The organism is Undibacterium sp. FW305-107, assembly GCF_058788535.1.
This window is the reverse complement of sequence record NZ_JBYTAV010000003.1, coordinates 287,853-345,523: the sequence shown is the minus strand read 5'-3', so window position 1 is coordinate 345,523 and position 57,671 is coordinate 287,853. Positions and strand designations below refer to the sequence as shown.

At 50.7% G+C, this 57,671-nt stretch carries 51 protein-coding genes (2 of these 51 cut by a window edge); 17 read left to right on the top strand and 34 right to left on the bottom strand.

Annotated elements, in window-relative coordinates:
- Both thiD and hemL read left to right on the top strand, forming a co-directional pair.
- On the top strand, window positions 1-444 hold the 3' portion of the coding sequence (gene thiD / locus AC3WQT_RS08595; RefSeq protein ID WP_492703463.1) for a bifunctional hydroxymethylpyrimidine kinase/phosphomethylpyrimidine kinase. 384 nt of this gene lie to the left of the window's left edge; the window shows 444 of its 828 coding nt (coding positions 385-828); its start codon lies off the left edge, out of view; the stop codon is at window positions 442-444.
- A 99-nt stretch (window positions 445-543) separates the two neighbouring features.
- Entirely contained in the window at window positions 544-1,824 is a 1,281-nt protein-coding gene (gene hemL, locus AC3WQT_RS08590; protein WP_492703462.1) for a glutamate-1-semialdehyde 2,1-aminomutase, read from the top strand.
- Between the two features lie 69 nt (window positions 1,825-1,893).
- On the opposite strand, the gene AC3WQT_RS08585 is transcribed toward hemL, so the two are convergent.
- A complete protein-coding gene (locus tag AC3WQT_RS08585; RefSeq protein WP_492703461.1) occupies window positions 1,894-3,171 on the bottom strand; it encodes an amidohydrolase family protein in 1,278 nt (425 codons plus the stop codon).
- A gap of 103 nt (window positions 3,172-3,274) precedes the next feature.
- Here AC3WQT_RS08585 and AC3WQT_RS08580 point away from each other — a divergent pair, with 103 nt between their 5' ends.
- Window positions 3,275-4,285 carry a LacI family DNA-binding transcriptional regulator gene (locus tag AC3WQT_RS08580; RefSeq protein ID WP_492703460.1) on the top strand — a complete coding sequence of 337 codons (1,011 nt, stop codon included), beginning with the start codon at window positions 3,275-3,277 and terminating at the stop codon, window positions 4,283-4,285.
- A 10-nt stretch (window positions 4,286-4,295) separates the two neighbouring features.
- Here AC3WQT_RS08580 and AC3WQT_RS08575 read toward each other — a convergent pair whose 3' ends face one another.
- Window positions 4,296-4,826, bottom strand: coding sequence for a YggT family protein (locus AC3WQT_RS08575; protein WP_492703459.1), 531 nt, complete (start codon window positions 4,824-4,826; stop codon window positions 4,296-4,298).
- A 279-nt stretch (window positions 4,827-5,105) separates the two neighbouring features.
- Between AC3WQT_RS08575 and AC3WQT_RS08570 the strand changes: the two genes are divergently transcribed.
- Window positions 5,106-5,879 carry a hypothetical protein gene (locus AC3WQT_RS08570; protein ID WP_492703458.1) on the top strand — a complete coding sequence of 258 codons (774 nt, stop codon included), beginning with the start codon at window positions 5,106-5,108 and terminating at the stop codon, window positions 5,877-5,879.
- Between the two features lie 679 nt (window positions 5,880-6,558).
- Here the strand turns inward: AC3WQT_RS08570 and AC3WQT_RS08565 are convergent.
- From AC3WQT_RS08565 to AC3WQT_RS08505, 13 genes are all read right to left on the bottom strand, one after another.
- A complete protein-coding gene (locus tag AC3WQT_RS08565; protein WP_492703457.1) occupies window positions 6,559-7,791 on the bottom strand; it encodes a ribonucleotide-diphosphate reductase subunit beta in 1,233 nt (410 codons plus the stop codon).
- A gap of 135 nt (window positions 7,792-7,926) precedes the next feature.
- Window positions 7,927-10,782 carry a ribonucleoside-diphosphate reductase subunit alpha gene (locus AC3WQT_RS08560; RefSeq protein WP_492703647.1) on the bottom strand — a complete coding sequence of 952 codons (2,856 nt, stop codon included), beginning with the start codon at window positions 10,780-10,782 and terminating at the stop codon, window positions 7,927-7,929.
- A gap of 673 nt (window positions 10,783-11,455) precedes the next feature.
- Window positions 11,456-12,910, bottom strand: a complete 1,455-nt coding sequence (locus tag AC3WQT_RS08555; protein WP_492703456.1) for a sigma-54-dependent transcriptional regulator — start codon at window positions 12,908-12,910, stop codon at window positions 11,456-11,458.
- Window positions 12,907-14,697 (bottom strand): two-component system sensor histidine kinase NtrB, encoded by a 1,791-nt coding sequence (locus tag AC3WQT_RS08550; RefSeq protein ID WP_492703455.1) that lies wholly within the window; start codon window positions 14,695-14,697, stop codon window positions 12,907-12,909. The genes AC3WQT_RS08555 and AC3WQT_RS08550 overlap by 4 nt, the downstream gene beginning before the upstream one ends.
- Complete coding sequence (locus tag AC3WQT_RS08545; RefSeq protein ID WP_492703454.1) at window positions 14,694-14,954, bottom strand: PP0621 family protein; 261 nt, start codon at window positions 14,952-14,954, stop codon at window positions 14,694-14,696. The genes AC3WQT_RS08550 and AC3WQT_RS08545 overlap by 4 nt, the downstream gene beginning before the upstream one ends.
- Complete coding sequence (locus AC3WQT_RS08540; RefSeq protein ID WP_492703453.1) at window positions 14,951-15,760, bottom strand: cytochrome C assembly family protein; 810 nt, start codon at window positions 15,758-15,760, stop codon at window positions 14,951-14,953. Before AC3WQT_RS08540 ends, AC3WQT_RS08545 begins: the two co-directional genes overlap by 4 nt.
- Before the next feature lie 69 nt (window positions 15,761-15,829).
- The gene (locus tag AC3WQT_RS08535) at window positions 15,830-17,188 is read right to left on the bottom strand and encodes a sigma-54-dependent transcriptional regulator (protein WP_492703452.1); all 1,359 of its coding nucleotides are present in this window, start codon (window positions 17,186-17,188) and stop codon (window positions 15,830-15,832) included.
- A gap of 22 nt (window positions 17,189-17,210) precedes the next feature.
- A complete protein-coding gene (locus AC3WQT_RS08530) occupies window positions 17,211-19,031 on the bottom strand; it encodes a sensor histidine kinase (RefSeq protein ID WP_492703451.1) in 1,821 nt (606 codons plus the stop codon).
- Window positions 19,032-19,037: 6 nt separating this feature from the next.
- The gene (locus AC3WQT_RS08525; RefSeq protein WP_492703450.1) at window positions 19,038-19,496 is read right to left on the bottom strand and encodes a cache domain-containing protein; all 459 of its coding nucleotides are present in this window, start codon (window positions 19,494-19,496) and stop codon (window positions 19,038-19,040) included.
- Window positions 19,497-19,553: 57 nt separating this feature from the next.
- Complete coding sequence (locus tag AC3WQT_RS08520) at window positions 19,554-20,351, bottom strand: ABC transporter ATP-binding protein (protein WP_492703449.1); 798 nt, start codon at window positions 20,349-20,351, stop codon at window positions 19,554-19,556.
- Between the two features lies 1 nt (window position 20,352).
- On the bottom strand, window positions 20,353-21,171 hold the full coding sequence (locus AC3WQT_RS08515; protein WP_492703448.1) for an ABC transporter permease: 819 nt from the start codon (window positions 21,169-21,171) through the stop codon (window positions 20,353-20,355).
- A 93-nt stretch (window positions 21,172-21,264) separates the two neighbouring features.
- Window positions 21,265-22,236, bottom strand: a complete 972-nt coding sequence (locus AC3WQT_RS08510; RefSeq protein ID WP_492703447.1) for an ABC transporter substrate-binding protein — start codon at window positions 22,234-22,236, stop codon at window positions 21,265-21,267.
- A gap of 189 nt (window positions 22,237-22,425) precedes the next feature.
- Window positions 22,426-23,574, bottom strand: a complete 1,149-nt coding sequence (locus AC3WQT_RS08505) for an ABC transporter substrate-binding protein (RefSeq protein WP_492703446.1) — start codon at window positions 23,572-23,574, stop codon at window positions 22,426-22,428.
- Window positions 23,575-23,987: 413 nt separating this feature from the next.
- Between AC3WQT_RS08505 and ffh the strand changes: the two genes are divergently transcribed.
- Both ffh and AC3WQT_RS08495 read left to right on the top strand, forming a co-directional pair.
- The gene (gene ffh, locus AC3WQT_RS08500; protein ID WP_492703445.1) at window positions 23,988-25,355 is read left to right on the top strand and encodes a signal recognition particle protein; all 1,368 of its coding nucleotides are present in this window, start codon (window positions 23,988-23,990) and stop codon (window positions 25,353-25,355) included.
- 555 nt (window positions 25,356-25,910) lie between these two features.
- A complete protein-coding gene (locus AC3WQT_RS08495; RefSeq protein WP_492703444.1) occupies window positions 25,911-26,327 on the top strand; it encodes an SWIB/MDM2 domain-containing protein in 417 nt (138 codons plus the stop codon).
- Between the two features lie 119 nt (window positions 26,328-26,446).
- Here AC3WQT_RS08495 and AC3WQT_RS08490 read toward each other — a convergent pair whose 3' ends face one another.
- From AC3WQT_RS08490 to AC3WQT_RS08475, 4 genes are all read right to left on the bottom strand, one after another.
- The gene (locus tag AC3WQT_RS08490) at window positions 26,447-27,106 is read right to left on the bottom strand and encodes a hypothetical protein (protein WP_492703443.1); all 660 of its coding nucleotides are present in this window, start codon (window positions 27,104-27,106) and stop codon (window positions 26,447-26,449) included.
- 13 nt (window positions 27,107-27,119) lie between these two features.
- Entirely contained in the window at window positions 27,120-27,815 is a 696-nt protein-coding gene (locus tag AC3WQT_RS08485) for a hypothetical protein (RefSeq protein WP_492703442.1), read from the bottom strand.
- Window positions 27,816-27,967: 152 nt separating this feature from the next.
- Window positions 27,968-28,585 carry a lytic transglycosylase domain-containing protein gene (locus AC3WQT_RS08480; RefSeq protein ID WP_492703646.1) on the bottom strand — a complete coding sequence of 206 codons (618 nt, stop codon included), beginning with the start codon at window positions 28,583-28,585 and terminating at the stop codon, window positions 27,968-27,970.
- Window positions 28,586-28,689: 104 nt separating this feature from the next.
- Window positions 28,690-30,426, bottom strand: a complete 1,737-nt coding sequence (locus AC3WQT_RS08475) for a proline--tRNA ligase (protein ID WP_492703441.1) — start codon at window positions 30,424-30,426, stop codon at window positions 28,690-28,692.
- A 224-nt stretch (window positions 30,427-30,650) separates the two neighbouring features.
- Between AC3WQT_RS08475 and AC3WQT_RS08470 the strand changes: the two genes are divergently transcribed.
- The gene (locus AC3WQT_RS08470; RefSeq protein WP_492703440.1) at window positions 30,651-31,241 is read left to right on the top strand and encodes an RNA pyrophosphohydrolase; all 591 of its coding nucleotides are present in this window, start codon (window positions 30,651-30,653) and stop codon (window positions 31,239-31,241) included.
- Window positions 31,242-31,244: 3 nt separating this feature from the next.
- Complete coding sequence (locus AC3WQT_RS08465; RefSeq protein WP_492703439.1) at window positions 31,245-31,751, top strand: CNP1-like family protein; 507 nt, start codon at window positions 31,245-31,247, stop codon at window positions 31,749-31,751.
- 77 nt (window positions 31,752-31,828) lie between these two features.
- Here the strand turns inward: AC3WQT_RS08465 and proB are convergent, their stop codons facing one another.
- From proB to rplU, 4 genes are all read right to left on the bottom strand, one after another.
- On the bottom strand, window positions 31,829-32,947 hold the full coding sequence (gene proB / locus AC3WQT_RS08460) for a glutamate 5-kinase (RefSeq protein WP_492703438.1): 1,119 nt from the start codon (window positions 32,945-32,947) through the stop codon (window positions 31,829-31,831).
- A gap of 288 nt (window positions 32,948-33,235) precedes the next feature.
- Window positions 33,236-34,348 carry a GTPase ObgE gene (gene obgE, locus AC3WQT_RS08455; protein ID WP_110255241.1) on the bottom strand — a complete coding sequence of 371 codons (1,113 nt, stop codon included), beginning with the start codon at window positions 34,346-34,348 and terminating at the stop codon, window positions 33,236-33,238.
- Window positions 34,349-34,599: 251 nt separating this feature from the next.
- On the bottom strand, window positions 34,600-34,866 hold the full coding sequence (gene rpmA, locus AC3WQT_RS08450; protein WP_492703437.1) for a 50S ribosomal protein L27: 267 nt from the start codon (window positions 34,864-34,866) through the stop codon (window positions 34,600-34,602).
- Between the two features lie 46 nt (window positions 34,867-34,912).
- Window positions 34,913-35,224: a 50S ribosomal protein L21 gene (gene rplU, locus AC3WQT_RS08445; protein WP_110255243.1), complete on the bottom strand. Its 312-nt coding sequence runs from the start codon at window positions 35,222-35,224 to the stop codon at window positions 34,913-34,915.
- Between the two features lie 262 nt (window positions 35,225-35,486).
- On the opposite strand from rplU, the gene ispB reads away from it, so the two are divergent.
- From ispB to AC3WQT_RS08410, 7 genes are all read left to right on the top strand, one after another.
- The gene (ispB, locus tag AC3WQT_RS08440) at window positions 35,487-36,467 is read left to right on the top strand and encodes an octaprenyl diphosphate synthase (RefSeq protein WP_492703645.1); all 981 of its coding nucleotides are present in this window, start codon (window positions 35,487-35,489) and stop codon (window positions 36,465-36,467) included.
- A 324-nt stretch (window positions 36,468-36,791) separates the two neighbouring features.
- The gene (gene pilB, locus AC3WQT_RS08435) at window positions 36,792-38,522 is read left to right on the top strand and encodes a type IV-A pilus assembly ATPase PilB (protein ID WP_492703436.1); all 1,731 of its coding nucleotides are present in this window, start codon (window positions 36,792-36,794) and stop codon (window positions 38,520-38,522) included.
- 15 nt (window positions 38,523-38,537) lie between these two features.
- Window positions 38,538-39,773 (top strand): type II secretion system F family protein, encoded by a 1,236-nt coding sequence (locus tag AC3WQT_RS08430; RefSeq protein WP_492703435.1) that lies wholly within the window; start codon window positions 38,538-38,540, stop codon window positions 39,771-39,773.
- Window positions 39,773-40,633 (top strand): prepilin peptidase, encoded by an 861-nt coding sequence (locus tag AC3WQT_RS08425; RefSeq protein ID WP_492703434.1) that lies wholly within the window; start codon window positions 39,773-39,775, stop codon window positions 40,631-40,633. Before AC3WQT_RS08430 ends, AC3WQT_RS08425 begins: the two co-directional genes overlap by 1 nt.
- Window positions 40,633-41,259, top strand: coding sequence for a dephospho-CoA kinase (gene coaE, locus AC3WQT_RS08420; RefSeq protein ID WP_492703433.1), 627 nt, complete (start codon window positions 40,633-40,635; stop codon window positions 41,257-41,259). The genes AC3WQT_RS08425 and coaE overlap by 1 nt, the downstream gene beginning before the upstream one ends.
- A 136-nt stretch (window positions 41,260-41,395) precedes the next feature.
- On the top strand, window positions 41,396-42,151 hold the full coding sequence (gene zapD, locus AC3WQT_RS08415) for a cell division protein ZapD (protein WP_492703644.1): 756 nt from the start codon (window positions 41,396-41,398) through the stop codon (window positions 42,149-42,151).
- A 2-nt stretch (window positions 42,152-42,153) separates the two neighbouring features.
- Complete coding sequence (locus tag AC3WQT_RS08410; protein ID WP_162039882.1) at window positions 42,154-42,333, top strand: DNA gyrase inhibitor YacG; 180 nt, start codon at window positions 42,154-42,156, stop codon at window positions 42,331-42,333.
- A gap of 180 nt (window positions 42,334-42,513) precedes the next feature.
- Here AC3WQT_RS08410 and AC3WQT_RS08405 read toward each other — a convergent pair whose 3' ends face one another.
- The 10 genes from AC3WQT_RS08405 to AC3WQT_RS08360 form a co-directional block, all read right to left on the bottom strand.
- Window positions 42,514-44,070, bottom strand: a complete 1,557-nt coding sequence (locus AC3WQT_RS08405) for a sigma-54-dependent transcriptional regulator (RefSeq protein ID WP_492703432.1) — start codon at window positions 44,068-44,070, stop codon at window positions 42,514-42,516.
- 43 nt (window positions 44,071-44,113) lie between these two features.
- Window positions 44,114-44,677, bottom strand: a complete 564-nt coding sequence (locus AC3WQT_RS08400; protein WP_492703431.1) for a hypothetical protein — start codon at window positions 44,675-44,677, stop codon at window positions 44,114-44,116.
- Window positions 44,674-45,966: a D-amino acid dehydrogenase gene (locus AC3WQT_RS08395; RefSeq protein ID WP_492703430.1), complete on the bottom strand. Its 1,293-nt coding sequence runs from the start codon at window positions 45,964-45,966 to the stop codon at window positions 44,674-44,676. Before AC3WQT_RS08395 ends, AC3WQT_RS08400 begins: the two co-directional genes overlap by 4 nt.
- 103 nt (window positions 45,967-46,069) lie before the next feature.
- Window positions 46,070-47,182 (bottom strand): alanine racemase, encoded by a 1,113-nt coding sequence (gene alr / locus AC3WQT_RS08390; RefSeq protein WP_492703429.1) that lies wholly within the window; start codon window positions 47,180-47,182, stop codon window positions 46,070-46,072.
- Window positions 47,183-47,717: 535 nt separating this feature from the next.
- Window positions 47,718-48,140 (bottom strand): NUDIX domain-containing protein, encoded by a 423-nt coding sequence (locus AC3WQT_RS08385; protein ID WP_492703428.1) that lies wholly within the window; start codon window positions 48,138-48,140, stop codon window positions 47,718-47,720.
- A gap of 1 nt (window position 48,141) precedes the next feature.
- Window positions 48,142-49,011, bottom strand: coding sequence for an ATP-binding protein (locus tag AC3WQT_RS08380; protein WP_110255253.1), 870 nt, complete (start codon window positions 49,009-49,011; stop codon window positions 48,142-48,144).
- A 12-nt stretch (window positions 49,012-49,023) separates the two neighbouring features.
- The gene (argJ, locus tag AC3WQT_RS08375) at window positions 49,024-50,262 is read right to left on the bottom strand and encodes a bifunctional glutamate N-acetyltransferase/amino-acid acetyltransferase ArgJ (RefSeq protein WP_492703427.1); all 1,239 of its coding nucleotides are present in this window, start codon (window positions 50,260-50,262) and stop codon (window positions 49,024-49,026) included.
- A 139-nt stretch (window positions 50,263-50,401) separates the two neighbouring features.
- Window positions 50,402-51,583: an acyl-CoA dehydrogenase family protein gene (locus tag AC3WQT_RS08370; RefSeq protein WP_492703426.1), complete on the bottom strand. Its 1,182-nt coding sequence runs from the start codon at window positions 51,581-51,583 to the stop codon at window positions 50,402-50,404.
- Between the two features lie 198 nt (window positions 51,584-51,781).
- Window positions 51,782-54,541, bottom strand: a complete 2,760-nt coding sequence (secA, locus tag AC3WQT_RS08365) for a preprotein translocase subunit SecA (protein WP_492703425.1) — start codon at window positions 54,539-54,541, stop codon at window positions 51,782-51,784.
- A 232-nt stretch (window positions 54,542-54,773) separates the two neighbouring features.
- The gene (locus AC3WQT_RS08360; protein WP_492703424.1) at window positions 54,774-55,727 is read right to left on the bottom strand and encodes a M23 family metallopeptidase; all 954 of its coding nucleotides are present in this window, start codon (window positions 55,725-55,727) and stop codon (window positions 54,774-54,776) included.
- A gap of 82 nt (window positions 55,728-55,809) precedes the next feature.
- On the opposite strand from AC3WQT_RS08360, the gene AC3WQT_RS08355 reads away from it, so the two are divergent.
- The gene (locus AC3WQT_RS08355; RefSeq protein WP_492703423.1) at window positions 55,810-56,313 is read left to right on the top strand and encodes a DciA family protein; all 504 of its coding nucleotides are present in this window, start codon (window positions 55,810-55,812) and stop codon (window positions 56,311-56,313) included.
- A gap of 24 nt (window positions 56,314-56,337) precedes the next feature.
- Here the strand turns inward: AC3WQT_RS08355 and lpxC are convergent, their stop codons facing one another.
- Window positions 56,338-57,273, bottom strand: a complete 936-nt coding sequence (gene lpxC, locus AC3WQT_RS08350; RefSeq protein WP_492703422.1) for a UDP-3-O-acyl-N-acetylglucosamine deacetylase — start codon at window positions 57,271-57,273, stop codon at window positions 56,338-56,340.
- A gap of 71 nt (window positions 57,274-57,344) precedes the next feature.
- Between lpxC and AC3WQT_RS08345 the strand changes: the two genes are divergently transcribed.
- A protein-coding gene (locus AC3WQT_RS08345; protein ID WP_492703421.1) for a GNAT family N-acetyltransferase crosses the window boundary here: on the top strand, window positions 57,345-57,671 show its 5' portion. The gene runs 165 nt beyond the window's last position; only the first 327 of its 492 coding nucleotides appear in the window; its start codon is at window positions 57,345-57,347; its stop codon lies beyond the right edge, outside the window.

The following is a 57,671-nucleotide window of genomic DNA, read 5'->3' as shown; positions in this document are numbered from 1 at the left end:
CGTGAATTGCTGATACCCCAGGCCAGCCTGCTCATGATCTCGGCAGTAGAACTGTCGCGCCTGGCAGAAACCTGGAAGGAGAGCGCTGAGGCTGAACCTGAAACCGAAGATCTGGCCGCCGATACCATGACGCTGATCGAATCCGGCTGCGAGTATATATTAGTCACGGGCACTTCGGGTGAAACTGGTGAAGTGGTTAACACTTTATATAATGAATCCGGTGTAGTCAGGCGCGATACCTGGCAACGCCTGCCAGGCTCGCATGCGGGCGCAGGCTCTACCTTGTCCGCGGCAATTGCTGCACTGCTGGCGAATGGGCTGGAAATCCCGGAAGCTGTATTGGAAGCCCAGGAGTTTACCCACGCTGCCTTAAGCCATGCGCAAAGGCTGGGCATGGGCAGGCTGATACCAGACCGTTATTTCTGGGCCAGAGAAGCCAGTTAGAACCTGTGCCCCTCTTATATATAAATATAAGTCCTTATTTATAGAGCACCTGATTTTTTACTCTATCTCATTTGCATCATCACTTACTGAAGCTCCATCATGACCGATAAAAACGACATCCTGTTTGCCCGCGCCCAAAAGACCACGCCTGGTGGCGTGAATTCTCCTGTGCGCGCCTTTCGCTCCGTTGGTGGTACGCCGCGTTTCATTACGCGCGCCGCTGGCCCTTATTTTTGGGATGCAGAAGACAAACGCTATATCGATTACATAGGTTCCTGGGGGCCGGCCATCGTTGGCCATGCCCATCCTGAAGTCATCAGTGCAGTGCAGGAAGCAGCCGCCCGCGGCCTGAGCTTTGGCGCACCGACCGAAGGTGAAATCGAGATGGCAGAAGAGATCTGTAAACTCGTGCCCAGCATAGAACAAGTACGCCTGGTGTCCAGCGGCACAGAAGCCACCATGAGCGCCTTGCGCCTGGCGCGTGGCGCCACCAAGCGTGACAAGATCATCAAGTTTGAAGGTTGTTACCACGGCCATGCAGATTCTTTACTGGTCAAGGCTGGCAGTGGCTTGCTGACATTTGGCAACCCGACTTCTGCCGGTGTACCGGAAGACTTCAGTAAACACACCCTGGTGCTTGACTATAATAATTGCGAGCAGTTGGAAGAGGTGTTCAAGTCCATCGGCGACCAGATCGCTTGCGTAATCGTTGAACCGGTGGCTGGCAACATGAACCTGATCCGTGCGACGCAAGAATTCATCAACACCATGCGCAAGCTGTGTACTGCACATGGCAGTGTCCTGATATTTGATGAAGTGATGTGCGGCTTCCGCGTTGGCCTGCATGGTGCTCAGGCGCTATATGGTGTGCAGGCTGACCTGACTTGCCTGGGCAAGGTCATCGGTGGTGGTTTGCCGGTAGCAGCCTTTGGTGGCCGCGCTGACTTGATGGGGCACATGGCACCTTTGGGTGGCGTCTATCAGGCTGGCACTTTGTCAGGCAACCCGGTCGCCGTGGCAGCGGGCATGACCACTCTGAAAATTATCCAGCAGGCAGGCTTTTATGAAAACCTGACAGCACAAACCCGCAAACTGGTAGATGGTCTGAGCGCCGCCGCCAAAGCTGCCAGCATTACATTCTGCGCAGATGCGGTTGGCGGCATGTTTGGCCTGTATTTTGCAAATGAAGTACCAAGTTCTTATGCCGCCATGATGGTCAGCGACAAGGAAAGATTCAACCGTTTCTTCCACCTGATGCTGGACCAGGGCGTCTACCTGGCACCATCGGCATTTGAAGCTGGCTTCGTTTCTGCACAACATGATGATGCCATCATTGCCGATACGATTGCTGCGGCTGAAAAAGCTTTCGCGCAACTCTGATCCTCGGGCCATCAGAAACCATATAAATAAGGGAGCTTGCAAATCAAGCTCCCTTATATATTAGTATGTTCAATTCTTCGATCTGAAATCCACCTGTCCTGGCCGTCCCGGCAAATTCAAATTCGCATGCGGTACAGGCGTCTGGCTGATGATTTTGCCGCGGCGCAGCACATGGGTGCGGGTGGCACGCAAACGTATTGCTTCCACCGGGTCGCTGGCATCGAGTATCACCAGGTCGGCATTGCAACCCACGTCCAGCCCATACCCTTCCAGGCCCAGTATGCGCGCTGGTGCAGCCGTCACTGCCTGGAAGCACTGGCGCATGGCATCTTGCCCCGTCATCTGTGCCACGTGCAGACCCATTTGTGCGACTTCCAGCATGTCACCAGAACCCAGGCTATACCAGGGGTCCATCACGCAGTCATGTCCGAAGGCGACTTCTATGCCAGCGGCCAACATCTCTGGTACGCGGGTCATGCCACGGCGTTTGGGGTATGTATCATGACGTCCTTGCAGGGTAATATTAATCAAAGGATTGGCAATGGCGGCCACGCCAGCTTCACGTATCAATGGCAATAATTTACTGACATAGTAATTGTCCATGGAATGCATGGAGGTCAGGTGAGAACCTGCCACCCTCCCCTGCATACCCAGCCTGTGCGTGTGATACGCCAGGGTTTCTATATGGCGCGACAAAGGGTCATCCGATTCATCACAATGCATGTCGACTCGCAGGCCTTTGTCTGCAGCAAACTCGCACAGCAGGCGTACCGATTCTGCGCCATCAGCCATCGTGCGTTCAAAATGCGGTATGCCGCCGACCACGTCCACACCCATGGCGATGGAACGCTTGAGATTATCCATGGCCGTGGCGCTGCGCAAGATGCCATCTTGCGGGAATGCCACCAGTTGCAAATCCAGATAAGGCGCAACGCGGCGTTTCACCTCCAGCAAGGCTTCCACCGCCAGCAAACGGTCATCACAGATGTCAACATGTGAACGCACTGCCAGCAAACCCCGCCCCACTGCCCAGTCGCAATAACGCATGGCCCGCTCGACCAGCGCTTCCTGTGTCAATATCGGTTTCAGTTCGCCCCATAAGGCTATGCCTTCGAGCAAAGTGCCGGACTGGTTAACCCGCGGCAAACCATAGCTGAGCACTGCATCCATATGGAAGTGGGCATCGACAAATGGCGGTGTCACCAGGTTGCCATTAGCATTGATTTCTTCTGCCGCACTAACAGCCAAAGCGACATCAACAGCGCTGATGCGGCCATCCTTGATGGCGATATCGATACCCTTGCGCCCGTCTGGCAAACTGGCATTGCGAATGACAAGATCGTTCATCAGAAATCCCTCTATATTATTAGTACACAATAGTTATTACAGAAAATATGCGCCACCGGCCTCATCCTGCGTCATAATCTTGGCACAGAAAGGCAGGAATCTTATGGCAACAATGAAGCAAGTCGCAGAGAAAGCCCGGGTTTCAACGACCACGGTTTCTCACGTCATCAATAATACCCGTGTCGTCAGTGAAGATGCGCGTGAGCGTGTGCTGGCCGTGATACAGGAATTGCGCTATATTCCCAGCGCGGTTGCCCGCAGCCTCAAGAACGACCGCACCCACACCCTGGGCATGATGATACCGAATAATTCCAATCCCTATTTTGCAGAAATCATACAAGGGATAGAAGACGCTTCATTCAAGCTGGGCTATAACATTATCCTGTGCAACTCCTACGATGACCCAAAGAAGCAGGCTGCCTATATCCGCGTGCTGATGGAAAAACGTATCGATGGCCTGATCCTGGTGTCGTCCGGTTCAGATGAAGAACTGACGCAATTACTGGCTGACGAAGGCATACCCAAGGTGCTGGTGGATCGCGAAGTATCGGGTGTGGTGGCAGACTTTATTGAAGCTGACCATGAACAGGGTGGTTATGAAGCAACCCGTTATCTGATAGGACTTGGTCACAAGCGTATTGCCTGCGTTGCCGGACCCGATATCCTGCTACCCAGCGGCGACCGCGTCACCGGCTACCGCCGCGCCTTGCTGGAAGCAGGTCTGGAGTTCAACAGCGCATATCTGCTGCATGCTGACTTTACCAGCCAGGGTGGTTTTAACGCTTTCCAGCAATTACTGGCGCTGCCCCAGCGGCCTACGGCGATTTTTGCTAGTAATGATTTGATGGCAATAGGTGGCATCAGGGCAGCCAATGAAGCTGGCATCAAGATACCGGAAGCCTTGTCCGTTATTGGTTACGATGATATTGCTCTGGCTTCTTTCAGCACCCCGCCATTGACGACGATAGCGCAGCCCAAACAGGCCATAGGTAATCTGACGGCGCAAATACTGGTTAACCGCATCGTTGACCCGGAAGCGCCATTAAGGCGGGAAATGTTGAAGTCGCAACTGGTGATACGGCAATCAACTGCTCACATGAGTTCTAAAGAATAAATTTACTTAGTTACTTAGATGAGATGAAGCTAAGCAAAATCGGTAACAATATCAGTATTATCATGGGCGAAAAGTCCAGGCCACCGATTGGGGGAATCAGCTTTCTCACCGGTGAAAGCAAGGGCTCATTTAATGCCCGGACAAACGGTGCCAAAGGCGCACTGGGATTCACCCAGCTAAATAATACCTCCAGCAAAAGCAAGGCCATGATCTCATAAATTATCCACTGCGCCATGATGATCCCAGCCACGATAAAAACCTGTTCAATCATGAATACGGGAAGTTCCAGCCAAACGATAAAGCCTGCCGCAGCCAGGGCAACCAGCAAAGCACCTATCAGTGTAGACCAATCATAACCGGCGAAACCGGGAATGATGCGGCGGATAGGATGCACCAGCCAGTCTGTTAATTTAAAAATTGCCTGCGCCAGTGCTGCAGGAGGCCGTATTCGCTGTGCCTGCATCCAGAAACGCAGTAACAAAAAGCCGGCAAATACACCCGTGACAGCTTTGATAACATAAATTAAATTATTCAGTAACACGACACACCCTTAAAAAAAACCCACTGCATGACGAATCAGACAGTGGGTATTGTGCCTGAATAAAACCAGGCCACCAAGCATATCAAAGATTATGCCGGGCGATTACCAGTTGGGAAAGGCCATGCTGCATTTGGACTTACAACGGTTTTTGCATCAGGTGTCGCTGGTTTTGCTGGAGCGGCCTTTTTTGCGGCTGGCTTAGCCGCGGCTTTTTTTGCGACTGGCTTCGCTGCTGCTGGCTTTGCAGCGGCAGGTTTAGCTGCTGCTTTCGCTGCTGGCTTGGCTGCTGCTTTTTTTGCGACTGGTTTAGCTGCTGCTTTAGCCGCTGGCTTTGCTGCTGCCTTAGTTGCTTTAGCTGCTGGCTTTGCTGCCGCTTTAGCCGCTGGCTTTGCTGCTGCCTTAGTTGCTTTAGCTGCTGGCTTTGCTGCTGCTTTTTTTGCTACTGGCTTAGCTGCCTTAGCTGCTGGTTTAGCTGCTGCTTTTTTTGCTGCTGGCTTAGCTGCTGCTTTAGCTGCTGGCTTTGCTGCGGCTTTTTTCGCTGCTGGCTTAGCTGCCTTAGCTGCTGGTTTAGCTGCTGCTTTTTTTGCTGCTGGCTTAGCTGCTGCTTTCTTAGCGACTGGTTTAGCTGCCTTGGCTGCTTTTGCTGCTGGTTTAGCTGCTGCTTTTGCTGCTGGCTTTGCCGCTGCTTTTTTCGCTACTGGCTTTGCTGCTTTAGCTGCTGGTTTAGCTGCTGCTTTTTTAGCGGCTGGTTTAGCTGCCTTGGCTGCTGGTTTTGCTGCAGCTTTTGCTGCTGGCTTGGCGGCTGCCTTAGTTGCTTTAGCTGCTGGTTTAGCTGCTGCTTTTTTAGCGGCTGGTTTAGCTGCCTTGGCTGCCGGTTTAGCTGCAGCTTTTGCTGCTGGCTTCGCGGCTGCTTTTGCTGCTGGTTTAGCTGCTACTTTTTTAGCTGCGGCTTTTTTTGCAGCAGGCTTCTTCGCTGCTACTGGTTCGTCCGGGGACGGTTGTGGTGCTGTTGCCATTTTGTTTCTCCTTCGATTGATGGAAAAAATCAGATAAAAATTAAATCCGCTCGATCCATTCAAGCGGATTATTCATCGGCACAAACATGATCGCTGTTTGCGCTAATGAATTCTGCACCGGCCGAACTGCTCCATCCCCTCTATTGATGGGGCGCTTCAGCCATCATGGTTCGCTTTAGAACCTGTTTATGATCTTAAGCGCGGGCGTGACCGGGGATCATGCGCTGCTCAAAATGCTCATGTACTGGAGTACATTCCGCTCTTTGCGCTGCGTTTTTGTCACCCTGACCCCGCTGACACTCGCTACAGACCATAAATAGGTTCCATGCCGGCTCCTGGCCTGGCGGCAAACCCAAAAAACGCCTGCATTAGCTACAGACGTCGGTATTCTTTTGTGAAACACAAAGACCAATAGCCACAATACCCAGTGTAGCCAGGTATTGCGGCACTAACAGTTCAAAACAATGTTGTCTATGACTGTCCATTCAGTTTGGTGAGGCCTCTCGCGTTTTACATCTTGTGCAAATCATGAGCAATCCCGGGGGACACTGACAGCTTGCGGCGTTTCCTGATTTAATGATTTCTTGTGACTGCCTTTTCTATCTGGGGTCTTGCAAACCCAAATTCAACATCACATTAAAAACTTCAATCAACCTGCTCGCACTACTTGATCAGAAATCCCTGATCCGGATTTTGGCGTTCGCTGTATTCAGCGCTTATTCCCAGTTGAGGGCTCCGCCAGTTTGATACTCAATCACACGTGTCTCAAAAAAGTTGCGCTCTTTTTTCAGGTCTATCATTTCACTCATCCAAGGGAAAGGATTTTCTTCCTGAGGGAACAGCGCTTCAAGACCGATTTGTTGTGCGCGGCGATTTGCAATGAACCGTAAATAACCTTTGAACATTGGCGCATTCAAACCGAGCACTCCACGCGGCATTGTATCCTCTGCGTAACGATATTCCAACTCCACAGCACGCAAAAACAACGATTTAATTTCATCACGAAATGCCGGCGTCCACAAATGCGGATTTTCCATCTTAATTGTATTGATTAAATCGATCCCGAAATTGCAGTGCATCGATTCATCGCGCAAGATGTATTGATATTGTTCAGCCGCGCCCATCATTTTATTTTGACGGCCAAGCGCCAAAATTTGTGTGAAGCCAACATAGAAAAACAGGCCTTCCATCAGGCAGGCAAATACGATCAGTGACTTGAGCAAAGTCTGGTCTGCCTCGGTTGTGCCGGTCTTGAATTCAGGGTTGGTCAGCACGTCAATAAAAGGAATCAGGAACTGGTCCTTGTCACGGATAGAGTCAACTTCATTGTAGGCATTGAAGATTTCTGCCTCATCCAGACCCAGCGATTCAACGATGTATTGATAAGCGTGAGTATGGATAGCTTCTTCAAACGCCTGGCGCAACAAGTACTGACGGCATTCAGGTGCCGTGATGTGGCGGTAAGTGCCGAGTACGATATTGTTGGCGGCCAGAGAATCAGCGGTCACGAAAAACCCCAGATTACGTTTCACCAGGCGGCGCTCATCTTCCGTCAGACCATTCGGGTCTTTCCAGAGTTCAATATCGCGTTGCATATTGATCTCTTGCGGCATCCAGTGATTGGCGCAACCTGCCAGATATTTATCCCAGGCCCATTTGTATTTGAAAGGGACTAACTGATTGACGTCTGTGGTGCCGTTGATGATGCGCTTGTCGGCAGCATTGACACGCCTTGTCACTTCGCCGCTGACGGCGGCTGCAGGAGTTGGCGCAGCAACTGGTTTGTTGACCAGGGCAGGATTGAGGGCGACTTCCTGTGTTTGCAAACGTGCTTGCAAATCCATGCCGCTGACTGGTGCACCTGATGGGGCACCGGACGGAGCACTCATTGGTCGCGCTGCCGGGGTTGCTGGACTGGTCGGCTGAACTTCATCATCCCAAGATAACATTATTAATTCCTTACTTTTTGTAACAGCTTATTTTTTCGGGGAAGAAGCCAGGCTTCTTCCCGCAACGTTCAGGCCATCAGGTCTTGCGGTCTGGCTTGCGCATTGTCATAAAACTTTATGACAATGATTGAACACTTATTGGCAAGCTTCGCACTCTTCAAAACCGGCATCTCCTGGACGCAACATGCAGGCCGGGCCATCGGTTTCCTGTGCTGCTGCGGTGATGCCAGCAGACGCTGCACCATAACCACCGCCGTTGCCATCGACTCCCACCGCATTCAATGCACCAGTTTTGCTGGTGGATTTTTCAGTGTGTGTCGCACCGATGGTACGCAGGTAGTAAGTAGTTTTCAAACCACGCAACCATGCCAGTTTATAAGTCTCATCCAGTTTTTTACCGGATGCACCTGCCATATAGATGTTCAGGGATTGTGCCTGATCTATCCATTTTTGACGACGCGCAGCCGCCTCAACCAGCCAGGATGGACTGATTTCAAATGCAGTCGCATACAGTGCACGCAGATCTTCCGGGATGCGGTCAATGCGGGCCAGACTGCCGTCAAAGTACTTCAGGTCAGAGATCATGACTTCATCCCACATGCCGCGGTCTTTCAGATCGCGCACCAGATGTTCATTGATCTCGGTAAATTCACCGGACAGATTCGACTTCACATACAGGTTCTGATAAGTCGGTTCGATACAGGCCGCTACACCAATAATGTTAGAAATTGTTGCAGTCGGCGCAATCGCCACGCAATTGGAATTGCGCATGCCAAATTTCTTGATGCGGTCACGCAGTGGGTACCAATCCAGCGTTTCCGAGAAGTCAGCTTCCAGATAACCGCCGCGTTCTTCGGCCAGCATCTTCAGGGAATCTTGCGGCAGGATGCCACGGTCCCACAAAGAGCCAGGATAAGAACTGTAACGGCCACGTTCTTCAGCCAGTTCAGTCGATGCCCAATAAGCGTAGTAGCAGACGGCTTCCATGGAAGTATCAGCGAACTGTACGGCATCCATCGATGCATAAGGGATGCGCATCATGTGCAGGCAATCCTGGAAACCCATGATACCCAGACCGACAGGACGGTGACGCAGATTGGAATCGCGTGCCTTCTTCACTGCATAGTAGTTGATGTCGATGACGTTATCCAGCATACGCATCGCTGTACGCACAGTTTTTTGTAATTTAATGTGATCCAGCTTGCCGTCTTTCATGTGGGCAGGCATGTTGACCGAACCCAGATTACATACCGCGATCTCGCTGTCGTTAGTGTTCAGGGTAATTTCTGTACACAAGTTGGAGCTGTGGACCACGCCGACGTGCTGTTGTGGCGAGCGGATATTGCAAGGATCTTTGAAGGTGATCCATGGATGGCCAGTTTCAAACAGCATGGACAGCATCTTGCGCCACAAGTCCAGCGCCGGGATTTTTTTGGACAAGGTCAGTTCGCCATTGGCAGCTTTTGCTTCATAAGCGACATAAGCCTGTTCGAAAGCCTTACCAAATTTATCATGCAGGTCAGGTACATCGGATGGGGAGAACAAGGTCCAGTCGCCTTTTTCCATGACACGCTTCATGAACAGGTCAGGAATCCAGTTCGAGGTATTCATGTCATGCGTACGGCGGCGGTCATCGCCGGTGTTTTTACGCAGGTCGAGGAATTCTTCGATATCCATATGCCAGGTTTCCAGGTAGGCGCACACTGCACCTTTGCGTTTACCGCCCTGGTTAACGGCCACAGCCGTGTCGTTGACGACTTTCAGGAACGGGACAACCCCCTGAGATTTGCCATTGGTACCTTTGATATGCGCGCCGAGCGAGCGGACTGGTGTCCAGTCATTACCCAGGCCACCGGCATATTTTGCCAGCAGTGCATTTTCCTTGATGGCTTCGTAGATACCATCGAGGTCATCGGCAACTGTCGTCAGGTAGCAAGAGGACAGTTGTGAACGTTGCGTGCCGGAATTGAACAGGGTCGGTGTCGAGCTCATGAAATCAAAGCTGGACAACAGATTGTAAAATTCTATCGCGCGGGTTTCACGATCGATTTCATTCAACGACAAACCCATGGCGACGCGCATGTAGAAAGCCTGAGGCATTTCTATGCGGGTACCGCGTACGTGCAGGAAGTAACGGTCATACAAAGTTTGCAGACCGATATAACCAAATTGCAGATCGCGGTCAGCAACCAGGGCATTCGCCAGTTTCTTCAAATCAAACTGACCCAGTTTGGCATCCAGCAAATCTGCTTCGATACCCTTCTTGATGAATTTCGGGAAGTATTCGAGGTATTCTGCGGCGGCATCCTGTTGCGCCACTTCTTTGCCAAACACTTCTTTACGGACTGTATGCAAGAGCAAACGTGCGGTGACCTGGCTGTAGGCCGGTTCTTTTTCCATCAGCGCGCGGGCGGCCAGGATGGCGGACTTGTACAATTCTTCTACCGGTACACCGTCGTACAGGTTTTTCAAAGTCTCAGCCAGAATCGCATCAGGATCAGCCAGCTTGTCCAAACCCAGGCAGGCAGCGGCGATCATCTTGCGCACTTCTGCCACATCCAGCGGACGGGACTGACCATCAACGATGACGTGCAATTGTGGTGCAACGGCTTCAGCATGTCCAGGCGCATCATTCACGCGACGGCGTTCTTCCATGCGTTTGGCGCGGTACAGGACATAAGAACGGGCGACATCATGTTCACCTGAGCGCATCAGCGCCAGCTCAACCTGGTCTTGCACATCTTCTATATGGAAAGTACCACCAGCAGGCTGGCGGCGCAACAAGGCTGCAACTACGCTGGCTGTCAGTTGTTCTACCAGTTCACGCACCCGGGCGGACTCTGCACCATGTCCACCATTCACTGCCAGAAACGCCTTGGTCATGGCGATGGCGATTTTGGATGGTTCGAAGCCAACCACCGAACCATTACGGCGAATGATGCGGTATTCGCTATAACTATTCAGGCTATTGGTGGCAGGTGTTGCTGCCATGTTCAAAACCGATCCCAGTTCTGGTTTGGACGTAGTAGATGTTTCAATAGAAGAGTGCATTGATCCTCCGGATGCGGTGTTATTTTTTGCCAGCAAAGTTGAAGAAAGACGACTTTGCCGGACATGGGTTAAACAGTGAAGCGACTAGGTAGTTAAGCTGGCAAGACACAATAAGGCTCACAGCCGGATGCAGCGAAAATTCGCCAAATCCGGTTTATTTTGTTTACATCAGACACAAATTCAATTGCAAAACATGAGGGAAATTGAAACAAGGCAAGAAAACAAACAAATTCTTAAAACCACTACATCTAGTGCGCTAATTTTTATTTGCCCTAATTCTAGTGCTGCATCAAACGATATGCAACCGCTTTTTATTTAATTAATTGAATTATTTTTTCTGTAAATATGTGTACGAGGTGTTGACTTTCGCAAAGCACAGAAATGCGTAAGTTCAGCCGAGAGCGGCCACTAACGTGCAAATACATGCTAGGAGCAGGGTCTTGCAAGCCCATGACGAATGCACACAAAAAGGAAATAAGAAAGTGAGGCAATAAGATCAATGAAGCGGGGACGATGATGGTCTTGCGGCTAAGACTATCCCGCGCAAGTGGGTGCATGAGAAGTCAGGCACATGCGGCCTGACTCGTCATCAAAGATAGAAACAGGTAAATAATTATTCCTGTATCTTCAGTTTCTGTATCTGATAACGCAGTTGGCGGAAGCTCACACCCAGCAACTCTGCCGCCTGGGTGCGGTTGTTGCGGGTCTGGTGCAAAGCACGACGTATCATTTCGCGCTCTACGTTTTCCAGATAATCGGGAAGTGAACAGGGCAAGCTCGGTGCTGAAAATACATCCAGCCCGGCAACAGGTAGGGCAACTGGCGCAACATGCCCGTTATTAATGACTACCTCGGTAGGCACCGGCTGCACGATGGGTAAGTCAGGCATTTTCCTGGTACCGCGCAAAGCCAGGTCGGTTACTTCGATGCAGCCATCGTTAGCAAATGCAACGGCACGTTCCAGTATGTTTTCCAGCTCGCGCACATTGCCGGGAAAATCGTAACTGATCAGGGCATCGATTGCCTCGACTGACATATTAATATCATTGCCAGTCAGTTTTTTCAGGATATTGCTCGAGAGTTCGACGATATCTTCCAGCCGTTCGCGCAAAGGTGGCAAGTGTAATTCGATGACATTGAGGCGATAATATAAATCTTGCCGGAAGCGCCCTTCTTCTACACAGATAGCCAGATTCTGGTGGGTAGCACTAATAATACGTACATCTACCGCTTCTTCCACGGTAGCCCCCACCTTGCGCACCCGTCTTTCCTGTATGGCACGCAACAACTTGACTTGCATGGGTAGAGGCAGGTCAGCCACTTCATCGAGCATCAGGGTACCGCCATTGGCGGCCTGAAAAAAACCTTCCCTGTCATCAGCAGCGCCGGTAAATGCTCCTTTTCTATAGCCAAAAAATTCGGCCTCCATCAAAGTCTCGGGAATCGCACCGCAATTGACGGCAATAAAGGGCTTGTCAGACCTGGCACTACTGGTATGTATTTCCCGGGCTGCCAGTTCCTTGCCGCTACCAGACTCACCAGTAATGATGACAGGCGCCATGCTACGTGCCAGACGACTGATCTGCGCCCTCACTTCTTGCATGCCTTGCGACTGGCCTATCATGAAAGAGTTGGCAGGGATGCTCAATTTTTCCGGCGTCGTCAGTTGTATTTTTTGAACTTCATTGGTTTGCAGCGCAGACCTGACCAGCTTACGCAACTGATCCAGGGCAACCGGCTTGGAGACATAATCGAAAGCACCAGCCTTTAAGGCAACCACGGCATTGTCGGCACTGCCGAAAGCAGTAATCACGGCGATAGGCGTATTCTTATAGAGGGCATTCACTTCCTGCACCAGTTCCATGCCAGAACCATCAGGCAGGCGCATGTCTGTCAATACCAGAGCATAGCTGCGCTTGCTCAGATGGGCACGTGCCAATGCCAGGGTTTCTGCACTGTCTACATCCAGCCCCATTTTGATGAGCGTAATCTCCAGCAATTCGCGCAGATGCGCCTCATCATCCACTACCAGGATGCGAGGACAGACCACAACTTCATTCATACTCATGCACTATATCCAGAGAAATTAATTACAAAACGCCCGCTGGGCTCGCTCTTGCCTTCTTCGGTTTCTTCAACGCGATATTCATAATCAAGCAAAGCATGGTTATTCAAACACAACTCCCTTGCCATATACAAGCCAAGACCGGTACCCATACGCGATGTAGTATAAAACGGCTCAAACAGATGGGAGCGGACTTCGTAAGGAATTGCCGGACCGTCATCTTGTATATGCAACTCTTGCCGGCCGCTACTATTAATATAGGCAAACAGTTTGATACTACCCGTTTGCCCGCTGGCATAGCGTATTGCATTCGACAAAAGATTTAAAACCACTTCACGCAAATGACTGGGATCAAAGTTCACCAGGAAGTTCTTGTCTTTAACGACGACAATAAAGTTGGTAGGCAAATTGCGTGTTTCTACAAAATCCCTGACCATTTCTTCAATCTGGTCCATGACCTGATAAGGCTCCACATCCGATTGTGCCTTGCGTGAGAGCTTCAGGATATCTTCTATGAGCTGATTCAAACGTGCCACATTATCATCAACAATCTTCAGCAGGCGTTGTGCCTGCTTGTTTTCCTGGCCGGGATGACCCAGGTCTTCATTCAATAGTGAGGCGGCATAAGAAATTGATGACAGCGGATTACGCACCTCATGGGCGATACTGGCCGTCAGGCGTCCCATGGATGCCAGCTTCAGTTGCTGCGCCTGATTTTCTATATCTGATACATCTTGCATGAAGATGATGGTATAGCTGCCATTACGTTCCTTGAGGCCACCCGCATTGACCCCCTTGATTGCGACAAAGCGCAGTTTCAGATGCGTCACAAAGTGTGGGCGTTCACGCTCCGTACGTTCCCTGGTGGCAGTATCGGCTGCCATTTCGCCCAGTTCCGGCTTAGGATCATCGAGATAACAGCGTATGGAAACGAAGGAAATTTCTTCTTCTTTGCGACGGTCAGGCAGACTGGGACGCGCCTGCATATTATTGAGCACTTCAACAATCGGCCGTAAAGCCGCAATGCTGCCCAACTCTACCCCTATCATTTCCTTGCTCAGATTCCCCCCCAGCATACGTGCTGCAGCGGGATTGATTTCAAACATGCTGCCGTTTTGGTCCAGCACCAAAATGCCATCGCCCATGTCGGCAATCACCAGTTGGTTGATGGCTTGCTGTATGGCCAGCGCATTACCGCGCTGCACTGCCAGTTGCTCCTGATTGATGAGATTGTGCGCCAGCCGGTTGACCACAGACACCACAGCAAAATAGGCTGCGCCATATAAGCCTGATTGCGAAAAGGGTGCCCCGTCTGCCAGTTGCAGATAATGATAAACACTCTCTCCCAATAAAAACAGGACGACGATGGAAGTAAAAAAGAAAGACCAGAGCAGGGGGCTCAGTATCGCTGCACCTGCCAGCGGGAACAAATACAGGATACCCAGGCCGCTCTTGTTACCACCACTCGCCAGATACATGGTTGAAATGATGATGATGTCCAGCAGTATCTGGGTGCTCAGTTGCCACATGAAACGGCGTGGGTACAGTTGCTTGAGCACCACAAAGCCTATGGCCACTGACAAATAAATCAGGCCTATGTCCCGACCGAACAAAGGTTCACTGGTCCAGATATCTTTGCCACTGCGCAAACTCAGCAAGATCAGCAAACTGGCGGCCACCACAATGCGTGAAGCATTCAGCGTTTGCAGTGAACGCCAGAAAGAATGCGATGGCTCAGATGCTGCTGAGCGGTTTTCAGGCATCAGCAGGGTGTCGTCAGGCAGGCTCATGCAAGGTCAGCATGCTCTTGACTGCAGTACACTTGCCCGCCACGTTGCACGGCTTCTGATGCTGGCAAATAAATCTGGCAATGCGCGCAACAGACCATGGTTTCGGCTGATTCAGTATTCCGTGGTCCAGCATTTTCCGGGCCTGCAGGGCTTCCCGGATACCCGCTACTACCAGACCCGGCACTGGGTGGCTGCATTTTCTTTTTCAAGGCCAGGATGATCAGGACCAGCAAGCCTAACCAGAACAGGATTCTCATGACAGGCTCCTGTGCAACAAGACTTCCAGCACGAAGCGGCTGCCGACATAGGCCAGCAACAAGGTGATAAAGCCTGACAGGGTGAAACTCAATACCGTCTTGCCACGCCAGCCACGCCAGTAGCGCCCTGTCAACAAAATGGCAAACAAGAGCCAGGACAAGAGTGAAAGCAGGGTCTTGTGATCCCATTTGAAGGCGACGCCCAGTACCTGTTCTGAAAATATCACGCCCGACAAAACAGTCAGTGTCAATAAGACAAAACCAAGCAGCACAAAACGAAACAGTATCTTTTCCATGGTCAGCAATGCTGGCAGTCTGTCTATCAAGGCATTCAGCCATTCCGCCTTCTGGGCTGTGCGCAATTGATGCAAGTGCTTGTCTTGCACCGTCATGACGACTGCATGAAAAGCCGCTATCGTCAGCGTGCTATAGGCCAGCATGGCAATCACTACATGCCAGGGGAACATGGCAGTCTTGCCAGCCAGAGCAATCAGGCTACCAGGGAAGAAACTGGGCAGGACAGCCATCATGGCAGCATTCGGCATCAGCAACAGGCGCAAACCGTCAAGAGAGGCATTGCGGTTTTCCAGCCAGCACACAAAGACCGAGACCCATAGCGCAGCTGACAACATGACAGCAAAACCTACCCTGAGCGCATGGTCAGGAAAAATAGTCAGCCATAAAGCCACGCCATGCGTCAGCCAGGCCAGTGCACTGACGACATTCGTGAGCGTCAGCCAGCGTCCTGGCAGGACTATGCTCAATATATATAAGGCAGCGGCAAGAAATGATAGATAGATTTGCATGGGACAAGTTTACACCATGTCGCCTGAAAAGTTGGATTATGCATGTTCAACAGTTTCCACAGGCCCGCTCTATCCTGTCACCGGATTGATCGGCGATAAAGTTTTTTGATATTTTTTGATCTTGTCGTATAGGGTTTTCTTGGGGATGCCCAATGATTCCGCTGCTGCAGCCACATTACTGGCATTCTTTTCGAGCGCAGCCTGTATCAGGCTGGCTTCATACACATCCAGTTTTTCAGGCAGGCTGGAGGCAGCAGCTGATTGGGTTTGTTCACTTTGCAAAGCTGGCAGATCAGCAAATTCAGCCACACCCAGCACCAGTTGATCCGCAAAATTGCGCAACTCACGCACATTACCCTGCCAGTCAGCCTGCATCCAGTGCTGCATTTGTGCGGCTGACCAGGCTGGCACCTGCTTTTGATAACGCAGGGCCGCCCTTTGTACAAAATACGAGAGCAATAAGGGAATATCTTCACGCCGCTCATTCAATCTTGGTAAATGCATGCTGATGACACTGAGGCGGTAATACAAGTCTTCGCGGAACTGTCCTTGCGCGCTGAGCTTGAGCAAATCCACTTTTGTTGCGGCAATAATGCGGCAATCCAGCGCGATTGATTGATTACCCCCCAACCTTTCCAGACTGCGTTCTTGCAAAACCCTGAGCAGTTTGATTTGCAGGTTCAGCGGCATACTTTCAATTTCATCAAGAAATACCGTGCCACCATGCGCATACTCCAGCTTGCCTATACGGCGTTTCTGGGCGCTGGTAAAGGCACCGGCTTCATGACCAAAGATTTCGCTCTCGAATACAGATTCAGGCAGGGCACCACAATTGATGGCCACAAATTCGCCTTTACAGCCACTGGCCAGATGCAATTGTCGCGCCACCACTTCCTTGCCGGAACCGGTCGCGCCATTGATCAATACATCGACCTGGGTTGGCCCTATGCTTTGTATGAATTTCCTGACTTTTTCTATTTGCGGGCTTTGGCCTATCAAATCTGGCGTCGCGGAATGATTTAGCCAGGACAATTTGAGCTTGCGGTTTTCCATGACCAGCCGCCGCTTTTCCTGGGCGCGCAGGCAGGCATCGAGCAATCTTTCAGCCGCAAAAGGTTTTTCCAAAAAATCATAAGCGCCGTGGCGCATGGCCTCCACCGCCATGCTGACATCGCCATGGCCGGTGATGATGATGACGGGCAGTTCGGCATCGATGGCCCGCACCTTTTCCAGAACCTCCAGTCCTGACTTGCCGGGCAGGCGTACGTCAGTAACAATAATGCCGGCATAGCCATCCTTGATATAGGCATCTGCCAGTTCTGCACTGGCACAGGCCTGCACCTCAAAACCACCGAGCTCCAGCGTCTGGGTCGTTGCCAGGCGCACTGCCTGTTCATCCTCTATTAATATAGCGAGCATTTGAGTCATACTGTTTCCTTACTATATGCAGTCATGCGCGATCAGCCAGCGGGATGCAGACTGTAAATTCAGCACCACCATCTGGACGGTTATTCGCTACCAGGCTGCCATTCATTGCCTGCACGATGGAAGAAGAGATCGCCAGCCCCAGGCCCAATCCCTGACCAATTTCCTTGGTGGTAAAAAACGGTTCAAACAAATGACCGGCGACATGCTCGGGTATGCCAGTACCACTGTCGGCAATTGTGATCCTTGCCATCCCCTGCTCACTACCAAGTCTGACATCGACTTCCTTGACAGGGCTATTTTCTACTGCATCCAGCGCATTGCGTATCAGGTTGATCAAGACTTGTTCTATCCTGACGGTATCACCCAGCACCTTGACAGCTTCGGCAACATACACTTGCAGGATAACACCACGCCTGTCGGTCTCGCTGCGCAACAAGCTGACAGCAGACTGGATAGCTGTCTGCACATCCACTTCGGCAATCGCATTCGGACTTTTTCTGGCGAAACCTTTTAGCTGGGCAATAATGCTGCCCATGCGTTCGCTGGCATGACTGATATGTTCAAGGTTGGCCAAAGCCTGCTCTGCCTTGCCCCGGCTCATGAAGGTGATGGCATTGTCGGCAAAGGCACGTATCGCAGTCAGTGGCTGGTTCAATTCATGGGTAATGCCGGTGGCCATCTGCCCCAGCATGGCGAGTTTGCCCGCCTGTACCATTTCATTCTGGGTAGATCGCAACAGGGTTTCGGTCTGTTTGAGTGTCAGGTAACGGCTTTCAAGTTCTGCATTCGCCTGTGTCAATTGCCTGGTGCGTTCAGCGATGTGCAGCTCCAGCTCGTCTGCCGCTTTTTTCAAAGCGCGTTGTGCCAGCCTCCCTTCTTCCAGCCTGCGGCGGCGCTGGTCAAGCACAGCGGCAAAAGCCAGCGTTATCCCCAATATCAGGGCAACTACCAAGGCTGATTGCAAACCCGTCCGCATGACTTTACCCTGATCGGGGAACAACATTAACTGCCAATTCAGGCGCCCTATCTGCCTTTGCAAATATTCGTCATACCCTTTTTTTTCTGCCAGCGGCAATTTGGCAATTGCATCTATATGCTTGCCACCATATTGCAAAGTCGCTTTCAGGTCTTGCTGCACGGCCGGCGTCAGCGTTTGCAGGCTATGATATTTCCAGGATGCGCGATTACTTAAAAACACCACTCCATGTCTGTCGCTGAGTGCAATAGGTTCTTCGCTGCTGCGCCAGGCTTGCTCAAATTCATTCAGGATGATCTTGACGGCAATCACTCCTATCGGTGCCTGCGTCCCGCGCTTGCTACCGGGTGGATAGACAGGCTGGGAAATAAAATAGCCAGGAATATTTGTGGTGTTGCCTATTGCATAAAAATGTCCGGGCTTGACCTGTTTCAAGGCTTCAGAAAAGTAGGGTCTGAAGGCAAAATTCTGCCCCAGATAACTTTGCTCAGTATTCCAGTTGCTGGCGGCGATGGTATTGCCTTGCACATCCATGAGGTAGATTGCAGCAACTTTGGCTTGCTCAGCCAACTCTTGCAAACTCAGGTTCAAAGCCTGTATCTGACTGGCATCGCCCTTTTGCTGCAAGGCTTCTGCCGTCAGCGGCAAATAAGAAATGGCGAAGGGCAGGGTTTCATAACGCTCCAGCACAGACTCAATATCAAGGGCAATGATCTGTAACTGCCGGTCACCAGCCTGACGGCTGTTGTCCCTGGCGATGCCGACAGCCACAAAATAGCTGGCGACCACCAGTGCGATGCTCGCCGCTGCAACGCAGATAAAAATCAGGCGCCGCCCACGGGCATTTTCGGTAGGCGGCGCCGTCACAAGTTTTTACTTATAAATACCGCAGTTGATAACAATGTCTTCATACTTTTCAAAGTACATGGATTTTTGTTCTATCTGTTTAGAGACAGGGTTGACGAACTTATAGTCTTGCCAACCCTTGCCCTTGGTTTTGGCAAGCTCCATACGCTCACGCACAAACAGCTTGCCATCGGCATCTTTTAAATCCATGAGGTCCTTGCCCTGCATTTTGGCATTCGCGCCGTGAGCCAGATTTTTGCCATTCATATCATTGATCGTGACATACAGGTCGCGGTCACGGAAAGGGCCTTGCAGATTATTGACATCAGCAAAAGTCTTGTCCCTGCCATTCGCCTTGATACTGGCAATCACTTTTTGCACCATGGCGACGGCCTCGGGGGCCGTGCCATGGGTGCTTTGCGCCTGACTGGACGCGCCCAGCAAGAAAACCAATCCCGCTACTACAATTCGTGCGAATTTCAGCATGATGTCTCTCCTTATGTTTTTTATGGGTACGTCCAGTTACTACTTTCTACTTGTTGATCAATCTACTGCCGCCATCTTCAGCTCATCATTATGGTGTCTTTGCTGTTCTTCCATGACCAGTTGTCCCAGTTCTCGCTTCAAGGCATTGAAACCCGGGTCAGAAGGATCACGTGAGCGTGGCAATTCAACGATCAAATCTTTTTTCACCGTGCCTGGCCGGTAAGTCATGACGACGATACGGTCAGCCAGATAAATTGCCTCTTCTATACTATGGGTAACGAAGATAATGGTTTTTTTCAGTTCTGACCAGATGCGCAGCAACTCGTCCTGCAGATTGCGGCGCGTCAGGGCATCCAATGCACCGAAGGGCTCATCCATTAACATAATAGGCGAATCCAGCGCCAATACACGGGCAATTGCAACGCGCTGCCGCATACCGCCAGACAAATCCTTGGGGAAACGTGCTTTAAAATCGCTCAGACCCAGCATAGCCAGCAGGCTGGCGACACGCTGCTGGATTTCTGCCTTGCCCATGCCCTTGATTTCCAGGCCAAAGGCGATGTTCTGTTCAACCGTCATCCAGGGAAAGAGTGCATATTCCTGAAACACCATGCCACGGTCCGGACCAGGGGCGCTGACTTTCTGCCCATTTGCAATAATATGACCAGAAGTTGGCAAAGAAAAACCGGCAACCGCATTCAGCAAAGTCGACTTGCCACAGCCTGAAGGACCGAGCAGGCAAACGAACTGGCCTTCCGGTATCTCCAGATTGATATCACGCAAGGCCACGACTTCCTTGTCCGCAGTCTTGAAGATTTTATTCACGCCTTCAATTTTGATATGAGTAGGGTTCATTTCAGTTCTCCAGTCCACGGTGCCAGCGCAGCAAATAATTATTCAATTTATTCATCGCCAGATCAATTGCCAGACCCAGCAAGCCTATGCTCATCATGCCTGCGATAATCTTGTCAGACCAAAAATACTCACGTGCTTCCAGTATGCGGAAACCCAGGCCATTGTTCACGGCGATCATTTCCGACACGATCACCACGATAAAAGCAGTACCAATACCGATACGCACACCAGACAAAATATAAGGTACCGCCGCAGGCAGCATGACGCGTAAAAACATGGTGGTCTGGCTGGCACCCAGATTGCGGGCGGCCCTGATATAGATGCCATCCACATGGCGGACACCGGCGATGGTATTCATCAGTACCGGGAAAAACGCGCCGATCGCGATCAGGAAGATGGCCGGTGGGTTACCCAGACCGAACCACAGAATCGACAAGGGGATATAGGCAATTGGTGGTATGGGGCGCAATACCTGGATCAGGGGGTTCATCCATGCATACATCCTTTGACTCGACCCCATTGCCAGGCCAATGGGCAAAGCCAGGCCAGCACCCACCACAAAACCAACCAGCACGCGGTACATGCTACCCATGGTGTCGCGTATCAACTCGCCGGAAAACACCCAGGCCAGCCAACTCATTGTTGCCGCATCCCTGGCTTCGTAAGGTGAGGCATACTCTATCCATTTTTTTACCACAGCCAACGGTGTCGGCAGGATTTGGGCATTGACCCAGCCCATGGTGGTCACAACATGCCAGATTGTGATCAGAATTACAGGCACGATCAGCCCCGCGCCAATTTCACGCCATTTGAATTTCATGATTTTTCCTTCAAGAATTGAGGAGCTGGGTGAGCAGATTTTGCTCAAAAAAGCAGGCTCACCCTTTGCTCAAGCTACAGACTTACCTGATGCTTATTTTATGTTCAAGCTCTTCTTGGCTTGTTCCAGGAGATCGGTTTTTACCCACTCTTTGGCGACTGGCGGCTTGAGCATTTTGCCTACACCGTATTTTTGCATCAGATCAGTAGTGATCTGTATGTGCTCTGCCGTCACGTCATAGGTGTAAGGCGAGTTTTCTATGGCATTGACGAAGTCTTCATGACTGACCTGGCCTTTGAACATGTTTTCACGCACATATTTCTCAGCCAGCTCCTTGTTTTCGATGAAGGTTTTAGTAGCTTCGACAAAGCAGCGCATGAATTTTTCGGCGACCGGACGGCGTTCTTTGTAGAACTTCTCGGTCATAACCATGGTACGCACTGGCTCACCTATCGGAGTATCGTAGGGCTTGATGATTTCATTCCCAAAACCTTTGTTGATGGCTTGGGAAGAATAAGGTTCGGATTGCATGATGGCATCTATATTCTTGCCCAGCAAAGCCTGGTTCAGATCAGGGAAGCCGAGGTAAATGATTTGCACGTCCTTGCCTGGCTGATCTGAATACGTCAGACCATGCTGTGACAGTTCGGCTGCCAGCAAGATATCCTGTATACCGCCACGGGTAACGCCAACTTTCTTGCCTTTCAAATCCTTGACCGTCTTCATGCCCAGGTCAGTACGTCCAACCAGGCGTGCACCACCTTTGGCAAAACCGGCCACCAGATAAATCGGTGTACCACTGGCACGGGCAGAAATCACTGCTTCTGAAGACACTGCACCCACATCAAGCTCACCGGCGATGACGGCTTGCATGGCATCCAGCCCTTTGGCGAATACGCGCTCTTCTACCTTGATACCGCATTTAGGGGCGATTTCCTTGATATAGGACACTGCGCCATAGTGGGCAAATTTCAGATTACCCAAGCGGACAACTTCTTCGGCCTGGGCTGCGCTGGCGAATAATCCTGAAGTAATAACAGTGGCAAGCAAAATCTTTTTGAACATCTTTGTCTCCTGAGTTTTGATTTGATTTTTTCCTACACGTACTGATTAGCAGATATTGTGCCAGCATCAGGATTTTAGTAAACAACTGATTTCATTCAAGTTTTTATACGGACTTGCCAGACTCGATGCGAAAACCCGGATTATGTCCACCGCACGTTCCGTGTTTTCGCACTGGCTTGTTAACATGAACTAGCGCAAAAATTTACCGTCACGACCTATCATCGTCAAATCCACAAACTCACTACCGCTATGATCTCGTTCGCCATAAGTTACTGTAATACCACCCAGATCCACCTTGTGCATGGATTCCAGTGCACGGATGAGGCCTTCGCGCGTGAGCCCCTTGCCTGCCCGTTTCAAACCTTCTACTAATAATTTGGCAGAGACAAAGCCCTCCATCGCGGCATACGAAGGTGCCACACCATTTTCTTTGGCAATGGTCTTGAACTCCTGCCCCAGGGTACTTGAGACCAGGTGAGGTGCCGGCATGATCTGCGAGACCATGATGCCAGTCGCTACCGGCCCAAGAGAATCGATAAAGGATTGCGAAGCATTATTCGACAAGGTCATGATTTGTATGCTACTGCCTTTGGCACGCAAGCCACGGATAATTTCTGACACCGTGGTGGCTGAGCCCACAATGATCAGCGCCTTGGCTGGCGATTTGACAACCTCATCAATCGCCTTGGCCACATCCGGCTTTGCCCTGTCATACTTGCTGATCAGAGAGGGTTTTAATTTGAAGCTGTCCATCGCACTGGTAAAACCCGCCAGGCCGTCACTGCCAAAAGTATCATCGACATGCACGATGGCGATATCTTTCAAGCCTATGGTGGAAAACTGTTCCACAGCTTTTTGAACTTCATCCTGATACTTGGCCCTGACATTGAAGACATAGCGGTTAACCGGGTTATGGAACACTGCCGCACCGGTACTCGGTGCCACCAGTGGCACCTTGCTGGACGCCAGGATGGGCAGGATAGCCTGGGTATGCGGTGTCCCACGGGACTGGAACAGGGCAAAGACATGGTCTTTCTTGATCAGCGCCTCAGCGTTGGTGGCGGCGATGGCGGGGTCGAACTTGTCATCAACGATATGCAGTTCTATCTTGCGACCATGCACGCCACCATTCTTGTTGATCTGGTTGAAATAAGCCGCAGCTCCGGCATTCATTTCCTTGACTGGCCCGGCAATCTGCCCTGTCAGCCCCACGGTTTGTCCTATTAATATGCTATTGTCAGTGACGCCTTCCTCTGCCAGGCTATAGCCAGACGAAGCAATCAGGGTGCACAGGGTAAGTATGCGTGGCAAGCGCCAGGCACGATGAAGTCGTCTCATGATTGTCTCCAGATTATTGAGCGTCTATTTTTGAACCGGTGACAAAATCAGACTGACATTGCAGAATGTCCAGCCATCTTTACTTTGTCACAAGCTCTGGGATAGCGCTCTTATTAGCAGACTTCATACCAAGCACGAATGAAGACCCGCACCCTGTTTTTAACTGATTTTTAAAGCAAAATATATCAGTACTATCCCTCATGCGTCTGAAAATCCGCACGGCCTTTTGAAATTATTCTGGATTTTCAGAATTTCGCCCGCATCTACTCTGCACATTAGGCGAAATGCCGGACTCTGTCACGGGTTCAGGTAAAATGCCTGCTTGTTGTTATCACTGAGTTGCTACTATCGCCTGTGACAGGCAGCAGTGAACACAGCCCTATTGATTTTTTCCTAACACCCCCTAAGCCAACATGCTCGATAATCTTACCCAGCGCCTAGCCAAAGTCGTCAAGACCATGCGCGGCGAAGCCCGCCTGACTGAATCCAATACCGCTGAGATGTTGCGTGAAGTACGCATGGCTTTGCTGGAAGCCGACGTCGCCCTGCCTGCAGTACGTGAACTGATTGCCCGTGTCAAAGAAAAAGCCATGGGTGAAGAAGTCATTTCTTCCCTGACGCCAGGCCAGGCACTGGTCGGTGTGGTACAGAAAGAACTGGCCACCCTGATGGGTGCCGACCTTGGTGAAGATGCTTCTCAACTGAGTTTTAATTGCCAGCCACCGGCGATCATCCTGATGGCAGGTCTGCAGGGTGCAGGTAAAACCACCACTGTGGGTAAGCTGGCTAAATATCTGCGCGAACAAAAAAAGAAAAAGGTATTAACAGTTTCTGCCGACGTTTACCGTCCCGCCGCAATAGGCCAGTTGCAGACAGTGACATCGCAGGTCGGTGCAGACTTTTTCCCGTCCTTGCCTACCGACAAACCAGTAGATATCGCTTTGGCTGCGCTCGACTACGCCAAAAAACATTATCACGATGTGCTGATCATCGATACTGCCGGTCGCCTGGGTATAGATGAAGCGATGATGCAAGAGATTGCTGCCGTCCACGCCGCCGTCAAGCCGATAGAAACCCTGTTCGTGGTTGATGCCATGCTGGGTCAGGATGCCGTGAATACGGCAAAAGCCTTTAATGATGCCCTGCCTTTGACAGGTGTGGTGCTGACCAAGCTTGATGGTGACGCACGCGGTGGTGCTGCCCTGTCAGTACGTCATATCACGGGCAAACCAATCAAGTTTGTCGGTGTTGCTGAAAAACTCGATGGCCTCGAATCCTTCGACGCCACCCGCATGGCCAATCGCATTCTGGGCATGGGTGACATCCTGGCGCTGGTGGAGTCGGCGCAAAAAGGCATGGATGTGGCCGCGGCTCAGGATCTGGCACACAAGATCAAGGATGGCGGCAAGTTCGACATGAATGACTTCAAGATGCAAATTTCGCAGATGAAGAATATGGGTGGCCTGTCTAACCTGATGGATAAATTGCCGGCACAAATGCAGCAGGCAGCCAGCGGCGCCAATATGGATCAGGCTGAAAAACAGGTACGCCGTATGGAAGGCATGATCAATTCCATGACGCCGCAAGAAAGATCCAAGCCAGAATTGATCAAGGCTTCGCGCAAACGCCGTATCGCTGCCGGTGCTGGTGTACAAATACAGGAAGTCAACCGCATGCTTGCGCAGTTTGAGCAAATGCAGTCCATGATGAAGAAATTACGCGGTGGCGGTATGATGAAGATGTTGCGCGGCATGAAGGGCATGATGCCGGGCAAGCGCTAAGTTTTGCCAGATTTTGCTAGAACTCATTTCATAAATAGGGTGAGATGCGTTTGCCTCATAACGTGGGCTGGCAAGGCGGACGAGGCAGTCAATAGCGGTGCTATTGAGAACGAGTCCAACGCAGTCCAGCACGCGCTATGAGGCAAACCCTTCGGGAACTGACGATTTGGGCGCATTGCAGCGTTGTGCCCTTTGCTAAGGCAGGAGCCTTAGCTGCAGGTCACGCCTTGCACTGCATCCCAAATCGTCTTGTTCGCACTCATCCTATTTATGAAATGAGTTCTAAATTCCGCTAAATTTTTCTCAGTATTTCTGTTCGCATTTCCCTCTATGGAAAAATGCCGGATAGCAGCCAAAATGGCGCTAATCCGGCATTTTTTTATGCGGAAATCCAACGACAGGCAAATTCCTGCACTTTTTCACTAAAAACCCACAAAAAACACTTGCATCCCTGTAAAAACCGCACCACTATTAGCGATGCGTGAAGTGACGCAATGCAGGAGCTTTTCAAAACGATCAAAGCTCCGTCCACGAAATTTGTGAAGGAGGCTATTTATGGCAACAGCACCAAAAAAACCAGCAGCAAAACCGGCAGCTAAAGCAGCGGCTAAACCAGCAGCTAAACCGGCAGCGAAAGCAGCAGCTCCAAAGGCAGCAACTAAACCGGCAGCAAAAGCAGCAGCTCCTAAAAAAGCAGCGGCGGCCAAACCAGCAGCAGCACGCAAGCCAAATGCAGCGTTCATGAAACCTATGACTATCTCTCCAGTTCTGGCAGCAGTCATCGGCGCAGCAGCGATTCCTCGTACTGAAGTCACTAAAAAAGTATGGGAATACATCAAGAAACACAAACTGCAAGATGAAGCAAACAAACGCAACATCAACGCGGATGACAAATTGAAAGCCGTTTTCGATGGCAAGAAACAAGTGTCCATGTTTGAAATGACTAAACTCATTTCCGGTCATCTGTCCTGATTTTCAGGAAGAGATTTCCGTAGTTGCTTTGGGAAACTCAAGGGAAGCAGTCAGTCCCATCCCAAACAAAAATGCCCGCATCGCGCGGGCATTTTTGTTTTTGTATCTCTTTCCCTCCTTTACAAATTACCGCAAGTGACAGGCACAGTCGGTAGCTCATTACCGATGATCTCGCCAGGTTTGCGATGCAAGATGCAATACGTGCCGAATGGGGTAATCACTTTCGATACTGGTCGTCCATCACCAAGTATATGCACTTCGTGTTTATAACTTTCACGCATGACAGTGGAGGATGCCTGGACTGCTGCACCAAATTTTTCCATAGCCGCAGGTGCTGCTTTGGCACTGACCTGGTCACGGTACTGAAAATCTTTTTTCAGACTGTTAAAAATGCCCCGCGTGTTGCGGTTAATGGGCGCATCAACGCCAGCGTCTGCGTCTGCTTTCTCGACTGCAGGCATGGCCTGTGGCTTGCTACTGACGATAGCTTTGTCAGATTCACTGATAGCAGAACTTTGGCGGGAAACAAGCGGAACCCTGACGTGCGGGGACGGCTCAGTAATATCCCGCTTAGGCGGGGGAAATTGAGGAAGCGCGGAAGGCTTTACCTGCTCGGGTTGCTTCAAAAAAATCAAACTGCCCGCCTGCATCAACTCCTCTTTGTGCATCGTTTTTAGTTGCGGCCACAGCAAATAGAGGCCAGCGTGAAACAAGAGTACACCGAGCAATATCCGCCAGTCGCTGCGTTGGACACCGGAGCAATAAGAAGCTGCCTTCATCTGCCCTCCTACCTCAATAACTGCCGCAACTGACAGTCTGTATGCCAGGGGATCTGGTGATATCTGCGCCGGGCTTGGCACCTATCACACAATATGACCCTGCTGGTGTCGTCACCTTGGTCATGGCGGTACCATCTGACATGGTGATGTTCTGATAGCTGGTGCCACGTGGGCGGGCAGCAGCTGCTACATTGATGCCGAATTGCACCATGGATGATTTTTCTGGCTTGATATCTGTCAGGATGCGGTTCGGCATTTCGCGCTCCACCTGCTTGATGACTTTGCTGATGTCGCGCTGGATGACGACAGGGCTCTCACCAGTCAATGTGGGTGCGCCTGCTTCTGCATTCGCTGCCGGGACAGTCGTGATAGTGATGTCTGCATCTACCCTACTGGTAATGGGTACGTTGGATTTAGCTGGCTCGACCGGTGTGCGGAGTTTATTTGGCACAGGTAATTGACTGGGCGGCATCGCTGGTTTGGTCGCAGGCACAAGCTGTTCAGGCTTGCGTTGCTCGGGCGCTTCCAGCATGCGCACCACAAACGCCAGTGGTGCGCTCACTTCGTTTTTATGCCTGATGATATTTGGCCATAATATGATTAACAAGAGGTGGGCAAGCAAAACCGTCAACAGCAATTGCCAGCGTGAGCGCAATAGTGTACGCCAGTCTGTACTGCCAAATTCTTGATGGTAATAGAGTGCCTGCATGTCCGGTCTTGGTTTAATCCTGAATATGATCGGGCATTTTGGAATGCCCGATCATACTTGACCCGTCATTTATTAAAAGGATAGTTTTACAAGACTTGGAGTAGCGTCAATTGCTACCTGAGCAGCAAGGCTGATTTTACTCAGCAAATGAATCAGCCGGTGAATTCCCAGTTCTTCCAGTTGGACAGTACGGCTTTTGGATATTCAGGGCGGCCACGGCTACCATTGTAGCGACCCAGGGCCAGGTAAAGATCACCCTTTTCCATATCTATGTACAGTCGCAAAATGGAGCAGCCATAACGCAGGTTTGTCTGCATCTGAAACAGCTTTTTCGCATCGCCATCGCCAATCACGCGCGACCAGAAAGGCATGACCTGCATATAGCCACGTGCACCGACGACAGAAGTCGCATATTTGCGGAAGGCAGACTCTACCTGTATCAAGCCCATGACCATGGCAACATCCAGACCAGCTCGCTTGGACTCATACCAGATAGCATCCAGCAATTCCTTGCGAGTCTGCAAATCAGGGATACGACGCTTCAAACGAGTGGCCATCTCTCCCTGCCAGTTGAGGTATTTGATGCGTTCTTCGATATTGGCAAACGTGGGTTTAGGTGGTGTGGAATCAGAAACAGCTTTGGCCAGCGCAAGACGCACAGAGTCTGCCATGGCTTCTTCTTTTTGGTTACCGGCTTGCGCTGGTAACACAGAAACCGCCAGCAGGCAGACAGCCAGATGCAGAGTGGATTTTTTCCACCCTGCATACATCGCATGGATCACTTGCATGGCTTGCAGACCAAACTTGCTGCTATTGCTACATCTTCCTTTGCACCAGACGCAAAAGCGCAAGAAAAAATACTTCATCCTGCTGCTTATTTATCTGCCATTTTGGCCTGAATGAAGGCCAGCATCTCGGCCACAGGCACATTGCTGGCTTCAGTGTCGCGACGGCCCAGATATTCCAGTTTGCCTTCCTTGAGGCCACGGTCACCGATGACGACACGGTGCGGTACGCCTATCAGTTCCCAGTCAGCAAACATGGCGCCAGGGCGTTCACCACGGTCATCCAGTATCACGTCAACACCAGCCGCCAGCAAGGCGTGGTACAGGGATTCAGCCTCGGTCCTGACGGCTTCGCTGCGGTCCATGCCCATAGGGCAGATGACGACCTCAAACGGTGCAATCGCCGTTGGCCAGATAATGCCCTTGTCATCAAAATTCTGTTCTATGGCTGCGCCCAGGATGCGGGTGACGCCTATGCCATAACAGCCCATTTGCAGTAGTTGTGGCTTGCCGTTTTCATCAAGGAAAGTGGCTTTCATGTCGTCGGAATAGCGGGTGCCGAGCTGAAATACATGGCCAACTTCAATACCGCGTTGGATAGCCAGCACACCTTTGCCATCTGGTGATGGATCACCAGCCACGACATTGCGCAAATCAGCAACTGCTGGCTCAGGCAAATCGCGGCCCCAGTTGGCACCGGTGAAGTGGAAATCAGCTTCATTCGCGCCACAGACAAAGTCAGCCATGTTGGCAACGGTTCTGTCAGCCACGATATTGACTGGTTTTTGTGTACCTATAGGACCGAGGTAGCCTGGCTTGGTGCCAAAATGCTCGACAATTTCAGCTTCAGTCGCAAAACGGTAATTGGCCATGCCAGCGATCTTGCCTGCCTTGACTTCATTGAGTTCATGGTCACCGCGCAACAGCAGCAGCCAAATTTGCGCTGGCTTGCCGCTGTCTTTTTCTGCATCAACAGCCAGCACGATGGACTTGACCGTGGTTTCCAGCGGAATACCCAACAATTGCGCAACATCTTCACACTTGGCTTTACCAGGCGTGGCGGTCTTGGTCAGTGCAGCAGCAGCGGCTGGGCGGCTGGTTTGTGTAGGCAAGGCTTCTGCTGCTTCCATATTGGCGGCGTAATCAGAAGTCGGGCAATACACCAGCGCGTCTTCACCAGTATCGGCAATGACGTGGAATTCATGAGAGCCAGAACCACCAATCGCGCCGTTATCAGCAGCTACCGCACGGAATTCCAGGCCAAAACGCTGGAAGATACGGGTGTAGGCGTCGTACATGATTTCATAAGACTTTTGCATGCCTTCGACATCGCGGTCAAAGGAATAGGCATCCTTCATGGTGAACTCACGGCCACGCATGAGACCAAAACGTGGACGGCGCTCGTCACGGAACTTGGTCTGGATGTGATAGAAGTTCACCGGCAACTGGCGATAAGAGCGGATTTCTGTGCGTATGACATCCGTGATCGCTTCTTCCGAAGTAGGCTGGATGATGTAATCGCGGCCATGGCGGTCTTTGACGCGCATGAGCTCCGGGCCCATCTTGTCCCAGCGGCCAGTTTCTTGCCAGAGTTCTGCAGGTTGCACGACGGGCATCAGCATTTCTATCGCACCGGCGCGATTCATTTCTTCACGAACAATATTTTCTACTTTGCGGATAATACGCAAGCCCATGGGCATGTAGTTATAGATGCCGGAACCGAGGCGTTTAATCATGCCCGCACGCATCATCAGTTTATGGCTGACGATCTCGGCATCGGCAGGAGCTTCTTTCTGTGTAGAAATAAAAAATCGTGTAGCACGCATGACAGTGATTCTTTTTAAATGGAGGGTTATAATCAACTCAATTTTAAAGGATTAGCTGGCTAATGCGCCCACTCTTTGCACATTTGATGAAGGAAACTGCGATTTGTTCGCCTCCATGGGGGCTGTCCGCTGAAAAAAGCGGTATTTTTCGACGAAACAAACGCTCTCTACGCTATCTATTGCAGGAGCAAGCCGTTTAGCCACAGAAAGTTTTGAGGTTGAACATGCTGGATCGTGAAGGCTTCCGCCCTAACGTTGGCATAATTTTGCTAAACGCCAACAATGAAGTCTGGTGGGGAAAGCGGGTGCGCGAGCATTCCTGGCAATTCCCCCAGGGGGGCATTAAATATGGTGAGTCCCCAGAACAGGCCATGTACCGGGAACTCGAAGAAGAAACCGGCTTACTGCCTGAGCATGTCAAAGTCATAGGTCGTACCCGTGACTGGCTGCGCTATGAAGTGCCGGATCATTTTATCAAGCGTGAAATCCGCGGGCATTATCGCGGGCAAAAACAGATCTGGTTCCTGTTGCGCATGATAGGCCGTGATTGCGATGTCAATCTGCGGGCCAGCACCCATCCTGAATTTGATGCATGGCGCTGGCATGACTATTGGGTACCTCTGGATGTAGTGATTGAATTCAAGCGCGGCGTGTATCAACTGGCCTTGCAGGAATTGTCACGCTATGTGCACCGTACCGAGCATCCCAACTCCAATCGCAGCCGCTATTTGCGTAACCAGCAACAGTCGCAACAATCGCAGCAGTCGCAAAAAAATCAGGATTGCAAGAAAACCGAGCCGGAAGAATCCAAATAATTTATGTTGAATAAAAAATTAGGTCATATCGTCATCATTACCCTCGCCTTGCTGCCAGTCAGCTTTGCCCATGCAGCGGACCTGGAAGAAGATGACAAGGAATGGCATGAAGTCGCGCTGCAATTGCCTGAAGCACCAAAGGCCGAAAATCTCTTGAATTTTTACAAGAGCCCCAGCCAGTCTTTTGCAATTGACACCAAGTCTCTCACCGTAGCAACGGATGGCACCATACGCTACACCTTGGTTGCCACCAGTTCTGGTGGTGCCAAGAACATCAGTTATGAAGGCCTGCGCTGTCAGTCGTATGAAGTCAAACTATATGCCTTTGGCCGTCCGGACGGCACCTGGTCGCGTTCGCGCCGCAATCAGTGGGATGCCATCATCAACACTGGCGCCAACAAACAGCATGCTACTTTGTTCTCTGATTATTTTTGCGAAGGCAAAACCATAGCAGGCAAAGCCAGTGTGTTGCTGGACAAGCTGCGCGGGAAAAAGATGTCGTATTACTAAAATGCTGTAACAAGATGCAGGAATAAAATGGGCGGATGAATTTGAACAGATTCATTCGCCCATTTTTTATGTCTGATTTATAACAAAACCAAATTATCGCGGTGTATCAGTTCAGATTCTTCAACAAAACCAAGTATGGATTCAATTTCAGAAGAAGCATGGCGCTTGATGCGGCGTGCATCTGCGCTTGAATAGTTAATCAATCCCCTGGCCACTGACGTACCCGCTTCATCGCAAAGAGTAACTACTGCACCACGACTGAATTCACCGCGCACATCCAGCACGCCTATCGGCAACAAGGACTTGCCTTCGCGTGTCAGTTTTTGCACTGCACCGGCATCCAGTACGACCTGACCCAAGGTCTGTAGATGATCCATCATCCATTGCTTGCGCGCAGCCATTGGTGCCATTTGCGAAATCAATTGTGTACCTATGGCTTCACCTTGCGCCAGACGCAGCAAGACATTGTCTTCACGCCCCCAGGCGATGACGGTATGTGCACCTGAACGGGCACCTCGTTTTGCTGCCAGTATCTTGGTCAGCATGCCGCCACTGCCAAGACTGGAACCAGCACCGCCAGCCATGGCTTCCAGCGTCAGGTCACCTGCCCTGGCTTCATGGACGAAGGTGGCATTCGGGTCTTTGCGGGGGTCAGCGGTGTACAAGCCCTTTTGGTCGGTCAGGATAATGAGGGCATCGGCTTCAATCAAATTAGCGACCAGAGCACCAAGGGTGTCATTGTCTCCAAACTTGATTTCATCAGTAACCACCGTGTCATTTTCATTGATGATGGGGACGATGCCCAGGCGCAGCAAGGTAAACAGGGTGGAGCGCGCATTCAAGTAACGTTCACGGTCTGCCAGGTCGGCATGCGTCAATAAGATTTGAGCCGTACCTAGCTGATGCTCGCGAAAGCTGCTCTCGTAAATTTGTGCCAGGCCCATTTGGCCCACGGCAGCACAAGCCTGCAATTCGTGGATGGCGGTCGGTCGCTTGTCAAAACCCAGGCGTTGCCGGCCTTCAGCAATGGCTCCGGAGCTGACCAGGACGACTTCCTTGCCCATGGCACGCAGGCCAGCGATCTGGGCAGCCCATTTGGCAATGGCTTGCTTGTCCAACCCCTTGCCATCATTGGTGACCAGGGATGAACCTACTTTGATAATCAAACGTTTTGCTTGCTGAATGACAGATTGCATAAATGAATACGAATGTGATTTGGCGACGTTGCCACTCTAAAGCGGCAAACAAATCAAAATTATACTTTATATGGATACTGTCGTTGCAATCTAAATTTAATTCACATTTAAAAGCTATATTCTACTTTTTATGAGATTTTCATTATTAAAAAGAAATTATTCCAATATCAAAATAATCATTGATGTTCAATTGTTCGTGGGTACGAGGCGCTTGATGAGCAATTGATTAGCAACTGATGATCAGTTAATGGCAGACATAAAAAAACCTGGCTTTCACCAGGTCTTTTTTTAGTCTTCTATTACTTTAAAACGCGGATCATCCGGATCAATGGACAAGATACCCTGCGCCTCTTCTTTCATCGTGGTTTCTTGCGAACGCTGTTCATGCGTACGCTTTTCTTCCAGATATTTATAAATCTCGGTCACCAGCTCTTCGCAACCTTCGCGATTCAGGGCGGAGATTTCAAAGACTGGGCCTTTCCAGGCAAAGCGCTTGATAAAGTCTTTGACCTTTTTCTTGCGCTCATCTTCAGTCAGCACGTCGAGCTTGTTGAGAACCAGCCAGCGTGGCTTCTCATACAGGCTTTCGTCGTATTTACGCAATTCCTTGATCAGGGCCTTGGCTTCTTTGACAGGGTCGACGGCTTCATCAAACGGTGCCAGATCAACAATGTGCAAGAGCAAACCTGTGCGCTGCAAATGCTTGAGGAACTGTATGCCCAGACCAGCACCATCAGCTGCGCCTTCGATCAGGCCAGGAATATCGGCGATGACGAAGCTTTTTTCATGGCTGACACGGACCATGCCCAGGTTAGGATGCAGGGTCGTGAAAGGATAATCAGCGATTTTCGGGCGTGCGTTCGATACTGCAGTAATGAAAGTCGACTTACCGGCATTTGGCAAACCCAGGAGACCTACGTCAGCCAGTACTTTCAATTCCAGGCGCAATTCACGGCGTTCACCTTCTTTACCATCAGAGCGCTGACGTGGCGCACGGTTGGTCGAAGTCTTGAAGTGGATATTACCCCAGCCGCCCTCGCCGCCTTTGACGAGTTCAACTTCCTGACCATGTTCAGTCAGATCGGCGATGACTTCATCGGTATTTCTGTCGCAAATTTGCGTGCCAACTGGCATGCGCAGACGGATATCGTCAGCGCCTTTGCCATAACAGTCTGCACCACGGCCATTTTCACCATCTTTGGCTTTATGCAATTTGGAATAGCGATAATCAACCAGAGTGTTGATATTACGGTCAGCTACAGCCCAGATACTGCCGCCACGGCCGCCATCGCCACCGTCAGGGCCGCCAAATGGACGGAATTTTTCACGGCAAAAGGATGCCACACCATTGCCACCATCGCCGGCGATTACTTCGATACGGGCTTCATCAATAAATTTCATTTTTACCACCTAAAAAAGCTTGTATAAATTTTTGTAACCTGATGGAACAATAAATTTATACAGGATTTCTTCAAATTAAAAGGGTAAACACCAAACTGCTTATGCAGGGCGTACTTACGGAGAGGTGAGCTTGCGGTAAAGGATTGCCGCAATGAGTTGGATCGGAGACTGATCCAACTAAAAAGGCCCTACCGATGGCAGAGCCTTTTTATCATACTGGCTTGCGCCCTGCTTTGAATTACTTCAAAGCATTACGCTGCTGCGTCTGCAACTACAATTGCGAACTGGTGACGTGCTGCACCTTTGATTGCGAATTGTACTTTGCCGTTAACCAGTGCGAACAAAGTATGGTCTTTGCCCATACCAACGTTTTCACCAGCGTGTACGCGAGTGCCGCGTTGACGAATGATGATACCGCCGGCATTGATAGCCTGGCCGCCGTAAACTTTAACGCCAAGGCGTTTTGATTCTGAGTCACGACCGTTGCGCGTGGTGCCGCCGCCTTTTTTGTGTGCCATTTTTAATTAGCTCCTTATACAGGTAGATTGATTGCTGATCTACAGATTAGCCGTTGATAGAAACGATTTGCAATTCAGTGTAGTTTTGGCGATGGCCTTGACGTTTCTGATAGTGCTTACGACGACGCATTTTGAAAATGCGCACTTTGTCGTGACGACCGTGATCTATAACCTTAGCCAGCACCGTAGCACCTGCGACCAATGGAGCACCAAATTTAATGGTCTCGCCAGCGCCCAATGCGAGCACTTGATCAATGGTGATTTCGGAGCCAATGTCTGCAGGTATCTGTTCTACTTTAAGTTTTTCACCAGCGACAACTTTATATTGTTTGCCACCGGTTTTTATGACCGCGTACATGTGAAACCTCATCAAATAAAAATTAGGAATTTTCTCCCCGCCAGACAAAAACACACCTGGGAAGTCGGGAAAACCCCAAATTGTACATAATCCAGCCAAAAGCGTCAAAGACTATTTGCATATTTTTTCAGCACACCCATAATAAACAAGCAATTGGCTGCTGATAAATGGATGAAGCGCAAGAGAACTGGTGCAATTCAAGCAAATACCAGCACTGCATCGTATAATCGCGCTCATCCCGGATTCTTATGCAGGTTCTCCCTTGTCTGCCACAAACAACCAAAACCCCATCACTGAACTGATCGCCGTCGATATGGACGAAGTGAATCAGGTAATTCGCAACAAATTGCACTCAGAAGTTGCCCTGGTCAACCAGATCGCTGAATACATCATCAGCGCAGGTGGCAAACGCATACGCCCGGTACTGGTCCTGCTGGTGGCAAATGCTTTCCAGTATAAGGGCAAGCATCATCATGAGCTGGCCGCCATCGTCGAATTCATCCATACAGCTACCCTGTTGCATGATGACGTGGTGGATGAGTCATCCATGCGCCGTGGCCGCAAGACCGCCAATGCTTTGTTTGGTAATGCTGCCTCAGTGCTGGTCGGTGATTTTTTGTATTCTCGCGCCTTCCAGATGATGGTGTCCATCAATAGCATGCAAATCATGCAAATCCTGGCGGATGCAACGAATGTCATCGCTGAAGGCGAAGTTTTGCAGTTGCTGAATATGCATGACCCTGACGTGACTGAAGAACGCTACCTGCAGGTAATACGCTCAAAAACCGCCAAGCTGTTTGAAGCGGCAGCAGAAATCGGTGCACTCATCGCTGGAGCCAATCAGGCAGAGATCGAAGCTGCCGGCGAATATGGCCGATCTTTGGGTACGGCTTTTCAGTTAATTGATGATGTGCTGGATTATTCTGGCAATGCCGAAGACATAGGCAAAAACGTTGGCGATGACTTGCGCGAAGGCAAACCTACCCTGCCTTTGATCTATCTGATGAAAAACGGTACGGCAGAAGAACGCGAACTGGTGCGCGCCTGCATAGAAAACGGCGATGAATCCAAATTTGATGCCATACTGGCTGCAATTACTCAGTCAGGTGCGCTTGCATATACACAAAATGAAGCTGTGAAAGCGGCGGACCGTGCAGCCGCTGCCATTTCAGCCTGGCCAGACAATCAGTATAAACAGGCAATGGTCAAGCTGTGCGCCTTTGCAGTTGGCAGGAATCATTAAATCGCAAATTGAGTGGATTTAACAGATTGTTACAAAATTAAGCAGGGTCGCACCCCTGCTTAAAATCCGTACGCCGCCACGGAAATAAAAGACTGGTAAATTCGGCGTGGCAATTTGCCAGAAAACATTCTATACAGAGTAAAGAAGCGGTAAATCTTTGTCGTCAATAGCAGATAGATTTAAAACTTGATGCAGCTGTTGCAGCGCTGCATTTTTTGCCCATTCCCAGGCCTGCGCGCTAGGGAACGACTTTACAAATAACAGGCTTAGTTGCATTATCCTGAAGCAACTGATTGTATTGGCAAATTTTACTCAAAAGATCCTATGTCCGCAGTCTTACCAAATTCAGCATCCCAGATGCCAAGCTCTGGCCTGGCAAGAGCGTTGACGCAGGCCAACTTATTGACCCCTGCCCAGGTTGACACTGTCAATAAGAAAGCACAGGCAGATAAAAGCGGTTTCATTGATGCACTGACGCAAAGTGGCACGGTCAGCGCGCGCGATCTGGCAACATTTTGCTCAGACGCCTTTGGCTACCCCTTGCTGGATTTATCACTGATCAATGAGTCACAGATCCCCGAAAAACTGGTCGATCAAAAACTCATGCAGTCGCAGCGCCTGATTGCCATTGCCAAAAAAGGCAATAAAGTCTCGCTGGCGATATCTGACCCGACCAATAACTCTGCCCTGGATCAGGTCAAATTCCAGACTGGCCTGGGCATAGACATTATCATCGTGCAACACGATGCCTTGGTCAAATTACTGGAAAAACTGGGTAAGTCTTCTGAACAAAGTCTGAACGAAATCGGTGGCGATGAATTTGAGCTGGAATTCAAGGAAGATGATCTCGGCGCAGGTGCAGCTGCAGAAGCGCAAGCAACAGAAATTGATGATGCACCTGTTGTCAAGTTCCTGCAAAAAATGCTGATTGACGCCATTAATCTTGGTGCATCAGATTTACATTTTGAGCCTTTCGAAAAATTCTATCGCATACGCTTCCGTGTCGACGGTGAGCTCCGGGAGATTGCCCAGCCACCACTGGCCATCAAGGACAAACTGTCTTCCCGTATCAAGGTTATTTCCAAACTCGACATCTCGGAAAAACGTATTCCGCAAGATGGTCGCATGAAATTGCAATTGAATGCCAACAAGTCCATCGACTTTCGTGTGAGCACCTTGCCTACCCTGTTTGGTGAAAAGATCGTTATGCGTATCCTGGACGGTTCGCAAGCGCAGATGGGTATTGATGCCCTGGGCTACGATCCAGACCATAAAGCCATTTTGCTGGATGCCATTCAACGCCCCTACGGCATGGTGCTGGTCACAGGGCCCACAGGCTCCGGCAAAACTGTCTCTCTGTACACTTGCCTCAATGTTATCAATAAGCCTGGCATCAATATTTCGACGGCAGAAGATCCGGCGGAGATTAACTTGCCTGGCGTAAATCAGGTCAACGTCAACGACAAAGCTGGCCTGACTTTTGCCGTGGCCCTGAAGTCTTTCTTGCGTCAGGATCCTGATGTCATCATGGTCGGTGAGATTCGCGACCTGGAAACCGCCGATATTGCCATCAAGGCTGCGCAAACCGGCCACATGGTGTTTTCCACTCTGCATACCAATGATGCGCCAGCCACCCTGACCCGCTTGATGAATATGGGTGTGGCCCCGTTTAATATCGCTTCATCTGTCATCCTGATTACGGCACAAAGGCTGGCACGCCGTCTGTGCACTTGCAAGAAACCTGTTGAGATACTCGATGAAGTCTTGCTGCAGGCCGGTTTCAAGGATGATGATCTGGATGGTACCTGGAAGCCTTATGGCCCGGTAGGTTGCGAACGCTGTAATGGCGGCGGTTATAAGGGGCGTGTCGGCATCTACCAGTTGATGCCTATTTCAGAGCCTATAGAACGCCTGATTCTTGCCAGCGCCGGTGCCCTTGATATTGAAGAACAGGCACAACGCGAGGGTATCAGGAATTTACGTCAATCCGGATTAATGAAAGTCAGACAGGGACTGACCAGCCTCGAAGAAGTCCTCGGATGTACCAACGAATAATAAGAGAAAATTAATATGGCAACCAATCTGGCAAAATCGGCAAAAGCAGGCCAACCCAAAGAGCAATTGTATGCCTGGGAAGGCAAGGACAAATTTGGCAAGGTCGTCAGGGGTGAGACACGTGCTGGCGGTGAAGCCATCGTGAATGCCACCTTGCGCAGACAAGGCATCCTTGTTACCAAATTAAAAAAGAAGAGTTATACCTCGGGCAAGGCAATTACTGACAAGGACATCACCTTGTTCACGCGCCAATTGGCTACCATGATGAAGGCAGGTGTACCTCTGTTGCAATCTTTTGATATTGTGTCTAAAGGCCATAGCAACCCCTCAGTGTCCAAGTTATTGCAGGATATCCGTGGTGACGTAGAAACCGGGACCAGCCTGAACGCGGCTTTCCGCAAATTTCCACTGTATTTTGACCCGCTGTTCTGTAATCTGGTGGGTGCAGGTGAGCAAGCTGGTATTCTGGAAGACTTGCTGACCCGTCTGGCCATCTACAAAGAAAAAACCATGGCCATCAAGGCCAAGATCAAGTCAGCACTGACTTATCCTATTGCCATTCTGGGTATCGCTTTCATCGTCACCGCCGTTATCATGATCTGGGTGGTTCCTGCGTTTAAACAGGCGTTCAGCAGCTTTGGCGCAGAGTTACCGGCACCAACACTGATCGTCATGAACATTTCTGACAATTTCGTCAAATACTGGTACATCATCTTTGGTGGCCTGTTTGGCAGTATTTACTTCTTTTTCCAGACATGGCGCCGCTCATTGAAAATGCAGCAAACCATGGATAGATTGCTGTTACAGGCACCGATTTTTGGCGATGTGATAAAAAAAGCAACCATAGCCCGCTGGACGCGCACGCTGGCGACCATGTTTGCGGCGGGTGTACCTTTGGTTGAATCGCTGGATTCTGTTGGTGGCGCTGCCGGTAATGCCGTCTATCTGGATGCGACGATCAAAATCCAGACTGAAGTTAGTACAGGTACCAGCCTGACGGTAGCCATGCAAAATTCCAATGTATTCCCATCCATGGTCACCCAAATGGTGGCGATCGGTGAAGAATCAGGCGCGCTGGATCAAATGCTGGGTAAAGTTGCCGACTTTTATGAAGATGAAGTTGATGAAGCCGTTGCTGCACTATCGAGTCTGATGGAGCCTATCATCATGGTGATTCTCGGTGTGGTCATTGGTGGTCTGGTGGTTGCCATGTACTTGCCTATCTTCAAAATGGGTTCGGTTGCGGGATAATGGAAGTATTACTTTTTGCAATGCCGCATGATTATTTGTCCACAATAGCCTTCGGGCTATTGGGGCTCTTGATCGGCAGCTTTTTGAATGTGGTGATCTACCGTCTGCCAAAAATGTACTTGCGCGAGGTAGATAATTTTGTTGCCGAGCAACGCCAGGAAGAATTGCCACATCAGGATAAATTCAATCTGATGCTGCCAGGGTCTGCCTGCCCGCATTGTGGGCACAAGATTACTGAACTGGAAAATATACCGGTCATCAGCTACCTCGTCATTGGTGGCAAATGCACAGGCTGCAAGGCCAAAATCTCCATACGCTATCCGCTGATAGAGGCACTGACGGCCTTGCTCACTGCGGGCATGATCTGGCACTTCGGTAGTGGCGTAGTCGGCATGGCTGCCGTGGTTTTCGTCTGGCTGCTGATCGCCATGACTTTCATCGACCTTGATCACAAATTGCTGCTGGACGACCTGACGCTGGGTTTGATGTGGCTGGGTTTGCTGCTCAATGCCTACGGCGGCTTTGTCCCCTTGAAAGACGCGGTATTAGGTGCCGTTATCGGATACCTGTCACTGTGGTCCGTCTACTGGATTTATAAGCTGACACGCGGCAAAGAAGGTTTTGGCTATGGTGATTTTAAATTGCTGGCAGCCTTTGGCGCATGGATGGGCTGGAGCATGCTGCCTGTCATTATTTTATTATCAACATTGGTTGGTTCTATCATAGGCATCGCACAAATCGTCTCGAAGAAATTTGGTTGGGAAACTGAGATACCTTTTGGCCCCTATCTGACTGGTGCCGGTTTGATTGCCCTGATCTGGGGCCGGCAAATTGTCGACTTTTATCTGAGTACCTTGTAATGACCGGGGGAGTTTCATCTGGATTTTCACTGGGTCTGACAGGTGGCATAGGCAGTGGTAAAACCACGATTGCCAATATGCTGGGCGAACTGGGCGCAGCGCTCATTGATACCGACCTGATCGCCCATCAGTTGACAGTACCGGGTGGCTTGGCCATCCCCGCCATACGCACACAATTTGGTGACGAATTTATCGCAGCAGATGGTGCCATGGACAGAGCTGCCATACGACAACTGGTGTTTGCAGATGTTGCGCAAAAACTCAAGCTGGAAGCCATACTGCATCCATTGATACGCACGGAAACCGAGCGCGCGGCGGCAGCAGCCAAGGGCGATTACCGCATTTTTGTCGTCCCCCTGCTGGTTGAGTCTGGCAACTGGAAGAAACGAGTAGACCGTATTCTGGTAGTCGATTGTGATGAAGAGACGCAGATCAGGCGCGTCATGTCACGCAATCAGTTAAGCAGGGAGCAGGTAGTAGCGATCATGCGTAACCAGGCCACAAGACAGGACAGACTGGCTGCAGCAGATGATGTCATCGTCAATGACGGTGACCTGAAAAATATACGGGAAGAAGTTTTACGTCTGCACAGGCAGTATCTGATTTTTGCAGGGAGCAACAAGTGAAGATGCGCAGCGCATGCAACATTTCCCTACAAAAAAATATAATGGAAATCTGCACGCGGTGTTTGTAATTTCACACAGTATGGTTCAGAATCATGTGCAGCTTTGATTGGCACCAAATTTTGACAGGGAAACTATTTTGATTGTTTACGAATACCCTTTTAACGAGCGTATTCGCACGTTATTGCGGCTGGAAGACTTATACGAAAAATTCACGTTTTTCTTACATCAGTCTGACCCCATGCAGCATCACGTTGCCCTTGCCACCATTTTCGAAATGTTGGAAGTCGCTGGTCGTGCCGACCTCAAATCCGATCTCTTGCAAGAACTCGAAAGACAAAGACATACGCTCATCAGTTTCAAATCCAATCCCAATGTGCAGGCAGACATGCTGGACAAAGTGTTGGATGACGTAGACCGCGCCAGTAGCGGCCTGGTTGGCAGCACAGGAAAAACCGGCCAGAACGTGCGTGACAATGAATGGCTGATGAGCATACGCGGCCGCACCATCATCCCTGGCGGGGCCTGCGAATTTGACTTGCCCAGCTACCATGCCTGGCAAAAAAATCCGGCAGAAAAGCGCTTTGCCGACATCAGCGCCTGGTTTGCCCCTATCGCCCCGCTGTTTGATGCCATTAATGTGGTCTTGCGCCTGCTACGTGAATCTGGCGCCACATCGAAAGTCATTGCCCAGGCTGGCAGCTATCAGCAGATGCTGCAAGGCAAGGTTTATCAGCTATTGCGTGTCAATGTCCTGCAAGAACTTGGGGCCATACCCGAAATTTCTGCCAATAAATATATGTTGTGGATACGTTTTATGTCCCAGGATGGCGACATGAAGCCCAAGGCCTACGAAAACGATATCCCGTTTGACCTGACTCTCTGTAATTTCTGAACATGGCTACTTTTGTTGATTGTCCCACCTGCAAAACCAAGGTGGAATGGAAAGAAGCGAACCGCTGGCGTCCTTTTTGCTCTGAACGCTGCAAGCAAATTGATCTGGGTGCCTGGGCTGAAGAGAAATACACAATACCTGCAGTCAACTTACCTGAAGACCCGGAAGAACTGGCTGAATAAGCCACGTCACTGACTTAGAACGTGTTTACGATCTGTAGCGGGCGTGCGTCAGCGGGGTCAGCGTAATATAAAACGCAGCGCAAAAAGCGAAATGTACTTTAGTACATGAGCCTTTTGAGCAGCGCATGAGCCCCCGCATGAACTCCGGTTGCGCTCGCGCTCAAGATCGTCAACATGTTTTTAGCGTTTTTGCGGGATACCGTATTTACGCAGCTTAGTGGCGATCATTGAGTGCGAAGTCGCCAGGCGTGTCGCCAGCTTGCGGCTGGATGGATATTGCGGATACAGGTTTTCCAGCAAACTGCGTTCAAAGGCGTTCACTGACAACTCCCAGCTCTCGGTGGCATCGCTCTTCACCACTTCTGCCGTAATACTGCCTTCGGCCCAATCGAGGTCTGCCGCTTCCAGCACGCGCTGGTCTGACATGGTAATTGCACGGAACACCACATTCTGCAATTGCCTGACATTGCCAGGCCAGTGGTTGGATACCAGGGCTGCACAGGCCGATGAATTCAAACGACATACCGGTTTTTGCGCCTGGGTACACGCACGTTCTATGAAATGCCTGGCTAACGGCAAAATATCGTCAGGACGTTCGCGCAGCGCTGGCATTTCCAGGTGCAAGACATTCAGGCGGTAAAACAGGTCTTCACGGAAACTGCCTTCCTGCACCATCTTGCGCAAGTTCCTGTGAGTGGCGCTGATGATGCGCACATTCACCTTGACCTCTTTATCACTGCCTATGCGGCGGAACTTGCCGTCATTCAGGAAGCGCAGGAGTTTGGCCTGCAGGTACAGCGACATCTCGCCTATCTCATCGAGAAAGACCGTACCACCGTCAGCCATTTCAAACAGGCCAGGCTTGCCGCCGCGCTGGGCACCGGTGAAGGCGCCGGACATATAGCCAAATAATTCGCTCTCGGCAAGGCTTTCTGGCAAGGCTGCGCAATTCAGTTCCAGGAAAGCCGCACTACTGCGGCCGCTGACACCGTGGCAAGCCTGAGCCAGCAATTCCTTGCCGGTACCGGTTTCGCCTGTGATCAGCAAAGGCGCATCGACCACGGCCACGCGCGCTGCCTTGGTTTTCAGGCTGCGTATCTGTTCTGATTCACCGATGATGAAATGAAAGCCGCTACCTTCTGAGTGTTGCAAGGCATGCAGACGGCCGCCTATGCGGGTAGGAGCGTGGAAGGTCAGCACCGCACCTACCGAGCGACCATGGGTAATATCAAGACCCTGAGGCTCTGATACCGGCGTCACATCCATGAAATAAGGCTCACCATTCAGGCTGACTTCACGACTGGGCAGGCGGAAACCGCAGTTGACCAATTCTTCCTGTATGCCAGCATCATCGAGCACCTGGTTCAGGCTGCGCTGGCACAGACTGGTTTCACTCATGCGGGTTGCCGTGGCAGCAGCAACATTGGCAATCACGATATGCCCGCTGGCATCAATCGCCAGCACCGGATCCTCCATGACGGCCATCATGGTATCGAGATTGAGACGACGACGTATGCCGGGCAAGACATCCAGCACCTTGATTTCACCCACCCCACGTACAGACTGGCAGTCAGCCTGTAATGAGGGGAGCATGAATTCCAGCAGTTCAGGGCTGTCGATATAGATATTGGGTGGATCAACTTCAACCGCCACCACATTGAGCCCGCGACGCGCCAATACCGCCAGTATTTCGTGGGCAATACCTACTCTGTCCTTGAACTGGATATTGATGCGCATGCGTTGCTTTGTGATGAAACGATGAAAGTCTGATCAAGTATGATTAATACGGTTCTGGGATATAACCACGTGGACGGGCATGCTGGCGACGGAAGGCGCTGTTGGAAGCCAGGCCACGCAAACGGCCCAGGTCAAATTGCTCCAGTTGTTGCAAGACTGCGCGATTGAGCGTCATTTTAACTTGCATCATCAGCAGATCCACGCTTTGCTGGCTGGAAGTGCGGGTATTACGTCTTTCCTGTGGCACTTCTGCCTCGTCTTCCTGGACTGACTTCTCGATTGCCTTGGCGGCAGCGCGTTCTTCAGCATTGACAAAGCTGCGGTAGACATCTGCCAGGGTGATGATGCCATTGCAGTCACGGCAATGCCAGGCGTCTTTTTCCTTGCTGTCACGGCTGACCAGTGCATCCTTACTCAGCACCGCCAGGATAGAACGTATCAAGCGCGGGGTCTTGCCTGTGGCTTGAGCCAGCGTTGTGATATTCGCAGTACGCGGCATCACCATCATGATTTGTGCCAGCAATTCTATGGCGGTAAAAAACCGCGCATTCAGGTTGGCATCAGAAAAAACCTGGGTTGATGACAGTAATTCTTCAATTGGATTCATGCCAACTCCTTGTGTATAAAAATAGGACTGTTGACGCTGCCGTAACGGTCCATGAATAAACCTTCAGTAGAAATAGCCGGGCGTTTGCCAGAAACCACGTCAGCAATAAACTGACCAGAACCGCAAGCCATGGTCCAGCCCAGCGTACCGTGGCCGGTGTTCAGGTACAGGTTACGGTAAGGTGTAGGGCCAATGACAGGCGTGCCGTCCGGCGTCATGGGACGCAGGCCAGTCCAGAATTCGGCTTTGCTGACGTCACCGCCACCAGGGAACAAGTCTGTTACGGAATGTTCCAGGGTGGCGCGACGGTCTGCGCGCAGGTCGAGGTTATAGCCAGTGATTTCGGCGGTACCACCGACACGTATGCGGTCGCCCAGACGGGTAATTGCGACTTTATAGGTCTCATCCATGACCGTCGATTCCGGCGCTTTTTGTGCGTCGGTAATGGGGACGGTAATCGAATAGCCCTTGATAGGGTAAACAGGAATCTTGATGCCCAATTCTTTCAGCAGAATCGGGGAGTAACTGCCCAGGGCCAATACAAAGCAGTCTGCCTTGATCTCACCTTCCGAGGTGATGACAGAAGTGATGGTATCGCCACTCTTGACCAGTCTTTGTATGCTGACACCGTACTTGAACTGGACACCCAGTTCTTGCGCGAATTTGGACAGACTTTGGGTAAATTTGAAGCAATCGCCAGTTTCATCACCTGGCAGGCGCAGGGCACCGACAAATTTATCCTGCACGTTGACCAGTGCAGGCTCCACTTTCAGGCAACCGGCCTTGTCCAGTTTTTCATAAGGTACATCGTAACGTTTCAGGATGGCGATATCGGCCTCTGCACCATCGAGTTGCTGCTGATTGCGGAACAATTGCAGCGTACCCTGGGTACGTTCGTCATAGCTGATGCCGGTATCACTGCGCAATTGTTGCAAGATATCGCGGCTGTATTCAGCCATACGCAACATGCGGCCTTTATTGATTTCATAGCGCTTGCTGGTGCAATTCATCAGCATCTGCGTGACCCAGCGCCACATACTTGGGTCAAAGCTGGGACGTATTGCCAGCGGGCTGTGCTGCATCATCAGCCATTTGATCGCTTTCAGGGGAACACCGGGGCCCGCCCATGGCGCAGAATAACCTGGAGAAACTTCGCCCGCATTGGCATAACTGGTTTCCAGGCCTGCTGCTGGCTGGCGCTCGATGACGGTAACTTCATGGCCTGCTTTGGCAAGATAATACGCTGACGCTGTTCCGATAACACCTGCACCCAATATAACTATTTTCATTTTATTTCTCCCGGCTCACTGCTGGATTGATCTGTTTGTCTGTTGTTCTGAAGTTTTGCTGCACTACAGTTATCTTTAACTGTGCGTCAATAACGAATGAGGTTTAATTGCTATAAGTACGCTCATAGCGGCCTCCCAGACTGGTCAGGATTTCATAGCCTATGGTGTTGGCGCGTGCTGCTACCTGATCTACCGTGTTGTCTGCAGAAATCAGGTCTACCAGTGCGCCGGGTTGCAGATGTTCTGCGGCGACTGCAGTAACATCGAGAGTGATTGTGTCCATCGATACATTACCGACCATGGGTACGGCCTGGCCAGCTATATGGGCAAGGCCACGATTGCTGAGGCTGCGCATCCAGCCATCGGCATAACCGACACCAACGGTGGCTATGCGGGTGGTCTGGCTGCTGCGCCAGGTCGATCCATAACCGACACCAGTGTCAGCCGGGATTTCACGGGTTTGTATAATGCGGCCTTGCAGGTGGGCAACGGCACGCATGGGGTTGGCCTGGCCAGCGACAGGAGCAACACCATACAAGGCAGCGCCAGGACGGGCCATGTCGAAATGAAAGTCTTTCCCCAGGAAGATGCCAGAAGAATTGGCCAGGCTGGCTGGCAAACCCTGGCAAGCCGGGATTTGCGCACGCAAGGCATTAAAGGCTTGCAACTGCTGTTGATTGACTGGGTTAGCCTGGTCTTCGGCACTGACCAGATGGCTCATGATGTATTGCAGGTCTATGCCATCGGCCAAGCTGGCATCGGCCTGCCATTGCCGTACCTCAGCTGCGGACAAGCCCATTCTGGCCATGCCGGTATCAACCTGCACGATAGCGGGCAGGCGGCGCTGTTCTTTTTGCGCCAATGCACGCCAGGCCAGCATTTGTGGCAGGCTGTTCAATACTGGTGTGCAGTTATATTTCAATAATTCCGCCTCATGCCCAACTGGTGAGCCATGCATGACATAGATGGCTGCATCCGCAGGCAAATGTTCACGAATAATGATCGCCTCTTGCAAATGGGCGACAAAGAAATCCCGGCAATCTTCTGCATACAATGCCTGTACGACTTGCACCGCACCCACACCATAAGCGTCCGCCTTGACTGCGGCACCACATTTCGCCGTGCCCAATAAACCGCGCAACAGACGATAGTTATAACGTATTGCCTGTAAGTCAATACGAAGTACTGCACCTGCTATTCCAGCAACTTGCTTCATATTTCACCACTCCATCGCATATAAGGAAACTGCGACTAGTCATAGCAATCGTCGTGCCACAAAATTTTATTGATAAAATTCAAGGACTTAAAAAATTTATTTTGGAATCACCCAAAATTCTGTATTGAATTTAATACAGCCACTACTTTTCCTCTACTTTTAGCACTAGAGAACACCCTCTATTGCGTACTAAAAATTGCACACTGTACTATTTTCAATACACTGTATTGTTTTCAATACATATCAGTAATAAAATAAAGCACAGATAATCTCAGCCCAAAAAGTATCCGACAATAAGTGATACTACGGATTGTTTGTCATAAAAAGACAGTTTGATGACAAGAGACAGGCAGCACTTGATACCAAGTATAGACAGGCGGCAATAAAGTGTAAGGAAGCAGGATTGAAAAAGGGACAGAGCCAACAAGCTAATGTTTGCTCTGATGCTCTTCAGGGTGATGGGAGATAAATGGGATCGCAAACCAGCGCACTGGTTGCAAGATTCAAGCTAATTAAATGAAATTAAGTTATGTGCTCAAGCTGCAGCAACCAGACTGACCTCGTCCTTGCGCAGCAAATCCAGCCATTCCAACAGCGGTATGGTGGCAGGTAATAAAGGCGTGAGCTCTACACTACCCTGCCAGGCAAATGCCTGTCCTTCCAGGCTTTGCGGTTCACCTCGCCATTCACGGCTGATATAGAAATGCAGCCTGACATGGGCATGCGGGTAAATGTGCTCTACGCCGCACCATGGTTCGGCAGTCAACACTTGTATGCCCAGCTCTTCGACAAATTCGCGCTTGAGAGCATCGAGTATGGATTCATCAGGCTCAACCTTGCCGCCTGGGAATTCCCAATACCCCTCATAGGGTTTGCCAGCGGGACGCTGCCCCAGCAAGACATCGCCATTGGCTTTCATCAGGATGCCGACAGCAACATCTACAGGTTTTGCACCCATCTCAGGACTCCGCCAGCTTGCCAGCATAGTCGCGGGCAAATTGCCAGGCTACACGGCCAGAACGCGAACCGCGCTGCAAAGCCCAGCGCAGGGCATCGCCACGCGCCTCTTCTACCTGCGCAGCAGTACACCCCATGCTGCCCAGCCAGTAAGCGACGATATCGAGGTAATCATCCTGTTTGAAAGGATAGAAAGAAACCCAGAGGCCAAAGCGCTCAGACAGGGAGATTTTTTCTTCTACCGTTTCACCCGGATGCAGGTCGCCATCATCGCTATATTTATAGCTGGCATTGTCTGACATTTTCTCTGGCAAGAGATGGCGGCGGTTTGAGGTGGCGTAGATCAGCACATTATCAGACTGGGCAGAAATACTGCCATCGAGTGCCACCTTCAAAGCCTTGTAACCAGCCTCACCTTCTTCAAAGGACAGGTCATCACAAAAGACGATGAAACGCTCGGGGCGCTCGGCGATCAAGTCGACAATGTCCGGCAAGTCAGCCAGGTCAGCTTTATCAACTTCAATGAGTCGCAAACCTTGGTCAGAAAACTGGTTCAAACAAGCCTTGATCAGCGATGACTTACCCGTACCACGGGCACCTGTCAGCAAGACATTATTGGCTGGTTTGCCGTGGACGAATTGCCTGGTGTTTTGTTCTATCTGGGCTTTTTGTGCAGCGACATTGCGCAAGTCATCCAGTGCTATGGTCGAAGCATGACGCACGACCTGCAAATAACCCTGGCCACCTCGTTTGCGCCAACGATAGGCAAAGCCCAGATTCCAGTCAGGTGCTGGTGTGCTGGCTGGCAGAATGTTTTCCAGCCTGCTCAGCAAATGCTCGGCACGCAAGAGAAATTGATCAAGCTGCGTCATTGTCTGTCCAGATCAGGAGCGATAGTCGGCGTTGATGGAGACATAGTCATGCGACAAATCGCATGTCCACACTGTCGCTGCTGCGTCACCACGCGCGAGTTTGACGCGTATGGTGATTTCGCTCTGCTTCATGATGCGCTGGCCATCTTCTTCACGGTACTCAGGATTACGACCACCATTCTTGGCGACCCAGACATCATCCAGGTACAGGTTCAGCTTGCCGACATCCAGGTCATTCACACCGGCATAACCGATGGCTGCCAGGATACGGCCCAAGTTAGGGTCGGAGGCAAAGAAAGCGGTTTTTACCAGTGGAGAATGGGCGATCGAGTAAGCGATCTTGCGGCACTCTTCTACGTCACGGCCTTCTTCCACTGCAATGGTCATGAACTTGGTCGCGCCTTCGCCATCACGGATAATCATGTGGGCGAGTTTTTGCGACAGCGCAGTCACGGCTTCTGCCAATGCGGCATATTCAGGTGTCTCGACATCATTGACTTCAACTTCACCCGCACCTGTAGCGATGAGCATGAAGGAATCATTGGTGGACGTGTCACCATCAATAGTGATGCAATTGAAAGACTTGTCAGCCGCCTGCTTGACCATGTGATCCAGCACATTTTGCGCAACCTTGGCATCAATCGCCAGATAGCCCAGCATGGTCGCCATATTTGGCTTGATCATGCCTGCGCCTTTGCTGATGCCTGTCATGGTCACGGTTTTACCGTTGATTTCCACTGTCGCCGATGCCGCCTTGGGCTGGGTATCGGTAGTCATGATGGCGCTAGCGGCATTAAACCAGTTATCCGCTGTCAGGTTTGCTATAGCTGCTGGCAAACCAGCTACCAGCCTGTCGACCGGCAACTGTTCAAGGATCACGCCAGTAGAAAATGGCAGGATTTGGGAAGCTTCACAACCCAACAGTTCTGCCAGGGCAGCACATGTTGCATTCGCTGCAGCCAGGCCAGCATCGCCGGTACCGGCATTCGCATTGCCAGTGTTCACCACCAGCGCGCGGATAGGGCTGGATGCCATATGCAGGCCTTCCAGATGCGCTTTGCAGACTTGCACAGGTGCCGCGCAAAAGCGGTTGGTCGTAAATACCCCGGAGACGGTTGCCGTAGGGGCCAGTTCCATGACTAGTACGTCTTTGCGGTTGGGCTTGCGTATGCCAGCTTCGGCATAGCCCAGGCGTATGCCAGCTACCGGTTTCAAATCTGCAGCCACAGGGATGGGGGAATTAACGGCCATGGTTTTTCCTTGCGTTGAAATCAAGCCGACATTGTAGGGCATTTTGTTGCACTGCGAAGCATGTTTGCGCTGAGGAAATTTCACGCGCAATAGCCAGGTTCATCACATCAATGTCATAAACTGCGCTCACAGCGTGGGGTCAAAGCCCCATGATCATTTGTGCAATGATATTTTTTTGTATTTCATTTGAACCACCATAGATGGATAGCTTGCGCATGTTCAGGTAATTGATGGCAAGCGGGCTGGCCAGCTCGCTGGTATCCTGACGGTCTCGCAGAGGCAAGGCCTGCTCACCTACTGCCTGCACCAGCAATTCAGTAATTGCCTGTTGTATTTCCGTACCCTTGATCTTTAGTATCGATGCTTCCGGCCCGGGTGCATGACTTTGCTCTTCCGCAGACAAGACCCGCAGATTGGTCATTTCCAGCGCCATCAAGTCTATCTCTACCTGCGCTACGCGTGTAGCAAAAGCAGCATCTTCCATGAGCGGTTTACCATTCTTGAATTCACGCGCGGCCACTCTTTTCAGTCTGGCCAGCTCGCGTTTGGCTATGCCTATGCCCGCAATATTGGTGCGCTCATGTCCCAGCAAAAACTTGGCATAAGTCCAACCCTTGTTTTCTTCACCCACCAAGTTAGCTGCTGGCACTTTGACGTCATCAAACCAGACTTCATTGACTTCATGTGCGCAGTCCATGGTGATGATGGGCCTGACAGTGACGCCGGGGGATTTCATGTCTATGAGCAGGAATGAAATACCGCGCTGGGCCTTGGCTTCGTGGTCTGTACGTACCAGGCAAAATATCCAGTCAGCATAGTGCGCCAGCGTAGTCCAGGTCTTTTGACCATTCACTACATAGTATTCGCCTTCGCTGTCACGCCTGCGTTCAGCCGTGGTCTTGACGGAAGCAAGGTCAGAGCCAGAACCTGGCTCAGAATACCCCTGGCACCACCATTCATCGGCGGACAGTATCTTTGACAAAAATCTCTGCTGTTGCTCGGGTGAACCAAATTCCATAATGACGGGTGCCACCATTTTGATACCAAAAGGTGGCAGGCGAGGCGCACCGGCAGCGGCGCATTCTTCTTCGAATATATAGCGCTGCACAGCAGACCAGCCAGTGCCACCATGAGCAGCAGGCCAGGATGAGGCGCCCCAGCCCTGGGCGTGCAATATTTTTTGCCACTGCTGATAGTCGTTTTTTTCGAGTGCTATTCCATGGTGCACTTTATGGCTGATGGCCTGGGGTAATGAAGTTTGCAGAAAATGACGGACCAGTTGACGAAAACCCAGCTCTGCATCGTTAAAGTTCAAGTCCATAAACCCCCTCAGGTCTGGTCATCACAAGTTGAGATTCCAGAATATAGAATGAATGCTCAAATAAGCACGCCCGTTCACTTTAACTCTGGGCTTTACTTGCGTCAAGTGAGGATATAAGGAATCCTAAAAATGATACTGGAAGACCAAAAACAAAAAAGGCGACCAATGGTCGCCTTTCATTTTTGCTACTTCAAATAATCAAGCCAGTTTGCCATGGCATTGCTTGAACTTCTTGCCACTGCCGCAAGGGCAAGGGTCATTACGGCCTACTTTCAGGGCATAACTGATTTCTGGCTGATCAGTACCAAAGCTTGCATCAGGTGCCAGCATTTCTTCTGGCGTTGCATCTGCATCAAAGTCAGCATGTTGATAATGGACATTTTCTATCTGCGACTGTGCCAGTCTTTCTTCTGCCCCATCAATCTCGTCACGGGATTGTATTTCCACAGTGACCACCTTCCTGACCACTTCATTCTTGATGGCTTCCAGCATCTGACCAAACAGCTCGAAAGCTTCGCGTTTGTATTCCTGTTTAGGATTTTTCTGTGCATAACCGCGCAGATGTATACCCTGACGCAAATGATCCAGCGCCGCCAGATGTTCACGCCAGTGCGTATCTATGCTTTGCAGCATGACACTGCGCTCGAAACCGGCAAAAGACTCTTTACCAACGATGGCGATCTTGGCGTCATACACTTCATTGGCGGCTTTTTGCACACGCTCCAGAATATCTTCATCCGTGATATTGGCATCATCTTTCAGAATTTGCGTCAGCGGCAAATCCAGCGCCCATTCATCGCGCAAGACAGCTTCCAGGCCAGGGATATTCCACTGTTCTTCAACTGATTCTGCCGGTACATATTCACGTACGATGTCTTCAAACATGCCATGACGCAGCGAAGAAATCAGTTCAGCCATGTCCTGCGCTTCCAGCAATTCATTACGCTGCTGGTAAATCACTTTACGCTGGTCATTGGCGACGTCATCGTATTCCAGCAATTGCTTGCGGATATCAAAGTTACGTGCCTCAACCTTGCGCTGTGCCGATTCTATGGAGCGTGAAACGATGCCTGCTTCGATAGGTTCGCCTTCAGGCATTTTCAGCCTGTCCATGATGGCACGGACACGGTCACCAGCAAAAATACGCAACAGAGTATCGTCAAGCGACAGGTAGAAACGGGAAGAACCCGGATCACCCTGACGGCCAGAACGACCACGCAATTGATTATCCACGCGGCGGGATTCATGACGCTCGGTACCAACAATGTGCAAGCCGCCAGCATTGACCACAGTTTCATGCAGGGATTGCCATTCATCGCGCAGTTTTTGCGATTGCGCCTGTTTGTCTGCATCAGACAAATCAGCGTTGGCTTCTATCATTTGCACTTGCTTGGCGACATTACCACCGAGCACGATATCCGTACCACGGCCTGCCATATTGGTAGCAATAGTGATGGCTTTTGGACGACCGGCCTGGGCAATGATTTCCGCTTCACGGGCATGCTGTTTGGCGTTCAGTACATTGTGTGGCAAACCTGCCTTTTCCAGTATGCCAGACAGAAGTTCAGAATTTTCAATCGAGGTCGTACCGACCAGCACTGGCTGACCACGCTCATAGCAATCCTGGATATCAACCAGCATGGCATTGTATTTTTCTTGCGCAGACTTGTAGACCTGGTCTTGCCTGTCCTTGCGCTGGGAAGGACGGTTGGGTGGAATGACCACAGTTTCAAGGCCGTAGATTTCCTGGAATTCATAAGCTTCAGTATCCGCCGTACCTGTCATGCCTGACAGTTTGGAATACATACGGAAATAATTCTGGAAAGTGATCGATGCCAGTGTCTGGTTTTCATTCTGGATGCGCACGCCTTCTTTGGCTTCAACCGCCTGATGCAAACCATCAGACCAGCGACGGCCTGTCATCATACGGCCAGTGAATTCATCAACGATGACGATTTCATCATTTTGCACTACATAGTGCTGGTCCTTGAAATACAGGGCATGCGCACGCAGGGCAGCATACAAATGATGGATCAGGGTGATGTTGGCAGCGTCATACAGGGATGCGCCCTCAGGCAGCAAACCCATTTGAGTGAGTATGTTTTCTGCCTTGTCATGACCTGCTTCAGTCAGCAAGACCTGATGGGCTTTTTCATCCTTGGTGTAATCACCAGGTACCTCAATCTTGCCTTTGCCATCGGGTGTTTCTTCACCGATTTGCAGGGTCAGCAGTTTTGGCACTTCATTGATTTTGTAGTACAGCTCGGTGTGATTTTCAGCCTGACCAGAAATGATCAAAGGCGTACGTGCTTCATCGATAAGAATCGAGTCAACTTCATCGACAACGGCAAAATTCAGGCTGCGCTGCACGCGGTCTTTGGCTTCATAGACCATGTTATCGCGCAGATAATCGAAACCGTATTCGTTATTTGTGCCGTACGTGATATCAGAGCCATAGGCTGCCTGCTTGGCATCATGATCAAGCTGCGACAGATTAATGCCGGTAGTCAGGCCCAGCCAGCCATACAGTTGCCCCATCCATTCAGCATCACGTTGCGCCAGGTAATCATTGACCGTAACAACGTGCACGCCCTTGCCTGACAAGGCATTCAGGTAAATTGGCAGGGTCGCCATCAGGGTTTTACCCTCACCCGTGCCCATTTCAGCAATTTTGCCATAATGCAAAACCATGCCGCCTATCATCTGCACGTCAAAATGGCGCATTTTCAGGACGCGTTTGCTGGCCTCGCGGCAAACTGCAAAGGCTTCCGGGAGGATGGCATCAAGTGACTCTCCGTTCGCAACACGTGCTTTGAACTCGGCAGTCTTGGCTTGCAAAGCCTCGTCCGACAAGGCTTCCAGCTTGGGTTCCAATGCGTTGATCTCACGCACCGTCTTTTGGTATTGCTTCAAAAGCCGCTGATTGCGGCTGCCGAATATCTTGGTCAGGAATGACATGCTATGAACGGAAAGTTAAATTCTTAAAAAAATTGTTGAAATAGTGCTTAATTTGACAACAACATTAGGATAACCTGTGATTTTACCATGTGACACTCAATTAACCAGTAATTGCGCAATTCTCCTGCCAATTCAGCAAGAAAATAGACGATTTGGCAATTACTGGATGAGCATCAGGCAAACAATTCCCAGACATGAGCTTGCAGTTGGTGACTGAATCAGCAATCTCAAGTTATTTTTGATTCAAGGCGGCAAGATTGGCTTGATTAGCCCCTGCAGACAAAAATTTATGTGGATTTTGTGGTACACCTTTGACATGGACTTCAAAGTGCAAATGCGCCCCGGTTGAGCGGCCTGTGGAGCCAATGTCGGCAATGTGCTGGCCGCGCTTCACAATATCACCGAGCTTGACGTGAATTTTGGATGAGTGGGCATAACGGGTCATGATCTCGCCGCCATGATCAATTTCTACCATATTGCCAAATTGTGGATGATATTCGGCCGCCACCACGACGCCACCAGCTGCCGCAACTATGTGGGTACCGGTAGGGCCTGAAAAATCTATGCCTTCATGAAAAGCACTGCGGCCAGAGAAAGGGTCAAGTCGCCAGCCAAAGCCAGATGCATTATAAGCAACGTTTACCGGCTGGATAGTCGGCAAGAGCTTGGATTGCACTTTGAAGCCCATGAGCTTGGTTTCCACCACATTCATATAGTCTGAGCGGTGTTCTATATCTACCGACATGGCTGCCAGTGCCGCCTGGAACTCAGCCAGATTCAATTCCTGAGCAGGTTGTGTCGATACCTCAGGGCCACCGCGACCAGGCAATTCCTTGAAATTGAACTCTTCCGGCTTGACACCAGCCAGCCCCTGTACCCGTTCACCAAGTGCATCGAGGCGTATGAGTTGCGCCTGCATCTCACCCAGTTTGGCCGCCATGGCCGCCAGGTTTTCTTTCATATACTTATCTTTATTGCCAGTATCACCACTCGCTGCAGCCACTGGCACCAGATCGCGCAAAAATGGTAAATCGGCATTGGCCAGCTTCAAGGTCATGGCTGCCATCAGGGCGGCACAGAAAGTAATGACAAGCAAGAATGCAAATAAACCAAAAATGACATGACGTGAAGACAAAGTCACCGACTTTGCCTGGGTAAAACGGGAGTGCATCAAAATGATTTGCATCAATATGCTCCTCTGAAAACGATGGATGACCTATAGCTCCTTGTGAGAGCTGGCCTGTCCTGTTTGTGGTAAGGTATTGCGCATGTCAACATTCTCACGCCCTACCTATCCGATTAACATTAAACGCGGTCGCAAAGTGCCTGGAGCCAGCGAAGCCGGTGACTTTTTGCGCAGTAATGAGAGAATCTCCCAACTGCTACCCACAGTGCAGCGCAATCTGAAGCTGCAAAAAGACTGTGAGTCCATACTGCCGCCGATATTTGCCTCTTGTGAGGTTATGCAAGTAACGGAGGGACAGTTGACGCTTTCCGCGCCGAATGCCGCACTGGCGACCAAATTGAAGCAGCAATGCCCGAAACTGCAAGCATTTTTGCAAGAACGGGGATGGCAGATTAACGCAATCCGGATTAAAGTACAAGTCAGGCGCGTCGTGGAGAAACCTGTTGCCGTAAAGCAAATAGCTTTTTCAGGCAAGGCTTTGCAGGCATTTGGGCAACTGGAACATGCGCTGGAGGATACGCCTCAGAACGCAGATTTGCGGGCGGCACTAAGTCGCTTGATAGAGCGTCACCGCTCTGGCAACTGATTTCAGAATACTTAAGCCGGCACTTTAAGCGAGCGCCCACTCCCTGTCCACTTGGGTGGCATAAGTCGGCGGTGCCGTGCCCAGATCGTCAAAGCTGACGATTTCATACGCATCTGGCTGTGCCAGCAAGGCGCGCAATAATTGATTATTCAAGCCGTGACCAGATTTGTGGGCTGTATAACTGGCAAGGAAAGGATGGCCGATCAGGTATAAATCACCAATCGCATCCAGTATCTTGTGACGGACAAATTCATCATCAAAACGCAGTCCATCTGAATTCAGGATGCGGTATTCGTCCATGACGATGGCGTTTTCCATGGAGCCACCACGTGCCAGGCCTATGCCCCTGAGCATTTCCACATCCTGCATGAAACCGAAAGTGCGCGCCCTGGCAACATCTTGTACAAAAGTGGCGCTGGCAAAATCAACTTCTGCCGTTTGCACCGTGCCATCGACTGCCGGATGATTAAACTCAATAAAGAAATGCAATTTGAAACCATTAAAAGGTTCCAGTCTGGCCCATTTCTCGGATTTACCTGTACCTTCGCGGATTTCTACTGGCTTTAATACACGGATAAATTTCTTGGCCGCGTCTTGTTCCTGCATGCCAGCCTGCTGCAATAAATACACAAAAGATGAAGCAGAGCCATCCATGATGGGAATTTCTTCTGCACTGACATCGATGTAGAGATTATCGATACCCAGACCGGCGCAGGCAGACAGCAAATGCTCAACCGTAGACACCTTGCCATGTTCATTCGACAAGGTCGAAGCCATGCGGGTATCGCCCACAGCCAGCGCCTGGGCCGGCAAGACCACGGGTGGTGTCAGGTCGGTACGTGTAAAGATAATGCCGGTATTTACTGGTGCCGGACGCATGACGAGCTCAACCTTGGTGCCGGAATGCAGGCCGACGCCAACGGTTTTCACTACTTGTTTGATGGTTCTTTGCTTTAACATCGGGCTATTATAGCGTTTCAGGCAATTCCCCATGCAGGAGTGAGGAAAATTAGCCGTTTCACATATTAAAAATGAATACAAAAACAACAATTCAAATTCGTCCCGCAGCGGTCACTGATCTGGATGCCATGTGCGACCTCGCTGATCAGATCAACGCCCAGCATCATGCTGCCGCCCCCAGGATTTTTGTACAAAAACCGAATCGTGAACTTGACCGCCAGTTCTGGCACGGCACATTTGAAAATCCGGTCGGTTGTGCATTGCTGGCCTGCGATGCAGAGCAAGTCCTGGGTTTTATCACCATGAGCTGGCATGAAAATGCGATCATCCCTTTTTTGTACCGGCGTCGCGTCTGCCGCATAGGCACTATCGTGGTTTCTGACTCACATCAGAAGCTA

What these genes read in the sequence shown, in the direction of transcription:
- hemL (WP_492703462.1), top strand. Translation starts at nt 544, where the DNA reads ATGACCGATAAAAACGACATCCTGTTTGCCCGCGCCCAAAAGACCACG.
- AC3WQT_RS08515 (WP_492703448.1), bottom strand. Translation starts at nt 21,171, where the DNA reads ATGAAATTCAAATGGCGTGAAATTGGCGCGGGGCTGATCGTGCCTGTA.
- argJ (WP_492703427.1), bottom strand. Translation starts at nt 50,262, where the DNA reads ATGGCCGTTAATTCCCCCATCCCTGTGGCTGCAGATTTGAAACCGGTA.
- AC3WQT_RS08540 (WP_492703453.1), bottom strand. Translation starts at nt 15,760, where the DNA reads ATGCAAATCTATCTATCATTTCTTGCCGCTGCCTTATATATATTGAGC.
- AC3WQT_RS08485 (WP_492703442.1), bottom strand. Translation starts at nt 27,815, where the DNA reads ATGCAGGCACTCTATTACCATCAAGAATTTGGCAGTACAGACTGGCGT.
- ffh (WP_492703445.1), top strand. Translation starts at nt 23,988, where the DNA reads ATGCTCGATAATCTTACCCAGCGCCTAGCCAAAGTCGTCAAGACCATG.
- AC3WQT_RS08545 (WP_492703454.1), bottom strand. Translation starts at nt 14,954, where the DNA reads ATGAGAATCCTGTTCTGGTTAGGCTTGCTGGTCCTGATCATCCTGGCC.
- AC3WQT_RS08510 (WP_492703447.1), bottom strand. Translation starts at nt 22,236, where the DNA reads ATGTTCAAAAAGATTTTGCTTGCCACTGTTATTACTTCAGGATTATTC.
- AC3WQT_RS08555 (WP_492703456.1), bottom strand. Translation starts at nt 12,910, where the DNA reads ATGAGTATGAATGAAGTTGTGGTCTGTCCTCGCATCCTGGTAGTGGAT.
- AC3WQT_RS08410 (WP_162039882.1), top strand. Translation starts at nt 42,154, where the DNA reads ATGGCTACTTTTGTTGATTGTCCCACCTGCAAAACCAAGGTGGAATGG.
- rplU (WP_110255243.1), bottom strand. Translation starts at nt 35,224, where the DNA reads ATGTACGCGGTCATAAAAACCGGTGGCAAACAATATAAAGTTGTCGCT.
- AC3WQT_RS08360 (WP_492703424.1), bottom strand. Translation starts at nt 55,727, where the DNA reads ATGCAAATCATTTTGATGCACTCCCGTTTTACCCAGGCAAAGTCGGTG.
- lpxC (WP_492703422.1), bottom strand. Translation starts at nt 57,273, where the DNA reads ATGTTAAAGCAAAGAACCATCAAACAAGTAGTGAAAACCGTTGGCGTC.
- AC3WQT_RS08355 (WP_492703423.1), top strand. Translation starts at nt 55,810, where the DNA reads ATGTCAACATTCTCACGCCCTACCTATCCGATTAACATTAAACGCGGT.
- AC3WQT_RS08585 (WP_492703461.1), bottom strand. Translation starts at nt 3,171, where the DNA reads ATGAACGATCTTGTCATTCGCAATGCCAGTTTGCCAGACGGGCGCAAG.
- coaE (WP_492703433.1), top strand. Translation starts at nt 40,633, where the DNA reads ATGACCGGGGGAGTTTCATCTGGATTTTCACTGGGTCTGACAGGTGGC.
- AC3WQT_RS08385 (WP_492703428.1), bottom strand. Translation starts at nt 48,140, where the DNA reads ATGGGTGCAAAACCTGTAGATGTTGCTGTCGGCATCCTGATGAAAGCC.
- AC3WQT_RS08535 (WP_492703452.1), bottom strand. Translation starts at nt 17,188, where the DNA reads ATGACTCAAATGCTCGCTATATTAATAGAGGATGAACAGGCAGTGCGC.
- AC3WQT_RS08520 (WP_492703449.1), bottom strand. Translation starts at nt 20,351, where the DNA reads ATGAACCCTACTCATATCAAAATTGAAGGCGTGAATAAAATCTTCAAG.
- rpmA (WP_492703437.1), bottom strand. Translation starts at nt 34,866, where the DNA reads ATGGCACACAAAAAAGGCGGCGGCACCACGCGCAACGGTCGTGACTCA.
- AC3WQT_RS08380 (WP_110255253.1), bottom strand. Translation starts at nt 49,011, where the DNA reads ATGACGCAGCTTGATCAATTTCTCTTGCGTGCCGAGCATTTGCTGAGC.
- proB (WP_492703438.1), bottom strand. Translation starts at nt 32,947, where the DNA reads ATGCAATCTGTCATTCAGCAAGCAAAACGTTTGATTATCAAAGTAGGT.
- AC3WQT_RS08505 (WP_492703446.1), bottom strand. Translation starts at nt 23,574, where the DNA reads ATGAGACGACTTCATCGTGCCTGGCGCTTGCCACGCATACTTACCCTG.
- AC3WQT_RS08370 (WP_492703426.1), bottom strand. Translation starts at nt 51,583, where the DNA reads ATGGACTTGAACTTTAACGATGCAGAGCTGGGTTTTCGTCAACTGGTC.
- AC3WQT_RS08495 (WP_492703444.1), top strand. Translation starts at nt 25,911, where the DNA reads ATGGCAACAGCACCAAAAAAACCAGCAGCAAAACCGGCAGCTAAAGCA.
- AC3WQT_RS08580 (WP_492703460.1), top strand. Translation starts at nt 3,275, where the DNA reads ATGGCAACAATGAAGCAAGTCGCAGAGAAAGCCCGGGTTTCAACGACC.
- pilB (WP_492703436.1), top strand. Translation starts at nt 36,792, where the DNA reads ATGTCCGCAGTCTTACCAAATTCAGCATCCCAGATGCCAAGCTCTGGC.
- secA (WP_492703425.1), bottom strand. Translation starts at nt 54,541, where the DNA reads ATGTCATTCCTGACCAAGATATTCGGCAGCCGCAATCAGCGGCTTTTG.
- AC3WQT_RS08550 (WP_492703455.1), bottom strand. Translation starts at nt 14,697, where the DNA reads ATGAGCCTGCCTGACGACACCCTGCTGATGCCTGAAAACCGCTCAGCA.
- AC3WQT_RS08560 (WP_492703647.1), bottom strand. Translation starts at nt 10,782, where the DNA reads ATGGCAGCAACACCTGCCACCAATAGCCTGAATAGTTATAGCGAATAC.
- AC3WQT_RS08430 (WP_492703435.1), top strand. Translation starts at nt 38,538, where the DNA reads ATGGCAACCAATCTGGCAAAATCGGCAAAAGCAGGCCAACCCAAAGAG.
- AC3WQT_RS08525 (WP_492703450.1), bottom strand. Translation starts at nt 19,496, where the DNA reads ATGCTGAAATTCGCACGAATTGTAGTAGCGGGATTGGTTTTCTTGCTG.
- AC3WQT_RS08405 (WP_492703432.1), bottom strand. Translation starts at nt 44,070, where the DNA reads ATGCGCATCAATATCCAGTTCAAGGACAGAGTAGGTATTGCCCACGAA.
- alr (WP_492703429.1), bottom strand. Translation starts at nt 47,182, where the DNA reads ATGAAGCAAGTTGCTGGAATAGCAGGTGCAGTACTTCGTATTGACTTA.
- AC3WQT_RS08480 (WP_492703646.1), bottom strand. Translation starts at nt 28,585, where the DNA reads ATGTATGCAGGGTGGAAAAAATCCACTCTGCATCTGGCTGTCTGCCTG.
- AC3WQT_RS08475 (WP_492703441.1), bottom strand. Translation starts at nt 30,426, where the DNA reads ATGCGTGCTACACGATTTTTTATTTCTACACAGAAAGAAGCTCCTGCC.
- obgE (WP_110255241.1), bottom strand. Translation starts at nt 34,348, where the DNA reads ATGAAATTTATTGATGAAGCCCGTATCGAAGTAATCGCCGGCGATGGT.
- AC3WQT_RS08400 (WP_492703431.1), bottom strand. Translation starts at nt 44,677, where the DNA reads ATGAATCCAATTGAAGAATTACTGTCATCAACCCAGGTTTTTTCTGAT.
- AC3WQT_RS08465 (WP_492703439.1), top strand. Translation starts at nt 31,245, where the DNA reads ATGTTGAATAAAAAATTAGGTCATATCGTCATCATTACCCTCGCCTTG.
- AC3WQT_RS08470 (WP_492703440.1), top strand. Translation starts at nt 30,651, where the DNA reads ATGCTGGATCGTGAAGGCTTCCGCCCTAACGTTGGCATAATTTTGCTA.
- AC3WQT_RS08395 (WP_492703430.1), bottom strand. Translation starts at nt 45,966, where the DNA reads ATGAAAATAGTTATATTGGGTGCAGGTGTTATCGGAACAGCGTCAGCG.
- AC3WQT_RS08565 (WP_492703457.1), bottom strand. Translation starts at nt 7,791, where the DNA reads ATGTTATCTTGGGATGATGAAGTTCAGCCGACCAGTCCAGCAACCCCG.
- AC3WQT_RS08490 (WP_492703443.1), bottom strand. Translation starts at nt 27,106, where the DNA reads ATGAAGGCAGCTTCTTATTGCTCCGGTGTCCAACGCAGCGACTGGCGG.
- AC3WQT_RS08425 (WP_492703434.1), top strand. Translation starts at nt 39,773, where the DNA reads ATGGAAGTATTACTTTTTGCAATGCCGCATGATTATTTGTCCACAATA.